The 57,671-nt window shown below is 39.6% G+C and carries 49 protein-coding genes and 1 tRNA gene (2 of these 50 cut by a window edge); 24 read left to right on the top strand and 26 right to left on the bottom strand.

Annotated features, from left to right (window positions below; all coding sequences use genetic code 11):
• The 4 genes from MTCD1_RS02305 to metH form a co-directional block, all read left to right on the top strand.
• On the top strand, positions 1–179 hold the final stretch of the coding sequence (locus MTCD1_RS02305) for a GNAT family N-acetyltransferase (protein WP_057179968.1). 979 nt of this gene lie to the left of the window's left edge; the window shows 179 of its 1,158 coding nt (coding positions 980–1,158); the start codon falls outside the window, past its left edge; its stop codon occupies positions 177–179.
• Between the two features lie 55 nt (positions 180–234).
• Positions 235–849: a DUF938 domain-containing protein gene (locus MTCD1_RS02300; RefSeq protein WP_057179969.1), complete on the top strand. Its 615-nt coding sequence runs from the start codon at positions 235–237 to the stop codon at positions 847–849.
• Positions 850–973: 124 nt separating this feature from the next.
• Positions 974–1,915: a homoserine O-succinyltransferase gene (locus MTCD1_RS02295; protein WP_057180334.1), complete on the top strand. Its 942-nt coding sequence runs from the start codon at positions 974–976 to the stop codon at positions 1,913–1,915.
• Positions 1,916–1,968: 53 nt separating this feature from the next.
• On the top strand, positions 1,969–5,661 hold the full coding sequence (gene metH, locus MTCD1_RS02290; protein WP_057179970.1) for a methionine synthase: 3,693 nt from the start codon (positions 1,969–1,971) through the stop codon (positions 5,659–5,661).
• Positions 5,662–5,810: 149 nt separating this feature from the next.
• Here the strand turns inward: metH and hpf are convergent, their stop codons facing one another.
• The 3 genes from hpf to radA all read right to left on the bottom strand — a co-directional run bounded on the left by hpf (position 5,811) and on the right by radA (position 10,306).
• Positions 5,811–6,146 (bottom strand): ribosome hibernation-promoting factor, HPF/YfiA family, encoded by a 336-nt coding sequence (hpf, locus tag MTCD1_RS02285; protein WP_057179971.1) that lies wholly within the window; start codon positions 6,144–6,146, stop codon positions 5,811–5,813.
• A gap of 253 nt (positions 6,147–6,399) precedes the next feature.
• A complete protein-coding gene (locus MTCD1_RS02280) occupies positions 6,400–8,673 on the bottom strand; it encodes a S9 family peptidase (protein ID WP_057179972.1) in 2,274 nt (757 codons plus the stop codon).
• A 244-nt stretch (positions 8,674–8,917) separates the two neighbouring features.
• Positions 8,918–10,306: a DNA repair protein RadA gene (gene radA / locus MTCD1_RS02275; RefSeq protein WP_057179973.1), complete on the bottom strand. Its 1,389-nt coding sequence runs from the start codon at positions 10,304–10,306 to the stop codon at positions 8,918–8,920.
• A gap of 307 nt (positions 10,307–10,613) precedes the next feature.
• Here radA and MTCD1_RS02270 point away from each other — a divergent pair, with 307 nt between their 5' ends.
• A complete protein-coding gene (locus MTCD1_RS02270) occupies positions 10,614–13,082 on the top strand; it encodes a PilZ domain-containing protein (protein WP_057179974.1) in 2,469 nt (822 codons plus the stop codon).
• Positions 13,083–13,163: 81 nt separating this feature from the next.
• On the opposite strand, the gene serB is transcribed toward MTCD1_RS02270, so the two are convergent.
• A complete protein-coding gene (gene serB / locus MTCD1_RS02265) occupies positions 13,164–14,174 on the bottom strand; it encodes a phosphoserine phosphatase SerB (protein ID WP_057179975.1) in 1,011 nt (336 codons plus the stop codon).
• Between the two features lie 414 nt (positions 14,175–14,588).
• Between serB and MTCD1_RS02255 the strand changes: the two genes are divergently transcribed.
• A complete protein-coding gene (locus MTCD1_RS02255) occupies positions 14,589–15,302 on the top strand; it encodes a hypothetical protein (protein ID WP_057179976.1) in 714 nt (237 codons plus the stop codon).
• 77 nt (positions 15,303–15,379) lie between these two features.
• Here the strand turns inward: MTCD1_RS02255 and MTCD1_RS02250 are convergent, their stop codons facing one another.
• From MTCD1_RS02250 to aceK, 8 genes are all read right to left on the bottom strand, one after another.
• A complete protein-coding gene (locus tag MTCD1_RS02250) occupies positions 15,380–16,276 on the bottom strand; it encodes a TatD family hydrolase (protein ID WP_231732967.1) in 897 nt (298 codons plus the stop codon).
• Between the two features lie 201 nt (positions 16,277–16,477).
• Positions 16,478–18,250 carry an arginine--tRNA ligase gene (gene argS, locus MTCD1_RS02245; RefSeq protein ID WP_057180335.1) on the bottom strand — a complete coding sequence of 591 codons (1,773 nt, stop codon included), beginning with the start codon at positions 18,248–18,250 and terminating at the stop codon, positions 16,478–16,480.
• Between the two features lie 387 nt (positions 18,251–18,637).
• The gene (gene prfC, locus MTCD1_RS02240; RefSeq protein WP_057179978.1) at positions 18,638–20,218 is read right to left on the bottom strand and encodes a peptide chain release factor 3; all 1,581 of its coding nucleotides are present in this window, start codon (positions 20,216–20,218) and stop codon (positions 18,638–18,640) included.
• Between the two features lie 657 nt (positions 20,219–20,875).
• The gene (locus MTCD1_RS02235) at positions 20,876–21,124 is read right to left on the bottom strand and encodes a hypothetical protein (protein ID WP_057179979.1); all 249 of its coding nucleotides are present in this window, start codon (positions 21,122–21,124) and stop codon (positions 20,876–20,878) included.
• Between the two features lie 175 nt (positions 21,125–21,299).
• Positions 21,300–21,821: a ribosomal protein S18-alanine N-acetyltransferase gene (gene rimI, locus MTCD1_RS02230; protein ID WP_057179980.1), complete on the bottom strand. Its 522-nt coding sequence runs from the start codon at positions 21,819–21,821 to the stop codon at positions 21,300–21,302.
• Positions 21,818–22,195 (bottom strand): DNA polymerase III subunit psi, encoded by a 378-nt coding sequence (locus MTCD1_RS02225; protein ID WP_057179981.1) that lies wholly within the window; start codon positions 22,193–22,195, stop codon positions 21,818–21,820. The genes rimI and MTCD1_RS02225 overlap by 4 nt, the downstream gene beginning before the upstream one ends.
• Before the next feature lie 212 nt (positions 22,196–22,407).
• Positions 22,408–22,484 (bottom strand) — tRNA-Trp (locus MTCD1_RS02220).
• 151 nt (positions 22,485–22,635) lie between these two features.
• Complete coding sequence (gene aceK / locus MTCD1_RS02215) at positions 22,636–24,402, bottom strand: bifunctional isocitrate dehydrogenase kinase/phosphatase (RefSeq protein WP_057179982.1); 1,767 nt, start codon at positions 24,400–24,402, stop codon at positions 22,636–22,638.
• A 263-nt stretch (positions 24,403–24,665) separates the two neighbouring features.
• Between aceK and queA the strand changes: the two genes are divergently transcribed.
• The 5 genes from queA (at position 24,666) to secF (ending at position 30,547) form a co-directional block, all read left to right on the top strand.
• Entirely contained in the window at positions 24,666–25,754 is a 1,089-nt protein-coding gene (gene queA, locus MTCD1_RS02210; protein ID WP_057179983.1) for a tRNA preQ1(34) S-adenosylmethionine ribosyltransferase-isomerase QueA, read from the top strand.
• Positions 25,755–25,856: 102 nt separating this feature from the next.
• A complete protein-coding gene (tgt, locus tag MTCD1_RS02205; protein ID WP_057180337.1) occupies positions 25,857–26,990 on the top strand; it encodes a tRNA guanosine(34) transglycosylase Tgt in 1,134 nt (377 codons plus the stop codon).
• Between the two features lie 221 nt (positions 26,991–27,211).
• Complete coding sequence (gene yajC, locus MTCD1_RS02200) at positions 27,212–27,550, top strand: preprotein translocase subunit YajC (protein WP_057179984.1); 339 nt, start codon at positions 27,212–27,214, stop codon at positions 27,548–27,550.
• A 183-nt stretch (positions 27,551–27,733) separates the two neighbouring features.
• Positions 27,734–29,581 carry a protein translocase subunit SecD gene (gene secD / locus MTCD1_RS02195; protein ID WP_057179985.1) on the top strand — a complete coding sequence of 616 codons (1,848 nt, stop codon included), beginning with the start codon at positions 27,734–27,736 and terminating at the stop codon, positions 29,579–29,581.
• Positions 29,582–29,599: 18 nt separating this feature from the next.
• A complete protein-coding gene (secF, locus tag MTCD1_RS02190; protein WP_057179986.1) occupies positions 29,600–30,547 on the top strand; it encodes a protein translocase subunit SecF in 948 nt (315 codons plus the stop codon).
• Positions 30,548–30,660: 113 nt separating this feature from the next.
• On the opposite strand, the gene MTCD1_RS02185 is transcribed toward secF, so the two are convergent.
• Positions 30,661–31,224 carry an outer membrane beta-barrel protein gene (locus MTCD1_RS02185; RefSeq protein WP_369007700.1) on the bottom strand — a complete coding sequence of 188 codons (564 nt, stop codon included), beginning with the start codon at positions 31,222–31,224 and terminating at the stop codon, positions 30,661–30,663.
• A 350-nt stretch (positions 31,225–31,574) separates the two neighbouring features.
• Between MTCD1_RS02185 and MTCD1_RS02180 the strand changes: the two genes are divergently transcribed.
• Complete coding sequence (locus MTCD1_RS02180) at positions 31,575–32,990, top strand: DEAD/DEAH box helicase (RefSeq protein ID WP_057179988.1); 1,416 nt, start codon at positions 31,575–31,577, stop codon at positions 32,988–32,990.
• A gap of 102 nt (positions 32,991–33,092) precedes the next feature.
• On the opposite strand, the gene cobA is transcribed toward MTCD1_RS02180, so the two are convergent.
• Complete coding sequence (cobA, locus tag MTCD1_RS02175) at positions 33,093–33,884, bottom strand: uroporphyrinogen-III C-methyltransferase (protein ID WP_057179989.1); 792 nt, start codon at positions 33,882–33,884, stop codon at positions 33,093–33,095.
• A 148-nt stretch (positions 33,885–34,032) separates the two neighbouring features.
• On the bottom strand, positions 34,033–34,836 hold the full coding sequence (suhB, locus tag MTCD1_RS02170; protein WP_057179990.1) for an inositol-1-monophosphatase: 804 nt from the start codon (positions 34,834–34,836) through the stop codon (positions 34,033–34,035).
• Positions 34,837–35,156: 320 nt separating this feature from the next.
• On the opposite strand from suhB, the gene trmJ reads away from it, so the two are divergent.
• The 9 genes from trmJ (at position 35,157) to fdx (ending at position 42,786) form a co-directional block, all read left to right on the top strand.
• Positions 35,157–35,972: a tRNA (cytosine(32)/uridine(32)-2'-O)-methyltransferase TrmJ gene (trmJ, locus tag MTCD1_RS02165; protein ID WP_057179991.1), complete on the top strand. Its 816-nt coding sequence runs from the start codon at positions 35,157–35,159 to the stop codon at positions 35,970–35,972.
• Positions 35,973–36,014: 42 nt separating this feature from the next.
• On the top strand, positions 36,015–36,824 hold the full coding sequence (cysE, locus tag MTCD1_RS02160; RefSeq protein WP_057179992.1) for a serine O-acetyltransferase: 810 nt from the start codon (positions 36,015–36,017) through the stop codon (positions 36,822–36,824).
• Between the two features lie 247 nt (positions 36,825–37,071).
• A complete protein-coding gene (gene iscR, locus MTCD1_RS02155) occupies positions 37,072–37,578 on the top strand; it encodes a Fe-S cluster assembly transcriptional regulator IscR (RefSeq protein ID WP_057179993.1) in 507 nt (168 codons plus the stop codon).
• Between the two features lie 48 nt (positions 37,579–37,626).
• Positions 37,627–38,841, top strand: coding sequence for an IscS subfamily cysteine desulfurase (locus MTCD1_RS02150; RefSeq protein ID WP_057179994.1), 1,215 nt, complete (start codon positions 37,627–37,629; stop codon positions 38,839–38,841).
• 135 nt (positions 38,842–38,976) lie between these two features.
• Positions 38,977–39,369 carry a Fe-S cluster assembly scaffold IscU gene (gene iscU, locus MTCD1_RS02145; protein WP_057179995.1) on the top strand — a complete coding sequence of 131 codons (393 nt, stop codon included), beginning with the start codon at positions 38,977–38,979 and terminating at the stop codon, positions 39,367–39,369.
• A gap of 11 nt (positions 39,370–39,380) precedes the next feature.
• Positions 39,381–39,704: an iron-sulfur cluster assembly protein IscA gene (iscA, locus tag MTCD1_RS02140; protein ID WP_057179996.1), complete on the top strand. Its 324-nt coding sequence runs from the start codon at positions 39,381–39,383 to the stop codon at positions 39,702–39,704.
• Positions 39,705–39,877: 173 nt separating this feature from the next.
• A complete protein-coding gene (hscB, locus tag MTCD1_RS02135; protein ID WP_057179997.1) occupies positions 39,878–40,405 on the top strand; it encodes a co-chaperone HscB in 528 nt (175 codons plus the stop codon).
• Positions 40,406–40,496: 91 nt separating this feature from the next.
• Positions 40,497–42,359: a Fe-S protein assembly chaperone HscA gene (gene hscA, locus MTCD1_RS02130; protein WP_057179998.1), complete on the top strand. Its 1,863-nt coding sequence runs from the start codon at positions 40,497–40,499 to the stop codon at positions 42,357–42,359.
• An 88-nt stretch (positions 42,360–42,447) separates the two neighbouring features.
• Complete coding sequence (gene fdx, locus MTCD1_RS02125) at positions 42,448–42,786, top strand: ISC system 2Fe-2S type ferredoxin (RefSeq protein ID WP_057179999.1); 339 nt, start codon at positions 42,448–42,450, stop codon at positions 42,784–42,786.
• Positions 42,787–42,896: 110 nt separating this feature from the next.
• On the opposite strand, the gene MTCD1_RS02120 is transcribed toward fdx, so the two are convergent.
• Positions 42,897–45,236 carry a peptidase U32 family protein gene (locus MTCD1_RS02120; RefSeq protein WP_057180000.1) on the bottom strand — a complete coding sequence of 780 codons (2,340 nt, stop codon included), beginning with the start codon at positions 45,234–45,236 and terminating at the stop codon, positions 42,897–42,899.
• A 133-nt stretch (positions 45,237–45,369) separates the two neighbouring features.
• Here MTCD1_RS02120 and MTCD1_RS02115 point away from each other — a divergent pair, with 133 nt between their 5' ends.
• Positions 45,370–46,092 (top strand): glutathione S-transferase, encoded by a 723-nt coding sequence (locus MTCD1_RS02115; RefSeq protein WP_057180338.1) that lies wholly within the window; start codon positions 45,370–45,372, stop codon positions 46,090–46,092.
• Positions 46,093–46,100: 8 nt separating this feature from the next.
• On the opposite strand, the gene MTCD1_RS02110 is transcribed toward MTCD1_RS02115, so the two are convergent.
• The gene (locus MTCD1_RS02110) at positions 46,101–46,649 is read right to left on the bottom strand and encodes an NUDIX domain-containing protein (RefSeq protein WP_057180001.1); all 549 of its coding nucleotides are present in this window, start codon (positions 46,647–46,649) and stop codon (positions 46,101–46,103) included.
• Positions 46,650–47,042: 393 nt separating this feature from the next.
• Between MTCD1_RS02110 and MTCD1_RS02105 the strand changes: the two genes are divergently transcribed.
• Positions 47,043–48,737 (top strand): RluA family pseudouridine synthase, encoded by a 1,695-nt coding sequence (locus MTCD1_RS02105; RefSeq protein WP_057180002.1) that lies wholly within the window; start codon positions 47,043–47,045, stop codon positions 48,735–48,737.
• A gap of 88 nt (positions 48,738–48,825) precedes the next feature.
• On the opposite strand, the gene MTCD1_RS02100 is transcribed toward MTCD1_RS02105, so the two are convergent.
• The gene (locus tag MTCD1_RS02100) at positions 48,826–49,044 is read right to left on the bottom strand and encodes a helix-turn-helix transcriptional regulator (protein WP_057180003.1); all 219 of its coding nucleotides are present in this window, start codon (positions 49,042–49,044) and stop codon (positions 48,826–48,828) included.
• A complete protein-coding gene (locus tag MTCD1_RS02095; RefSeq protein ID WP_231732968.1) occupies positions 49,041–49,367 on the bottom strand; it encodes a hypothetical protein in 327 nt (108 codons plus the stop codon). The genes MTCD1_RS02100 and MTCD1_RS02095 overlap by 4 nt, the downstream gene beginning before the upstream one ends.
• 466 nt (positions 49,368–49,833) lie before the next feature.
• Here MTCD1_RS02095 and MTCD1_RS02090 point away from each other — a divergent pair, with 466 nt between their 5' ends.
• The gene (locus tag MTCD1_RS02090; protein WP_057180004.1) at positions 49,834–50,211 is read left to right on the top strand and encodes a response regulator; all 378 of its coding nucleotides are present in this window, start codon (positions 49,834–49,836) and stop codon (positions 50,209–50,211) included.
• Between the two features lie 54 nt (positions 50,212–50,265).
• On the opposite strand, the gene MTCD1_RS02085 is transcribed toward MTCD1_RS02090, so the two are convergent.
• The 7 genes from MTCD1_RS02085 to MTCD1_RS02055 all read right to left on the bottom strand — a co-directional run.
• Positions 50,266–51,492, bottom strand: a complete 1,227-nt coding sequence (locus MTCD1_RS02085; RefSeq protein ID WP_197410252.1) for an EAL domain-containing response regulator — start codon at positions 51,490–51,492, stop codon at positions 50,266–50,268.
• 46 nt (positions 51,493–51,538) lie between these two features.
• Entirely contained in the window at positions 51,539–52,645 is a 1,107-nt protein-coding gene (locus MTCD1_RS02080) for a protein-glutamate methylesterase/protein-glutamine glutaminase (protein ID WP_307188489.1), read from the bottom strand.
• Positions 52,620–53,162 (bottom strand): chemotaxis protein CheD, encoded by a 543-nt coding sequence (locus tag MTCD1_RS02075; protein ID WP_159459893.1) that lies wholly within the window; start codon positions 53,160–53,162, stop codon positions 52,620–52,622. The genes MTCD1_RS02080 and MTCD1_RS02075 overlap by 26 nt, the downstream gene beginning before the upstream one ends.
• A gap of 80 nt (positions 53,163–53,242) precedes the next feature.
• On the bottom strand, positions 53,243–54,070 hold the full coding sequence (locus tag MTCD1_RS02070) for a CheR family methyltransferase (protein ID WP_159459892.1): 828 nt from the start codon (positions 54,068–54,070) through the stop codon (positions 53,243–53,245).
• A gap of 94 nt (positions 54,071–54,164) precedes the next feature.
• Positions 54,165–55,841, bottom strand: coding sequence for a methyl-accepting chemotaxis protein (locus tag MTCD1_RS02065; protein WP_057180009.1), 1,677 nt, complete (start codon positions 55,839–55,841; stop codon positions 54,165–54,167).
• 41 nt (positions 55,842–55,882) lie between these two features.
• Positions 55,883–56,359: a chemotaxis protein CheW gene (locus MTCD1_RS02060; RefSeq protein WP_082606432.1), complete on the bottom strand. Its 477-nt coding sequence runs from the start codon at positions 56,357–56,359 to the stop codon at positions 55,883–55,885.
• 58 nt (positions 56,360–56,417) lie between these two features.
• Positions 56,418–57,671 carry the 3' portion of a chemotaxis protein CheA gene (locus MTCD1_RS02055; RefSeq protein WP_057180010.1) on the bottom strand. The gene runs 966 nt beyond the window's last position, so the window shows 1,254 of its 2,220 coding nt (coding positions 967–2,220); its start codon lies beyond the right edge, outside the window; it ends in the stop codon at positions 56,418–56,420.

Raw genomic sequence — 57,671 nt, 5'->3', positions numbered from 1 at the left:
CCCAAGGTGAACATAAAATTCAACGAGGTTTTGAGCCGGTATTAACCCATTCATATCACTGGGTTAAACATGCTGCTTTTAAAGAGGCGATTAAAGAGTTTTGCCAACGTGAATGTCAACATATGGAAAGTTATCAGCAACAATGTCGACAAGCACTGCCATTTAAAGTGGTGGTATAAACAGTTTATAAGCATTACTGGCAGATAAATAAATACGTTAAGGTAGGAAATTATAATGGATATCGCTTTTTCTCAAGCTTGTGAAAATAACAAACAGCCAATCCTAAGGGTGTTACAAAGCGCTTTTACCAACACTAAGCGGGTATTAGAAATTGGCTCAGGCACAGGGCAACATGGTGTATTCTTTGCAGAACATTTACCGCAGCTTTGTTGGCAGCCAAGTGATCTACTGGTGAATCATGCTGCGATAAACTACCGCAGACAGAGCAGTGGCTTAACTAATCTATTAGCGCCGGTTGTTTTAGATTTACATCAACCATGGCAAGCAGTCGTGGAAAAATCATCATTGCAAGGGCGCATTGACGGCATTTTTACCGCGAATACCTTGCATATTGTTAGTAACTCTTTGGTTAACAAATTCTTCACTGGGGTAAAGCAGAGCCTAGTTAAAGGTGGCACTTTATGCATTTATGGGCCCTTTAATCACCAAGGAAAATTTACCAGTCAAAGTAATGCCAATTTTGATCTATGGCTAAAGCATAGAGATGAAGAAAGTGCTATACGTGATTTTGAAGACATTGCCGCTTTAGCTCATAATGCAGGTCTTGCTTTATTATCCGATAACCCTATGCCGGCAAACAATCGTTTACTGGTATTTATTATGAATTAGCACAAAAAAAGCCAACCAATAAAAACATCTAGACGTCTATACGTTTAGATGTTGACATATCTAGCAATCTAAGTAATATGAGAATCATCGATTTATTATGTTATTTTTTTTGTTAGGTAGTGTCATGCCCATTAAAATTCCCGGTCAATTACCCGCCTTATCTGTGTTAGGTAAGGAAAACATCTTTGTGATGTCAGAGCACCGTGCGGCCAATCAAGAAATTCGCCCGATGCAAGTGGCTATCTTGAATTTAATGCCTAATAAAATTGAAACCGAAGTACAAATTTTGCGGATGTTATCCAATACGCCACTGCAAATTAATATCGAATTTGTGCGTATTCATAAAAATGTCTCCAAAAACACTCCGAAAGAGCATTTAGACAATTTCTATTGTTTATTTGATGATATCAAGCACAAACAATACGATGGCCTTATTATCACCGGGGCGCCGTTAGCCTTACTTGATTATGCCGAGGTCAGCTTTTGGGATAAAATTTGTGAGGTGTTTGACTGGGCCGAGAAAAATGTCACTTCCACCATGTTTTCTTGCTGGGCTGCGCATGCCGCCTTGTATCACTATTATGGTTTAAACCGTCATCTACGTCAGCAAAAACTATCTGGGGTTTATCAACATTATCCTCTTGATAGTAAAGAAGAGCTGACCAGAGGTTTTGATGAGAGTTTTAATGTGCCACATTCACGCTATGGCTATATTAATCAAGCCGATTATCAAAGTATTGATGAGCTCAATATTTTGGCGCAATCAGCTGATGCCGGGGTTTATTTAGTCGCCAGTAAAAATAAGCGCCAAGTGTACCTCACCGGCCATCCTGAATATGATACGGCTACCTTGCATGAAGAGTATCTGAGAGACTGCAAAAAAGAGGCAAGCACGCCATTGCCGATTAATTATTATCAAGATGATAATGTTAATAATAAGCCGACTGGCTCATGGCGTAGTCATGGCAGTTTACTCTTTACTAACTGGTTAAATTATTATGTTTATCAAATAACGCCATACCAATTAGATGCCAATAATATCAATTCAGTGTTAAAAAAACAGTAAGAACCGCACTGATAATACCCTTATTCTTTAAATAGTTACTCCTGGATTTAACAATGAAAAAACACCCATCTTTTGCTTTATTTGAACAGCAACTGGCTAAAAATATTCTTATTCTCGATGGTGCTATGGGTACCATGATCCAAGCGTACAAGTTTGAAGAGCAGGACTTCCGTGGCGAACGTTTTGCTGATTGGCATACTGACGTTAAAGGCAATAACGATATGTTAGTGCTTACTCAGCCTGAAGTCATTACAGCTATTCATCGTGACTACCTTGAAGCTGGCGCCGATATTCTAGAAACTAATACCTTTAATGCTACCACGATTGCCATGGCTGATTACGACATGGAAGCATATAGCAGCGAAATCAACCGTGTTGCTGCGCAACTTGCCCGTGCCGCTGCCGATGAATACACTAAAAAAACACCTGATCGCCCGCGTTTTGTTGCTGGTGTTTTAGGGCCAACCAATCGTACCTGTTCTATTTCTCCTGATGTCAATGATCCTGCCTTTCGTAATGTTACTTTTGATGAATTAAAAGAGGCTTATATTGAGTCAACCTTAGCGTTAATTGACGGTGGTTGTGATCTCATTTTAATCGAAACTATTTTCGATACCTTAAATGCTAAAGCGGCCATTTTTGCCGTCGAAGAAACTTTTGAACAATTAGGTCTCCGTTTACCCGTGATGATCTCAGGTACCATTACTGATGCCTCAGGACGTACCTTATCCGGGCAAACCACCGAAGCCTTTTACAATTCATTGCGTCATGCCAAGCCGGTTTCATTTGGCCTTAACTGTGCGTTAGGCCCGGTTGAACTGCGTCAATATGTTGAAGAGTTGAGCCGAATTTGTGATGTTGCTGTTTCTGCTCATCCCAATGCCGGTTTACCTAATGCCTTTGGTGAATATGACTTTACCGTCAAGGATATGAATACTCACGTTGAAGAATGGGCCAGTTCAGGATTCTTAAATATCATTGGTGGTTGTTGTGGTACTACGCCTGAGCACATTAAAGGCATGGCTGACACCGTTGCTAACATTAGCCCACGTAAAGTAGCACCCCGTGAAATCGCTTGTCGTTTGTCTGGTTTAGAAGTATTAACCATTAAAGGCGATAGCTTATTTGTTAACGTTGGTGAGCGTACCAACGTAACGGGTTCGGCTATGTTTAAACGCTTAATTAAAGAAGACAAGTACGAACAAGCTATTGCTGTCGCCTTACAGCAGGTTGAAAACGGCGCACAAATTATCGATATCAACATGGATGAAGGCATGTTGGAATCAAAAGAGGCCATGGTACGCTTTTTAAACTTGATTGCTGGCGAGCCAGATATTGCCAAAGTGCCCATTATGATCGACTCCTCTAAATGGGATATTATTGAAGCAGGCTTAAAGTGTATTCAAGGTAAAGGCATAGTTAACTCGATCAGTTTGAAAGAAGGCGAAGACAACTTTCGCAAGCAAGCTGAATTAGTACGCCGTTATGGCGCGGCTATGATAGTGATGGCGTTTGATGAAAAAGGCCAAGCGGATACCCGACAACGTAAATATGAAATTTGTCATCGTGCCTATCATATTTTGGTGGATGAAATTGGCTTTCCGCCGGAAGATATTATTTTTGACCCTAATATCTTTGCTGTGGCTACCGGTATTGAAGAGCACAATAACTACGCGGTAGATTTTATTGAGGCGGTTGATGATATTAAGAAAAACCTACCTTATGCGCTGATATCCGGTGGTGTTTCTAACGTATCATTTTCGTTTCGAGGCAACAACCCGGTACGTGAAGCTATTCACGCGGTATTTTTATATTATGCCATTAAAAATGGCATGGACATGGGGATTGTCAATGCCGGTCAGTTGGCCATTTATTCAGCGTTGCCGAAAAAATTAAAACAAGCCGTAGAAGACGTTATTAAAAATAGTGATGATGACGCGACCGAACGTTTACTTGATATTGCCCAAGAATACCATGGTCAAGCAGGTGGTAAGGTCTCAAAAGCGGATTTAACCTGGCGAGAGCTACCGATTAATGAGCGTTTGTCTTATTCATTAGTGAAAGGTATTAATGAGTTTATTGTTGCCGATACCGAAGAAGCTCGCCTTGTTGCTGTCCGGCCCTTAGACGTAATTGAAGGGCCATTAATGGATGGCATGAATACCGTTGGCGACTTATTTAGCGCGGGGGAAATGTTTTTACCGCAAGTGGTGAAATCAGCACGAGTGATGAAACAAGCGGTTGCTCATTTAAACCCGTTTATTGAAGCGGCAAAAACTGAAATTAGTACCAACGGAAAAATCTTATTAGCAACGGTGAAAGGCGATGTTCATGATATTGGTAAAAATATTGTTGGTGTCGTGCTCCAGTGTAATAACTATGAAATTATTGACCTTGGCGTGATGGTTTCCTGTGAAGATATTTTACGGGTAGCGAAAGAAAAAAAGGTAGATATTATCGGTCTTTCCGGTTTGATCACCCCGTCCCTTGATGAAATGGTCCATGTTGCTAAAGAAATGAAACGCCAAGGCTTTGACTTGCCATTATTGATTGGTGGTGCCACAACGTCGAAAGCCCATACCGCGGTAAAAATTGAGCCCCAGTATGATAAAGCCGTGGTTTATGTCTCCAATGCCTCGCGCGCGGTTTCTGTGGTCAGTAAATTATTATCCAAGGAACACAAAGGCAAGTTTTTTGCTGACACTAGAGCAGAGTATGATCGAGTCCGTATTCGTCATTACAAAAAAGGCCCACGTTCAAGTTTAATTAGTCTTGAAGCGGCTCGTGCTAATGCCACACCGATCAGCTTTGATGATTACACCCCGAAAAAACCTAACAAGCTTGGTGTTACCGTACTTGACGATATTGATTTAAATGAAGTGCGAAAATACATTGATTGGACCCCATTTTTCCTGACCTGGCAGTTATCAGGAAAATACCCATTGATCTTAAAGCATGAAGTTATTGGCGTGGAAGCAACTAACCTCTTAAAAGATGCTAATGACATGTTAGATGATGTTATTAATAACAAAAAGATCAAAGCGAAAGCGGTATTTGGTTTATTCCCGGCCAACCGAGATGGCGACGATATTAGCGTTTATACCGATGAATCACGTAAAGAGCTGCGCATGAAATTACACCAGTTGCGTCAGCAAAGTAAAAAACCTGCTGGGCAGTTTAACCGCTGTTTATCTGACTACCTAGCACCGAAAGGTTCGGGTATTGCGGATTATATTGGCGCCTTTGCCGTGTCATCAGGTTTTGGTGTTGATGAGCTAGTGAAAATTTTTGATGCCGATCACGATGCTTATAATTCAATACTTATCAAAGCTGTGGCTGATAGATTAGCCGAAGCCACGGCTGAATATTTACATGAAAAAGTACGGAAAGAATATTGGGGTTATGCGCCAGATGAAGCGCTCGATAATGACTGCTTAATTCGCGAACGTTATCAAGGTATTCGCCCTGCGCCAGGTTACCCTGCTTGTCCAGAGCATACTGAAAAAGGTTTATTGTGGCAGCTGCTGAATGTCGACGAAAATATTGGTATGGATCTGACCTCTAGTTACGCCATGTGGCCAGGTGCCGCGGTCAGTGGTTGGTATTTCTCTCATCCTGACTCTAAGTACTTTGCTGTGGCAAAACTGGCTAAAGATCAGGTGCTAGATTACGCAATCCGTAAAGGCATGACCATAGAGCAAGCTGAACGTTGGTTGTCGGCTAATTTGGACTACGAACCAGAGTAATTAAATTGTTCACTAAGGTGACGTCGGATTAAATTATCGTAAATAAAAAAGGCTGCACCAGGTTTATATTTATAAACAAGGATGCAGCCTTTTTTTGATAAGTTTTTCTTGTTATGACTTAACTTGCTTCGGCTATGGTTAGCCCCGGCTTAGCTAAGCTGTGATAAGTCTGTTTGTTGAACAACAAACTTATTGTTAAATTTGGCTGATAACACCCCTTTGCGACGAGCAAGGGCAACTTGTAGTTTCTTAGCAACTTTGGCAATGGCGACATATAATTGCTTGTCAGAAGCATTTACTGTTACTTTTTCACCTTCATACAAGGTGGTGACTTCAAGTTTTTGTATATGTGGCTCTACGGTAATGGTCGAGTTGAGTGTCATAATTGACGGATAATGCTTAGAGATTTTCGCAAACTTATTTTCGATTGATTGTTTGATACCTTCAGTAATTTCGACATGGTGTCCAGAAATCTTAATCTTCATAATATTACCTCTTTTGTTATCGTAATCATTGTCTTCAATTTCATAATCCTCCTTCAGTGATAAAAATGCAATAGAAAATATCGGCTTATTTGCAATTAAATGTAATTGAGCTTTGTGGCGTTTTTGAAAAAAAATGGCAAGTAACGGGGGGTACTTGCCATTTTTATCTTAACTAAAGTTTAATCACGAGTGTTTGTTAGCTTAGGTCTATGCGCTAATGTCTGAGCCAATGTTTCCCCTAAAGATAAAGGTATTATTTAAAGTGTCTATTAAAGAAATCCATAATGGTTTTATTTAAATGCACTTTAACTTTTTTACCACGCATACTATGTTTGCTGCCTGGGTAGGTCATTAATTCAAATAACTTACCTTCATCTTGTAAGGCTTTAATTAACTTAGTGGTATTGGTGAACAAGACATTATCATCAGCCATACCATGATAAATCATCAGTGGCCCAGTTAGACCTGAAACATAGGGAAAGACACTACTTTGTCGATAACCTGCCGCATTCACTTTGGGGTGATTTAAATAACGCTCAGTATAATGAGTATCATAAAGCATCCAATCGGTAACTGGCGCGCCACTAACACCTGCTTTGAAATAGTCCCCAGCTTTGAACATAGTCATTAAGGCCATATAACCACCGTATGAGTGACCGAATACGCCGATACGTGCTTTATCGACATAAGGTAGGGTATGTAAATATTTAACGCCCGTTATTTGATCTGTTACTTCAACTTGGCCAAGGGTCTCATAGATTGGAAATTCAAAAGCAGTACCACGGTAGTTAGAGCCACGATTATCTAGCTGATAAACAATATAACCTTGTTGCAGCATAAACTGAGTCATATCTGCGCCTTGCCATGAGTTAGTCACACGTTGGGCAATTGGACCACCATAAACTCTAACAATAACCGGATATTTTTTGCCCGGTTGCATGTTTTTAGGCTTATAAATTTTGTAAAACAAGTCCGCTTGGCCGTCATCCGATTTTAGCGAGCCAAACTCAGGCATAACTAAATCATCATAATAAGGGGCAACCGGGTGCTCAGCTGTTACTTTATTTTGGGCTAACCAAGTAAGGTGTTCCCCAGTGGCTGAGTGTAAACTGACTTGTTTAGGGGTTTTAGTGTTAGAGAAGCTATCTATATAACTTTCACCGGTAGCGCTAAAGTTAATGTTATGAAAGCCATTACGTTTGGTAATACGCTGTACATGTTCTGGCGACTTACCCGTCATTGGTACCTTGTATAAGTGGCGCTCAAGTGGTGTATCGGCACGACCGGTAAAGTACAGCCAACCCTTTTTTTCATCAACACGAGTCAGTGAATCGACTACCCACTCGCCCTTAGTTAATTGTGAGATAAGTTCACCGTTAAGCTTATAATGGTATAGGTGTTTGTAGCCATCACGCTCAGATGCCCAGATAAAGGTTTTATTGTCTTTTAAAAAGGTTAAATCTTTATGTAAGTTAAGCCAGTGGGTCGATGTTTCCGTTAACAAGGTTTTTTGGCGGCGTTTTTTTAAGTCGTAGGTTTTTAATATTAAGGTTTTTTGGTCACGGCTTTGTAGCTGGTAAGATAGTTTTTTACTGTCGTTAAGCCACTTTACTCGTGGGAGATAAATGTCTTGGTTGTCACCAAGAGCAATAAAACGAATTTTCTTACCTTTAATATCGGTAACCGCTAATTGAATATGGACATTATTGGTACCTGTTGCCGGGTAACGTTGTTCAATTAATTCAATTTTCTCCGCGTATATTTCATTGCGAATAACCGTTTGTACTGGCGTTTCATCGACACGTAAAAAAGCGATGTACTTTTCATCGGGTGACCACCAATAGCCGGTCATTCGTGACATTTCTTCTTGAGCCACAAATTCGCTCATACCATTTTTAATGGTGCCGCCACCATCTATGGTTAATTGGCGCTCTTCACCTGAGGCGATATTTAACACATAAATATTCTGCTCTCGAATATAAGAAACAAAGTTGCCTTTAGGTGAAAATTTCACATCGGTTTCAAAGTCGGTAGTTTCGGTTAAACGTTTAGCCGTTTTACTGGCTAAATGGTAGTAATAAACATCACCATTTAGCGGGAATAATAACGCGCTGCCATCTTGAGAAAAGTGATATTCCATAATGCCAACACCATAAATACGCTGGCGTTCACGGCGCGATTTTTCTTCATCAGATAAATGTTCTGGGCCACTAAACAGGGATTGTGAATCAACAAGTAATTTATTTTCTTTACTGGCTAGGTTGTATTCCCATAAATCGTATCGGTGTAAGTCTTCTGCTTTACCTTGCAAATAGGTCACACGAGTACCATCGGGGGAGAATTTTAATGACTTGGGTGTTTGACCATTGAGGGACGGCGAACTATAAATGCGCTCAATGGTTAACTGCTGAGCACTAGGTGTTTGGGTGGTATCATCACTTGCGTTGTCATTATTTGCATTGGCACTTAGCGGGAAGGCTAATGAACAAGCAAGGGCAACAAGTGCTTTTTTAATGGTAAATTTCATAGCAAAGTTATCTTATTAAGTTATCTTATTAGCTGACTAAATTAGGCTATCTAATTAAGTCAGCTAAAGGGGTAATTGTGAGCTTTGTGTTTAATAGTAAACGGATTAATTAGTCCGATTGCTGTAAGACTTCCTTGCCAACACTTCTTTCAGTACTCGTTTGCTCGGCACTTTAGCAAACGTGGCTTTGTTAAACTAGCGCAGTAATAAAAAAGGCCAAGATTAAGACTAGCTTTGTTAGCTGCTATGTTATTAATTTAATGAGCTCATGAATGGTTTTTACCGGGTGGATATTGGCACCTAAGCCTTCCATTGACTTATGATAATTGCGATAAGGAATGACTATTTCGGTGAAACCATGCTGTGCCGCTTCTTTAACGCGAGGTACACCACTGTCTATCGGCCTAACATCACCGTTTAAACTTAATTCGCCCATAATGCAGGTATTTCTAGGGATAATAAAATCGTTAAGGCTACTTAATAGTGCACTGACCAAGGCGAGATCAATACAGGTTTCAGACTCGTCTATTCTTAAGCCACCAACAATATTGAAAAAGGTATCGTGAAATATCTTGGTCTTGGTATGTTTACGTAAAATTCCCGTTAACATTTTAATTCGGTTCATGTTCAAGCCCACACAAACCCGCTGCGGGAATTCAGCCTCGGTTTCCGTGGTTAAACATTGAATTTCTAACAATAGGTTTCGGTTACCTTTGCGAATACAGGTAATGGTTGAACCAGGCGATTCAGTACTCGAACCGGATAAAAATATTTCACTGGGATTATCCACACTGAGCATACCGCGCTCACACATTCTGAAAATCCCGACTGTGTCGATATCGCCAAAGCGGTTTTTATTTGCTCTTAGGGTACGTATTTGTCCGTCATTGGTGTCGATATGCAACAGTGCATCAACTATATGTACTAAGGTTTGTGGACCAGCAATCTCATTGTTTTTATTGACATGGGCGATAATAAACATGGTGACGTTATTTTGCTTACAGTACTGGGTTAGTGCTTGCGCGCTGCTTTTTACTTGTGAGGGTGAGCCAGGGCTGCCATTAGCATTTTCAGTCACAACGGCTTGAATAGAGTCAATAACGGCAAACTTAATGTTGTGGTTATCTAACTCTTCAATGATTGCCTCAACACTGGTTTCAGCCAATAGATACAAGTTATCTTCGTTGTAATCTAGTTTTAATCGGTCGACACGGTTCTTAAACTGAGACAGGGACTCTTCTGCCGTACAATAGAGCGAGGCGGACGTTTTTGACATGTTAGCGACCAGCTCTGAGAGCAAGGTGGTTTTACCAGCACCAGGATCACCAGAAATCAGATTTACCGAACCGCGAGTGACACCACCGCATAAAACACGATCAAGCTCTCCTATGCCCGTTGGTATCTTTTCTGCATCGGAGGCGGCTATCTCGTTAATTTTCTTAGAGCCACCACCAATTAAACCCGCATAACCTGCCGTTTTTGCGCTACGGGTGACCGCAGTTTTACTGGTCGATTTAGGAATTCTCATTTCTACCAAGGTATTCCAGGCACCGCAACGGCACTGTCCTTGCCAGCGAGTGAAGTTCATGCCGCAATCTGAGCATACAAGTTCGATTTTTGCTGCTTTTGCCATCGAGATTATTCCTACCTTTTAAACGATAAAGTGATTGTCATAAGGATCTGTCATCGCAGATGTATTATGTTAATTGGACTAACTATAGCGTTATCAAGGAAAACACCATAGGATGAAAAAGGACCTTGCTCAACTCGCCTTATTGATAGGCACAGAAATTGCTTGGTTTATTTTGATAAAGTCGGTTAGATTATAATGATTTTGATTTTTTTGTTAAGCTAAAAAGTGCAATAAAAAATGTTAACCTGCCATACAGGTGATAGATTGCGATTAAAACAGCGAGTAAAGAGAAGTTAATAATAAAATTATGAATAAATATTTCAGCAAACATCATAAAATCATTAACAATTTTCGTGGTGAAGTGAGCAGTAATAATTTTGAAATTAATTTTAGTGCTGTAACCAAGCACCTCACTAAAACAGAAAAGTTTTTGTTGAAAATGGAATTGAAACGCTTAGCTGGTCTTTGTACTCGAGCCATCGATTTACGAGGTTTGGTTGACGGTGAGTGCCAGTTATTTGACTTTCAAGGACAAAGTCACTTTTTGGATAATATTGCTATCGCCACGTTCAATGAAAATGTTGCGATTTATGGCGGTTATACTTTTGGTGTTTATGAGGTGGTAAAAGATGCCAAAAATAGTTTTCGTAACCTTTATAAAAATGAAAAAGTTACCCCTAATAGCATTGAGAATAATAAAAAATCTTCAATAGATAAACTGCAATATCCAGCCAAATTACAGCTTTTTGCAAACTACCCTGATCGGGTGGAAGAGCGGATGAACTTTGCTATATCGATCACCTTAACTTTATCGAATAAGCAGCAGCTGATAACAACCAGTATTGATCTCAGTGTAACCGGTATCAAATTTAAACTTATTAATGAAGTGACGCTATTTAAAGGTGATCAGTTAACCATAGCCTTTACTGGCTTAGAGCAAGAGTTTCAATTTAATAAAGATAGCTTGTTTTCTTTTGACGTTAAAAATGTCTTACGTGACTCGGGCACTCAGCTTATTGGCTGTCAGCGCATAGCTATCCCTGACAATGATAGCTTCGAGCGATTTTTAGCCGGTTATATCCAAGGCAATAAACGCCGCTATAAAATAAATTTAGATAATAGCTTAGTGGCATTACAAGCGAGAAGCCTTGAACAGTACACTTTAGTCAAATTGAATGAATTAGTTGTTTTTATGCATGGCACTGGTGCAGATTCAGTGGCCAATACTAGCCCTCGCTATGCGCTAACGACTAGAAATAATCAGAAATTATATCAATATTGGCTAGACGATAAAAAACACTCTACCTTGCACTACCTTATTAATGCGGAACGATTACAGCGTTTAGTTACCTTGCCAGCCGGTAAAAGCTTATTAGTTTTTAGCTTTACTCATCAACATAAGGGGCGTAAGTACTTCTACACTGTCGATGAAGAGCAGCTTAAGGACGATGATAGATTTTTTCAGCAGTTTTTAGCTTTTGCTGCCGGTAAAAGTACTTTTGTCATCACAGCGTTAAGGTCCCACGCGTTGAATCCTGCACAGGCTTATTCACCGTTTACCTTGTCTAGCGCGATGACCAAGCAGCAAAGTTATTTAAATCCGCCGCTAACCAATGAAGTCAATGCTATTCTTGCCGAATTACCTTATCTGGTCACGGTAACCGATGTCACTAACACAAATGCTGTCACTGATTATCAAGCGTTGGGTTTTGAAGGTGTTGATCTTGGACGTCTGAAAAGTTTTGGTCATAAACAGGGTACTAAACAAAGCTGCCGAATTGATGAAATAGCGCTAGCTTATGGTCATCAACGTCAAGAAGTGCGTTTTAAATATAAGACCCCAGTTATCATTGAATGTGAAGGGGCAAAGTGGTCGGGACAATCGGCAGATTTTTCGGTTTCTGGACTGAAAGTTGACATAGAAAACCCTGCGGTACTTGCTAAAGGTGATATCGTTTATTTAACTTTTCCTAAATTGCAAAAAATCACCTCAGCATTTGACCTTAAAAAATTACCCTATAAGGTCATGAGGATCAGCAAAGATAAATCCGTGGTAAATTTACGGGTGTCGATTAAAGAACATCAACATATTGGTCGTTCGTTTTTTAAATTATTAATTGATAAAAATAAAAATAAGTTAACGCCTGATGAATATGCCATGTTAACTCCAGGTTTATCTGGCGCATTAAGAACCCTATATGCGGTGAATATGGCAATACCGACCGCTATAGTGCAATCAAGTGGCAGTCGTTATAAGATGGAAACCCTAGTGGCAGGGGAGTATGCCTATCAAAGCCATAAAAACTTATTATCAGCGATGTTACAATTAAGCGATCGTCATGGCTATTATAATTTATATCCATTACTGGGCAATATTCAGCTCAGTAATTTACTTGATCAACATATGAAAAAGTTATTGGCAAGCGATGTCGCTGTGTGTGAACTTATCTATGTTGCCATCAATACCACGGTTAGCGATATTGAAAAATCGGTCATTATAAAACAGGACAGTGACTTAAATACCCCGCAACTACGAAATTTCTTTATTAAGCAATCGTTAAAAAAAGGGGCGTTTTTTGCCTTGCAATTAAATCTGTCGCGTAGTGATGAAGCCCATATGGAATATTTAAACCCAGAGTTAACTTATATTAGCACTTATGCCATACATCGCAGTAAACAACTTGAACAAGAGATATATAGTGTCGCCGGGCTAGTGCAATTGATTGATGTCACCCAAGAAACACTGCTAAGGTATTCATTCACTGAGAAGTTCTAACTCGCTTGTATTGACCATATGAAAAAGCCCCAGCATTGATAGCAATCAGTGCTGGGGCTTTTTGCTTATCGGCTTAACTCGTTAGGCTAACCAATGTAATAAGCAGTCTAAACCTTGTACGTTAATGCTACTGTCAGCTTGTGCTAAGACAATCGGTTTGGCATGAAAGGCAACACCAAAACTGGCTGCTGCCATCATCACTAAGTCATTAGCGCCGTCGCCCATGGCAACTGTTTGGCTTTTTGGAATGTTATATTCTTTGCTCAATATAGCCAGAGAGTCGGCTTTAACTTGTGCATCCACCACATCACCTAATACCTTACCGGTGAGTTTGCCATCTATAATTTCTAACGTATTGGCAAACGCTGCATCTAAATTCAAGGTTTCTTTTAGGTGGTCAGCAAAATAAGTAAAGCCACCGGAAGCAATCGCTATACGCCAGTTGTGCTTTTTAAGCTCGGTAATCAAAGGCTTTAATCCTGCCATTAATGGCAGGTCTTTGGCGACATCACTTAATATGCTTATCGGAGCGCCAGCTAATGTCGCCACTCGTTGATGTAAACTTTGTGCAAAGTCCAATTCACCTAACATAGCGCGCTCAGTTACTGCTGCTACTTCTTCACCGACACCGGCTAGTTTGGCTATTTCATCAATGCATTCTATTGCTATGGTGGTTGAGTCCATATCCATGACGAGTAGACCCGGTTCACTTAAGCTAGGTACTTGGCTTAATAAGGCTGCCTCAATTTTATTGGCTAAGGTAAAGTCAGCCAGCGCTTTACGTGCTTTGATAAAGTCGGCGCAACGTACTTGAAAACGACAGCTGGTTTGATTATTACGGTGATTGATGGTGGTTAAGGCGATGATTTTAAGCTTCACTTGGCTTTGTATTGCTAAAAGTTGCGCCAGAGTCAGTTGTTGAAATACCACCAACTCGATCTTATCTTGCGCTGAGCTTGTGCCCAGCGGGTGTTTATCAAGGTTAAGTGCTTGCTCGGATAAGTCAAAGGCAATGGGTAATTGCTTATCTGCTAGCTTGTGGGCTAAATACTGTGCAAGGGACAGGGGTAAAACATTGGCGATAAAAGACACGTTAACTCTCTAGGGTATTGGTATATAGCCAAGTCACCTGAAGGTGCAGCATTCAGCTTGAATTAGCAACACCTTTAGGTAATGCATTGATTAAAGAGAATGTTTGTTTAGGAGAATAAGCTCCTGCATTCTTTAAGAACACCATCGGCGCTCTGGTCGAAATCAATAACGTCGCATAAAGCGTGGCTAAACCAGCCCTGTGGGGTCGTCTGAGCAAATCATGTTATTCGTTGCCTCATTTTTTAAGGGAATTACCATTAATAAAATAAGGCGCCTTGATCATTATTCGCTCAGCCGTCCTGAAACACGCACCTTCAAGTGGCTTGGGTATGTTATAAATATTAAACTTCACATCAGTTAATAATCTAACTATAGTGAGACTATTAATGCGCTAAAATAGTCACCTGTGTTTTTATGAAGCAAGCCGAACAGCCTTTATACCCTAAATTATCGTCGATTTATAATAAAATTCTGCAATTAGCTAGTGCTATTTTGCTTATCATAGTGCTGATCAGTATCTTACAAGCTAGCGGGGTCAAAAATAGTAATAATTTAACTAAGCATTTTAACTTTATAGCTAAGCAGCAATTACAACAAGCCATTGTTGGCGTTACTGTGATACTTGAGCAAGAGCATAAAGATAAACACCAACAAAAAGCCTTATTACAACGCTACCTTGATGGTTTGGTACAGGTTAATTTTGTTAATCAAATACACTTATATGATGCCACTGGCCGGCTATTCGTCTTTAGCACATCGTTGGAAAACGATAAGCAGGCTAATGACCTTGTTCGCCCTAAAGCCAAAAGTATTAACGATCTATATGGCATTTCACCCCAGCAAAGTAACCTAAGCGCTAAGTTAACGCCTATTGTTGCAGAAGTTCGTCATAGCGATTTTGCCAGTGATAAGCTGCATGGCTATCTACGTTTTACTATCGAGCCAATTTATTTAACTGCGATATTAGCAAAAGCGGATAAAGAGCAGCAGTCATTACAGCGATTAATGCTGTTAGTGGCAGGTGTGGTCGGTTTTCTGCTGACTCGTGGCTTAAACCGCTTTAGCAGACGCGGTTATCGTTTGTCTGCTAGCAGGTCAAAATCTAAAAGCGCGGTATCAAAAGAATGATCGGTTAAGCGTTAATAATTACTAGCTTAAGCTCAGACCTTAAAAAAAGGTTTTAATAAAGACTTCAACTAAGGGCGCTAGTCAAAGAAAATCCGTTCAATATTAACTTCCAGTTGACTGGCAATTTCTTCAGCACTCTCTACACGTATTGTGCTTAACACGGCAAAAATCTTGCTTAAATTGACTGGGGAGTTTGCCGGGGCGTTAGCTGGCGAATGTGCAGAAACCCTATGTTTTTCTTGTCTAGCTAGTTCGCTATTCGTCAGTATTTCTTTACCCGTCACATCAGCAGCCATTACCTCAGAGCTTAAGGGCATAGATGGCGCATCGGTTTCTAATACTAAACAGTCTAAGGGCAGGCGTTTGAGGGTATTGATGGTTTTTTTCGCCCGAGAATAGGTGATGGTACTACCAACACCAAGTTTAAAGCCCAAATCTAGGTAGCCCTTAGCTTGTTGGTAACTGCCAGTAAAACCATGAATGATACCGGCTCGGTTTAGCTGGTAGCGTTTTAAAAAAGGCATTATTTTATCGTGCGATTGTCGGTGATGAACAATTACCGGTAAGTTTTGCTGTTTGGCGAGATTAAGTTGAAAATCAAAAAAATGTTGCTGTTTTGCTAATTCGGCTGCGGGATCATCACTGCGTTTAATAATAGCGCCATCAAGACCAATTTCACCAATGGCAATAATGTCATTTTTAGCCTGGGTTACTTTTTCACTTAACAGTTCAAGATGAGTATCGTTTAATTCGTGTAAAAACCACGGATGAATACCTAAACAAGGATATATTTTAATAGGCTTATTATGGTGGTATTGAGCTAGGTGAAGTACTTTATCAAAGTTATCGGGGGCAATGGCAGGTACGATAATTCGCTTAATAGCCAATGTAGCGCATTGCGCTAATAAAGCGGGCAGTTGCTCACTAAAAACAGAGTCGTCAAGGTGACAATGACTATCGGTAAACTGCATCATTGCCTCCTTAATTGTTGCTTATCTACTCGTACTTTAGTTTGTAGCGGATTCAACGGCTGTGTGGCAACAGTATTATAAAGGGCTGCTGAGTGTGAATAAGTGAGCTTCATAAGCATGGATGCTTATGTCGAGCCCCAAAGATGGGTTAATGCGTCTCACTTATTTACTCAGCAATACTTTATTGCCACAGCATTAGAACTGCTACATGCGATCCATCACTTCGATGCCTAATATATCTAACCCTTGTTTTAAGGTGTTGGCAATCACTTGGCATAATGCCAAACGTGACACTTTAACTTCGTCGCTAATACCTTCTTTAAGGATAGGGCAGGCTTCATAAAAACTCATGTAAAGACTGGCTAATTCGTAAAGGTAGTTACATAACAAGTTAGGTGTACATTCACTAATAACGGCATCAATGACATCTTCAAGTTGCAATAACTTTAATGCTAAGGCTTTTTCTTGCGGCTCAATGATATTGATAACCGTATTACCAAGTAAGGCAGTGACTATTTGAGCTTCTTTAGCCTCTGGTTTAGAGAATATGCTTTGAATACGTGAGTAAGCATATTGTAAATAAGGCGCGGTAGCCCCTTCAAAGCTCAACATGGTTTTCCAGTTGAAAATATAATCACTGGTACGGTTTTTCGATAAATCGGCAAACTTAACCGCGCCAATACCTACTTTGTTAGAGATTTCAGCTAAATCAGCATCGCTAATTTCTGGATTTTTCTCCTTGATTAAATCACTAGCACGAAGCACTGCTTCATCAAGTAATTCAGCTAACTTGATAGTACCGCCAGTGCGGGTTTTAAATGGCTTGCCATCATCGCCCATCATCATACCAAACGGACAATGCTGATAACTGACATTTTCAGGTAAGAAGCCAGCTTTACGAGCAACAATTTCCACTTGTTTAAAGTGCAATGCTTGGCGAGCATCAGTGAAAATAATGATGCGATCAGCCGCTAGCTTGTCACTACGGTAGCGACATGCAGATAAATCGGTAGTGGCATATAAGAAACCACCACCGGATTTTTGTACGATAAATACCGACGGCTCGCCATCTTTACTGGCCATTTCATCAATGAATACGACTTTAGCGCCTTGACTCTCTTCGGCAATTTCTTTCGCCATGAGTTCATCAACTACCCTTGATAAATCGTCGTTATAAGCACTTTCGCCCATAATGTCTGAGCGCTGTAATGAAACATTTAACTTAGCGTAGATTTCTTCACTGTGAGCAATGGAGATATCAATAAATTGTTGCCATAATTTGGCACAATGCGCATCGCCACTTTGTAGTTTAACGACATCAGCACGCGCTCTATCGGCAAAACCTTCTTCGTTGTCAAAGCGAACTTTTGCTTCACGGTAAAAGTTTTCTAAATCGCTAAGGGCCGTTTCAGCCACTTCCTCGCTGGCAAGTTTATCGCTTAAGTGCGCGATTAACATACCAAATTGTGTACCCCAATCACCCATGTGATTTTGACGAATAACCTTGTCACCACGAAATTCTAGGGCGCGTACTACCGCATCACCAATAATGGTTGAGCGCAAGTGACCAACGTGCATTTCTTTGGCAAGGTTTGGTGCGCTGTAATCTACCACGACAGTTTGCTGTTTATCATCGACATTAACACCACGTTGTCTTACGCCGAGGTGAGTATCTTGAGCAACCATATTTAGTTGTGTTGCTAACCATTTTTCATCGAGGTGAATATTGATAAAGCCTGGGCCGGCTAATTCAATTTTGCTAGCGATACCGTCTAGGTTTAGCGCGGCAACAACCTTAGTGGCTAATTCGCGCGGATTGGTTTTTAGTTTTTTTGCTGCGCCCATCACACCATTGGCTTGATAGTCACCAAAATTTGGACGGTTAGATAAGCTAACCGCCGGGTTAGTGCCTTCAGGTAATCCCGCAGCAACCATAGCAGCACTTACTTTTTCACTTAATATATCTTTAATATTCATTTTAATAGACTCTTTATCATTGTTATTTGGCTCAATCTTGGCATCAATGATACTCACATGCGGTGCATGCTCCGTGTCATTTCTTTAACCTTGAACCAACTAACTGCGATAAAGACGCTATTACGCAGTTAGTGAAATTTATTTTTAATTATTTGCTAATTTTTATCTTTTAACAAAATAACATTAATCAGTTGAGCCTTGCTCAGTTTTGCAAACTAAATTGCATTTTAGCAAGCATCAAAAATAATATTATACTTCTCATGTTTGGCAAAGTGGTTTGCTTATTTTACCAGGCGCTTGGTCATTTTTATAAAGGAGCTTAGTACACTAAGTGACTGCATAAAAATGATTAAGCAACGCCGTAAAATGACAAACTAGGAAGCCAAACTAGTGTTCACGGGTCGAATGGAATTGTATATCGGGATGACGCTCTTGCGCTAAGGACAAATTAACCATAGTTGGTGCGATATAGGTTAAGTTATTACCACCATCATAGGCTAGGTTATCACCGGCTTTCTTTTTAAATTGCTCTAAAATACGCTCATCATCACAAGTACACCAGCGTGCGGTAGCAACATTAATTGGTTCGTAAATAGCATCAACCTTGTATTCGGTCTTCAATCGGTGCACAACCACCTCAAACTGTAAGACCCCAACCGCGCCAACAATCATGTCATTGTTAATAAAAGGTCTAAATACTTGTACCGCACCTTCTTCAGATAACTGTATCAAGCCTTTTTGTAGCTGCTTGGCTTTAAGTGGGTCACGCAGACGAATACGGCGGAACATTTCCGGGGCAAAGTTAGGAATACCGCCAAATTTCATCATTTCACCCGTGGTAAAAGTATCACCAATTTGGATACTGCCATGGTTGTGTAAACCGATAATATCGCCGGCATAAGCTTCATCAATGTGTGAACGATCACCGGCCATAAAGGTTACCGCATCGGCAATTTTGACATCTTTATTAATACGCACTTGTTTCATTTTCATGCCTTTTTCATACTTACCTGAGCAAATACGCATGAAAGCAATACGGTCTCTATGTTTGGGATCCATATTGGCTTGTATTTTAAAAATAAAACCAGAGAATTTTTCTTCTTCCGGGGCTACCGTGCGTAAATCTGTTTTGCGAGGTAAGGGCTTAGGTGCCCATTTAATCAGACCATCAAGCATGTGATCCACACCAAAGTTACCGAGTGCGGTGCCGAAAAATACCGGTGTTAACTCACCCTTGAGAAACTCCTCTAAATCAAATGCATGGGAGGCGCCAAGGACTAACTCCATTTCTTCACGAAAATCTTCAGCAAACGGACCAATAGCTTCATCAAGCGCCGGATTATCAAGGCCTTTAATGACGCGCTTTTCTTGAATCATGTGGCCTAGACCTGATTGATATAAAAATATTTCATCGGTTAATAAGTGATAAACACCTTTGAATTCTTTACCCATACCTATTGGCCAAGTTATCGGGGCACATTTTATCTTTAAGACGTCTTCAACTTCATCCATGACTTCAATAGGATCGCGGACATCACGATCCATTTTGTTCATAAAAGTAATGATAGGAGTATCGCGCAGGCGAGTAACTTCCATTAATTTAACGGTACGTGCTTCAACACCTTTGGCCACATCAATGACCATTAAACAAGAATCAACGGCGGTCAAAGTACGGTAGGTATCTTCGGAAAAATCTTCATGACCTGGGGTATCAAGTAAGTTTACTAAACAGTCTTTGTAAGGAAATTGCATTACCGAGGTAGTAATTGAGATACCACGCTCTTTTTCCATTTCCATCCAGTCAGATTTTGCGTGTTGACCTGATTTTTTACCTTTTACCGTGCCGGCTCTTTGCAAGGCTTGACCAAACAAAAGTACCTTTTCGGTGATGGTGGTTTTACCCGCATCGGGGTGAGAAATGATAGCAAAGGTGCGACGTAAGTCGACTTGCTGTTGCTGTACAGACATGCAAATTACCTGTTAAGTAAATAGTAGAGAAGCACCTTTAGCACTTGGTTTAGTACAGGGCTTTTCATAATGATAAGAAAATTGCACGCATTGTATCATTAAAATAGAGCTGATCTGAAAAAAGCATAGTTATTAGCACTAACTTTTTATATTGATTGTGGCAGTGGTAGCGTGGTGGGGCAGAAGCTAGCTAATAGCTCAGCAGGTGTTGAGCTATTAGCTAGTTTAACGCTTAGTTTCTAGCTTTGATCTAGCTGATTTTGGGCTTAAAGGTATACGGGCACTTTCTGGGGGATATAGCTAAAGTCAGAGTAGCTAAGATTACCCCATCGGGATTAACATCTTGAATATTGCAGACAATAATACTTGGCAAAAAAGGATTTGAAATTTAACCGTATTTGTACTTGATATACTTAACCTGAACTCTGGATAATGAGTGCTTGATGGTTAAGTAAAAACAACGACTTACGGTTGTTAAGAATAAAATATACAAGATTAAGTAGTAATATACACTATCAATGTTTCAATTTATTCGATTATCAAGGCAACACGTTTATGAATAACGGGTTATTTATCGACGTGTTAACGCTGAGAATCGGATAAAGGGGAATATTGAGCAAGTGCTGCTTATCCAGAGTTCAGGTTACTTACACCGCATTAATTAAATAGACTTGCAATGAATTGAGTTTCATCCACTTCTAATAACGGAGAGTGTACTTTTGAGGTGCTTTCAAGGCTAACTTGCTCAGTCTGTCGGCTCACCTGACTCAGTAATAATGCAAAGGCCTGCTCTTGGTTCAGTCCGGTTAATTTGCTAATGTTATTTAATGCCTCATTTACCATAAGGTTGGCAACATCTTCATTTGATAACTGGCTATCTGTGGCAGGATTTATTTTAGTAAACATGTTGCTCTCCCTATTAAGAGTTAGGCAAGGTAGCTAAGAAAGTTGTTAGCTATCTTAGCTAAAAGAGCGGGATTAACTAGCTAGTTTACGTATTGAAATGTGGTATTTTGTTAATATTTTGGCTAAATTGTTATTTAACCCTAGAGCGGTTACTTGTTCGATCAAGAACTATACATTAGCAAGTGAGTGACATCACGATAGCATCTTCATAACCAAAGCCTGAACTGCTAGGGTAGTAACCGGTGCGGCGGTTAATTTCGATAAAACCGGCATTCATATAGAGCATTTGTGCCGCGATGTTTTTTGCCCGTACTTCTAAGAATATTTTTGTTGCACCGAGTTTTTTTGCTTGCGCTAAAAATTGCTTAAGTAAGACTTTACCATAGCCTTTACCTTGCTCACTTGGCATGACACAAATATCCATAAGCGTGGCTTCGCCAATAACATATTCACCGATATAAAAGCCAATCACATTGCTTGCTTTGTGCTCAGTTGCGGCGGGCAAATTTGTAGAGGGACTTTCGCCCATTTTTTCACCAAGATTTTCACCAAAGTAACGGCCACCGATACAGCTTAAAAAGGTTTTTTCGCTCCACGGATGTGAGTGGCAAGCAAGCTCTATCAACATTAACTTATCGACATCGGCGGGCTTTATTTCAGTAAAATTATTGCTGTTTAGCTTTGAGGAATGACTCATTGTGTTTGTCTACCTAGTATTTGCCACAGTTGCTTTTTAAGCGTAGGCGACTTTGAAATTTCAGCGATAGCAGGGGTGATTAACTGCTGCTCAAACCAGTGCATTTCATCGGGTAATGATTCCGAGGTGAAATACCAGTTAAAGAGTCCTAAATCTAAGTGGTCATCTTGATGTTTGATTTCACCGATACTCAGCCCCGCAGCTAGCAAAATATCATTAAATAATTGCTGCTTAGCTAAATCTTTTAAATCAATATCAAGATAGTTTTGTACATGAGTCTGAGCGGTATCATTCTTATTATCACGCGAGCGGCTCTGCCATAGGCTAATACCCATTTCAGTTAGTTGCTCAAATTGATCTTGATTAATGCTCATCTGTGATGGCTCATTATCGGTTAGATTTAAGGTTGAATATAATGACAGAATTTCTCGCTAACGAAAAGCAGATATATTAATGCTTGAGCGAATGTCTTTAGTAGTGGTTTCTTTGCTGTTTATCAGATATTTTATTGCTAATAACTCGATAAATTATTAGCTATTTTATTCGGGCATAGACGGGAACTATTTAGCTCAAACAGAAGATAAAATGGCAGGGGTGGAGAGACTCGAACTCCCAACCATCGGTTTTGGAGACCGCTGTTCTACCAATTGGAACTACACCCCTGCAACGGATTCGAATTATACTGATGCGTGCTAAAAGGTAAAGCACAAATGCTAACTTTTTTATTAAATAGCGATTGTTTGCCTGATTTATCAACAAACTGGCACTAAAGTAGCCAGTTCATCTACCTTTTTACTTTGTGCTAAGTTAACGCTTATTTATTAAGTGATAAGTTTTGGTGACAAAATCGGTATTTATCGGGATAAGGGAAGACATCTTTATAAATACCATTGGCAACATCTTGCTGACACTGCTGCCAATAAGCCGGCGTTAATAAATCTTGATGATGTATCTTAAAGGCGGTTAAATAACTCGGGTTAGCCAGTGCAAAAGTGGCAAGCTCTTCTGGGAACATATCCCCAGGTAAAACACTGTACCATGGCTCTGCTGCGTAGAGTTGTTCTTCGGTAATGGCTTTAGGTTTTACCCGAAAGTTGACTTCATTCATATACGTTATTTCATCATAATCATAAAAGATCACTCGGCCATGGCGAGTTACGCCAAAGTTTTTCAGTAACATGTCTCCTGGAAATATATCAGCTGAGATCAGCTGCTTAATGGCCTGACCATAACCAAACATGGCTTGATTGATTTTTTCCTGGGCTTTATTTTTCAACGCATCCATTAGATATATATTAAGTGGCACCATGCGGCGCTCTATATAAAGATGTTCAATAATAATTAGTGCTTCTTTTCCTTCGCCTTCATAACGAATAATAGACGATGCGACTTTTTGTAATTCAGCTAACAGTTCATCGTTAAAACGTGCTTTGGGAAAGGCGACTTCTGAATATTCCATGGTATCAGCCATGCGACCCACTCTATCGTGCAGTTTAACTAAGCGATATTTACCCTTTACATCATTTTTAGTTATGTTTTTACTGGGAGAAAATTTATCTTTGATAATTTTAAAGACGTAAGGATAAGAGGGTAGGGTAAATACCGACATCACCATGCCCTTTATGCCGGCGGCTAATTCAAATTGATCGTCACTGCTATCGAGGTGATTGAGGAAATCTCGATAAAACTGGGTCTTGCCATGTTTATGAAAACCGATAGCTGAATATAAATCTGCTTTGGTTTTATGGGGCATAAGCCCTTGTAAGAAATTAACCAGAGCATAGGGGTGTAGGCAATCGACAAAAAAGTAAGCACGGGCAAAACCAAAAACTACCGCCATACTTTTGCTGGTGGTCAGTAAAGCATCTAAATATAAGCCGCCTTTCTCGTTGTTAAGTACCGCGACAATAAAGGGCGTTTCTCCAGCGGGGGACAATACTCGACCAATTAAGTAAGCACCTTTATTACGGTAAAAAGTAAAGTTAAGTATATCAAACTGTAAGTCGGCTAATTTAACGCGAGTTTTATGGGCATGGCGGCGAAAGGCATTAATAAGTATGTCGACATCACGGTCGAGGTTATCAAAGGGAATCACCGTTCGGTGACTATTCATAATGTCACAAATTGTTTGTTTTAAGCCAAGAGTTTGTGGTTGATAAGAGGTGTAAATTTCAGGAATGGCTTTATCATCAAGTCGGTGCGCAGTACTTTCGACAAAAATATAATTATTGTGATAATACTTACGCTCAAATAAGTGACAAAATACTGAATTATAGAAGGTTTCCGCTAGCTCTGGCTGGTTATGTTCAGTTAATAAATCAGAGTAGACGACTTTAACCTGTTGCCATAAAGTGTTATCAAGAGAGCTAATCTTTAAATCTGCCTTAATACAATTGAAGGTTTCCTTTACCCGTTCATCATAAAAGTTGGTCCTCGCTCTGGCCGAACGATGTACATCATGCCATTGGCATTGTTGAAACCGCTCTCTGGCTGATTGAGTAATTTCAATGAAAAGAGCAATATGGCGTTCAAAGCCGTTAATGATGGTGTTGGCTATAGTAAAAGCGAGTTCATCTCTCATAGGGCAATTAGCTCTTTAGTCAGTTTTAAGTATGTGTTAAGTCAATATTGGCTGATTTACCAACATACACTAAAACCCTTAGTGTTGAGATTATTTTCATAAATAGTGGCTATCACGGGCAATAATGTCATTAAAGATAACTTTGCTGACTGTGCTTTGCTGTTAAGGTTTACGCTAAAGAGCTAAAAGTACGAATTAACTTGCTATCAAGGGCACGCAGCTCTAAAATTACGCCTTTTTTAAGCCGAAAAATAGCCAATATCATGCGTGTTTCAGACTTTTCTTTCAAATTACCCCAAGCCCTTATTGCTCGTTATCCAAAAGCCGAGCGCAGTGCTAGCCGTTTAATGTCCTTAAATGGTAATACTGGTGTGATAACTGATGGTGTTTTTACCGATATTGTTGCGCAATTAAATCCAGGTGATTTGCTGGTTTTTAATAACACTCGAGTGATCCCTGCTCGAATGTTCGGTCAAAAAGCCAGTGGTGGTAAAATTGAGGTCTTGGTTGAGCGTATTATCGATGACAATACCGCGCTTGCTCACATTCGCGCCAGTAAATCACCTAAAGTTGGCAGTGAAATTTACTTAGGTAATGGCGAGGGGCAAGGTAAAGTGAAAGCCACCATGGTGGCCCGTCATGGTGCTCTTTTCGAGCTAAAATTTACCGGTGAGCAATCGGTGTTAGCTATTTTAGATGACATAGGTCATATGCCACTGCCGCCCTATATTGACCGCCCCGATGAAGACAGTGATAAAGAACGTTACCAAACGGTATATAATGAAAAACCAGGGGCGGTGGCAGCACCAACGGCTGGTTTACATTTCGATAATGCCTTATTAGATAAAATTAAAGCCAAGGGTGTTGAGCTGGCATTTATTACCTTGCATGTCGGCGCAGGTACTTTTCAACCGGTTAAGGTGGACGAGATTGCCGATCATATTATGCACGCTGAATATGTGGAAGTGTCAGATGAAGTAGTTGCGCAAATAACAAAAACTAAAGCGGCTGGCGGTAGAGTTGTCGCTGTTGGTACCACCTCGGTACGCTCCCTCGAAAGTGCAGCTAAAGCTGCACAAGATAAAGGTGAAGCCCTAAGCGCTTTTTATGGCGATACTGATATTTTTATAACTCCAGGTTATCAATTCCAACTTATAGATGCTTTAGTAACCAACTTTCATTTATCAGAGTCAACTTTATTGATGCTGGTCAGTGCCTTTTCTGGTTATGAGCATATAATGCCAGCTTATCAACATGCTATAGATAAAGAATACCGTTTTTTTAGTTATGGCGATGCGATGTTCTTGACCAAACAAGAGTTAACGAAAAAGAGCAAAGCAAGAGCTAAGTAATCGTTAGTTAAGCAAAAATATTATTTTAAAAGCAAGCACCGCCAGCCTGTTTAGCTAGTAGGTGAGAGAGAAAACTTTATGACTAAAACTGTAAAAAATAAAATGACCTATGAGTTAATTACCACCGATGGTAAAGCACGTCGTGGTCGATTAACCTTTGATCGTGGTGTAGTGGAAACGCCCGCATTTATGCCGGTAGGGACTTATGGTACGGTTAAAGGTATGAAGCCAGAGGACGTTGCCGCGACCGGCGCTGATATAATTTTAGGTAATACCTTTCATTTGATGTTGCGCCCAGGTACTGACATTATTGAACAACATGGTGGCTTACATGGTTTTATGAATTGGCATAAGCCAATTTTGACTGACTCAGGTGGTTTCCAAGTTTTTAGTTTAGGAAAAACCCGCAAAATCACTGAAGAAGGTGTTCGTTTTAGCTCGCCGGTTAATGGTGAAAAAATTATGCTGACTCCTGAGCGTTCAATAGAAGTGCAGCGTAGCTTAAACTCTGATATTGTCATGATCTTTGATGAGTGCACGCCATATCCAGCAAGTCACAAAGAATCAAAAGACTCCATGGAGTTATCACTTCGTTGGGCGCAACGTTCAAAAGATGCGCATGGCGATAGTCCTAATGCACTGTTTGGTATAGTGCAAGGCGGTATGTTTGAAGACTTACGAGAAGTATCTGTTGCTGGTTTACAAGCCATTGACTTTGATGGTTATGCCATAGGCGGTTTATCGGTAGGTGAACCTAAAGAAGATATGATTCGTATATTAGATCATACTACACCCTTGATACCTAAAAATAAGCCCCGATATCTGATGGGAGTAGGCAAGCCAGAAGACTTAGTTGAAGGTGTTCGTCGTGGTATTGACATGTTTGACTGTGTTATGCCAACACGTAATGCCCGCAATGGTCATTTATTTGTCAATACGGGCGTTATTAAGATTCGTAATGCCGCTCATAAAACAGATACTGGCCCCCTTGATGATACCTGTGATTGTTATACCTGTAAAAACTACTCACGTGCCTACTTGCATCACTTAGATAAGTGTAAAGAAATTTTAGGCTCGCAGTTAAATACCCTGCATAACCTACATTTTTATCAAAAAGTAATGCAAGGTTTGCGTGATGCGATTGAGCAAGGTAGATTAGACGCCTTTGTTGAAGAGTTTTATGCTTTACGTGGTTTACCTGTACCACCATTAGCGACAGGTAGTAAGCAAGTTTAGCTTTAAGCCTTAACTAAAAAACAAGTTTAAGTAGTAAATAATTATCAACGTTTAATAAATCTAGTGGCTTAGTATTTGCAGCTATTGGCTTCAATTGAAAGGAAAACGTACGGAGCTGACGTTAGTCAGTGAGTACCTTTGACGCCTCAATTGAGCGAAAGAGCAAAAAAATATAAAGTCACTAATCAATTAAGAATTAAAATAAGAAGTAAGAGGAATTTATGAGTTTATTTATCAGTACAGCACACGCCGCAGACGCATCCGCATTAACCAGTGGCGGTGGTATGGAAATGATGATTATGCTAGCCGTTTTTGGTTTGGTATTCTTTTTCATGATCTACCGTCCACAAGCTAAACGGGTAAAAGAGCATAAAGGTTTGATGTCTTCATTAGCGAAAGGCGATGAAGTGTTAACACAAGGTGGTATTGTTGGCAAAATCGTTAAAGTATCAGATGAAAAAGACTTTGTCGTTGTTAGCATTAGCGAAGGTACTGAAGTGACATTACAAAAAAGTGCTATCAACGCAGTACTTCCAAAAGGCACAATGAAAAATTTATAATCATTTTACCCTTGTTAATTGGCATTAGTTCGGCATCAAAAGTACTCATTGACGTGCGTCAACTCCGTGCATTTTCTTTGAATTAAAGCCAATTAACTTAGTTAACAGTAATTATGAACATATCCCAATAATTATTTTTTGATAAAAATAGTGAAAGAAATAAACGAATAAAAAGGACTCATTGTGTTAAATAAATACCCTTTATGGAAAACACTGATGGTGGTAGTTATTGTCGCTTTAGGTGCGCTCTATGCCACACCAAACTTATATGGTGAATCACCTGCGGTGCAAGTGTCAGGTTTACGTGGTGTCGAAGCTGATGCCGGCACACTTGATAATATCAAGGCATATTTAGACGAAAATAACCTAGATTTTGACAGTGTCGTTTTAGAAAATGGTCAAATATTAGCGCGCTTTACAAATACTGAAGATCAGTTGAAAGCCCGTGATATATTGGATGATAAATTAGGTAATAAGTTTTCAGTTGCCTTAAATTTAACGCCTAATACACCAGATTGGCTAGCAGCTATTGGCGGTACGCCAATGAAATTAGGTTTAGATTTAAGTGGTGGTGTTAGCTTCTTGATGGAAGTAAACATGCAAGAAGCCATTAATAAAGCTAAAAGCGCTATGGTCAGTGATTTTCGTGATGATTTACGCAGTGAAAAAATTCGCTATCGCAGCGTAAAAGAAGCCAATAATGGCGTCGTTGTTATCTTTCGTAAAGTTGCCGATCTAGAAGCCGCAGAGACACTACTGAAAAAACGTTACCGTGATTTACTGGTAAAAACGAATGATGATAAGTTAACGCTTAGCGCGAAAATGACCGAGCAAAAGCTGAAAGAAATTCGTGAATACGCTATTCAACAAAACATTACTATTATTCGTAACCGTGTTAACGAACTCGGTGTTGCCGAGCCGCTTGTTCAGCGACAAGGTAAAAAGCATATTGTTATTGAATTACCGGGTGTACAAGATACCGCTAAAGCAAAAGAAATTCTTAATGCAACAGCAACTATCGAGTTTCGCTTGGTCGATACCGAAGGTGATTTAGCTAATGCCTTAAAAGGTCGTATACCGGCAAACTCTATTTTATTAAGAGATAGAGACGGTCGCCCGAGCTTATTGAAAAAACGTGTCATGTTAACGGGTGATCATATTACCGATGCTAAATCAGGTTTTGACGAGTACTCACGTCCACAAGTTAATATTTCACTGGATAGTGCTGGTGGTGCAAAAATGTCCAATGGCACTAAAAGTAATATTGGTAAACCAATGGCGACGGTATTTATTGAGTATAAACCTACGGGTAAACGTGACGCCGAAGGCAATATTATTTTTGAAAAAGTACAAGAAATAATCTCTATTGCTACAATCCAATCTCGATTAGGTAAATCCTTCCGTATTACTGGCTCAGGCAGTCCTGCTGAAGCACATAACCTAGCGTTATTATTACGAGCGGGTGCTTTGATTGCACCAATTACCATCGTTGAAGAACGTACTGTTGGTCCTACCTTAGGCGCTGAAAACGTGCGACTTGGCTTTGAAGCTATTATGCTGGGTTTTGGCTTAGTATTTATCTTTATGATGGTTTACTATCGTGCCTTTGGTGTGGTGGCTAACCTTGCTTTAGGGGCAAACTTAATCCTGATAGTGGGTATTATGTCATTGATGCCAGGTGCAACGTTAACATTACCCGGTATGGCAGGTATTGTCTTAACCGTTGGTATGGCGGTGGATGCTAACGTACTTATTTTTGAGCGGATTCGAGAAGAAATACGTGAAGGTAAGACCATTCAGCAAGCTATTCATCAAGGTTATGATGCCGCATTTTCTACTATTATCGATGCCAATGTCACCACCTTAATCGCAGCAGTAATTTTATATGCGATTGGCACAGGACCTGTTAAAGGTTTCGCCATCACCTTGTCTATCGGTATTATCACTTCAATGTTTACTTCTGTTATTGGTACTCGCGCAGTCGTTAATGCTATTTGGGGCGGTAAACGCCTTGATAAATTACCTATATAGAGACAGGAACGATAAATTATGCAAATTTTACACTTAAAAGAAACTGTCAAATTTATGAGCTATCGCAAGATAGCCCTAGTATTTAGCGCCTTAATGATGATCGCTTCAGTGATCTCGTTAGCAACAAACAAGTTAAACTTTGGTTTAGACTTTACTGGCGGCACCCTTATTGAAGTTGGTTTTGAACAACCAGCTGATTTAAAGATAATACGCCAAGTAATGGCTGAGAATGGTTTTGCAGATGCCAAAGTACAATTTTACGGCAGCAGTCGTGACGTAGTTATTCGCTTAGGTTTACGTGGTGATGTTAAAGCTGAGATGTTAGGTAATGAAATACTTAGCGTTTTACAAAAGGCTACGGGGCAAACTGTCGATATGCGCCGTATTGAATTTGTTGGTGCTAGTGTTGGTGATGAGTTAGCGGAGCAGGGAGGTTTAGCCATGTTAACGGCGCTTATCTGTATACTCATGTATGTAGCCTTCCGTTTTGAATGGCGCTTTGCTGTTGGCTCAGTGGTGGCGTTATTCCACGATGTATTATTAACACTGGGTTTGTTTTCTATTTTACAACTAGAGTTTGACCTTACGGTATTGGCGGCGATATTAGCGGTTATTGGTTATTCACTGAACGATACTATTGTGGTTTCGGATCGTATTCGTGAAAACTTTAGGAAAATACGCAATAGTGATCCGGAAGACGTGATTAATATCTCTTTAACACAAACCTTGAGTCGTACCATTATTACTTCGTTTACCACGTTAATAGTATTGGCGGCTTTATTCTTTAGAGGTGGAGAGCTAATTCACGGTTTTGCCACCGCATTATTGTTTGGTGTTTTTGTTGGTACTTACTCTTCAATTTATGTCGCTAGTTTAGTCGCCTTAGCTTTAGGGGTTTCACGAGAAGATTTAATTCAAGAAGTGATTGAAAAAGAAGGTGCAGATCAAGACGCTATGATGCCTTAACAATTATTGTTATTGAGCCATAAAAAAAGCCGAGTAACGAAAGTTACTCGGCTTTTTTGTATTAAATGGATTAGTAAAACTAGGAGGAATAATTAGCAAGCATTAAATATCGTTTAAAAAGAATAACGTGCTGAGAAAGTTAAGTATTGCACATCAGTGGAAAGCTGGAAGTTTACTCCTGCCGATATATTCTCGGTGAAATGATAAAAGCCAGCAAACTTAAATGAAGTATCATTTCCCTCTATTTTTTCGTATGAGATAGCCGTCATGAACTCAAAAGAATCAGTGAGCATAGAGCGAACCCCTAAAGATAATTCATAACCATTATTGTCATTACTTTCGTGCTCACTAAGGTATGATACTTTCGTGGATATGCTGGCAAATGAAGCGGTAGTAAAAAAATCAGTTTTATCATTTATCCCATGGCGGTAACCAAGGCCTAAATTCAATAAATTTGCTTCGACATCTACTCTGTTAAAAGAATCAGATATATCTCGATAACGGCCAAAGGCGAAAAAATTCTCATGAAAACTAACAGAGCCCTCAAGATGTATACCAGTAAAGTCAGCTTGTTCTAGAGATGATACACTTCCTTTAATATAGCCAATTTCAGCATAACTCCAGTTGGGTGATTGAGTTGCGAAAGTTGCTGTACTTGTTAAAACACAGACAGTAATTACAGAGGTTAAAATATTTTATTCATTTATATATCCTTATAAAAAACTTTAAATAGACAGGTATAAGCTATGCTCAAGCTTCATGTGAGTATCATTGTAAGCACAGTGTAATAATGATGTAAACGATAGTTTTCGTATTTATAGTGTTTTGATTTTAATGACATAAAATATTATCCACGTTTGACTTAATAAAATGATACGCGATTAAATTTTCCCTCAACGAAGTAATTCATCAGAATTATTCACTCTTTTTTTGCACTACACTTAACCATGCTGTATGCTGCCGCCCTTTCATGCTGCCAACATTTTTATCCCGCTGTCAGTATTTTCTATTTACTAAAGAGATTCTTATGAGCGATACCCCGACAACTAAATTTACTGATTTAGGTTTATCTGAGCCATTACTAAAAGCAGTACGTGATAAGGGTTATGAAACACCATCTCCTATTCAAGCGCAAGCTATTCCAGCGGTTCTTTCTGGACGAGATATTATGGCAGTAGCGCAAACGGGCACCGGTAAAACGGCAGGTTTTACTTTACCGTTATTACAGCGCCTTTCTAGTAACAAAGGCAATAAGGTTGCGTCAAACAACGTAAGAGCATTAATACTTACCCCAACACGTGAACTAGCGGCGCAAATCCACGAAAGTATAGAGACCTATGGTAAGTATTTACATTTACACTCAATGGTCGTTTTTGGTGGCGTGAAAATTAATCCGCAAATGATGCGTCTTCGCCAAGGTGTTGATGTATTGGTGGCAACGCCAGGACGTTTACTCGATTTATACAATCAAAGAGCGGTAAAATTTAGTCAACTTGAAGTGTTTATTCTTGATGAAGCCGATCGCATGTTAGATATGGGCTTTATTCGCGATATTAAAAAGCTTATCGCAGTGCTACCAAAGGACCGTCAAAACTTACTTTTTTCAGCAACCTTCTCTCCGGAGATCCGTGCGCTTGCTAAAGGTCTGGTTAATAACCCATTAGAGATTTCGGTAGATGCTGAAAATAGCACCGCAGACAAAGTTACCCAATGGTTAATGGCCGTTGATAAAAAACGTAAGCCAGCAGTACTTACATATTTAATACAAGAAAATAACTGGCAACAAGTGTTGGTTTTCACTAAAACCAAACATGGCGCTAATAAGCTAACCAAGCACCTCGAAGCAGAAGGCATAACTGCAGCGGCTATCCATGGTAATAAAAGCCAAGGAGCACGTACTAAAGCACTTGCTGCCTTTAAAGATGGCTCAGTCAAGGTACTAGTGGCAACCGATATTGCTGCTCGTGGTATTGATATTGATTTATTACCGCAAGTGGTTAACTTTGATTTACCGAATGTGCCAGAGGATTATGTGCATCGTATTGGCCGTACAGCCCGTGCCGGTAATACTGGCCAAGCATTGTCATTAGTTTGTGCCGATGAGTTAGACTTATTGTGGGGCATTGAACATGTTATTCAGCAGCATATTGAGCGTAAAGTTATTGAGAAGTTTATACCTGCCAATGAGCTGGGCGAATCACGTGCGATAAAACCTTTAAGAACAGGTAGGCCGCCAAAGTCTAAACCAAGTCAACATTCAGCACGTGGTAGAGGTCGAGTTGAACATAAAGATGGTCAACGCTCAGGTGGTAATGCTAATGGTCACAATACCGGTGGCAATAAAGCAAAACCTGCGAACAACTCCTCTAGACGTAAAAAGCCGGAATACGACGGTACTGGGCCTAAGCCACGTACCCCAAGACGTGCAGCAAATAATAGCTAGTTCTAATTAGCACATCTTAATAGCAAGAAAAAGGCTTATGACCAATAGTAATTCTATTCATCATAAGCCTTTTTTATTTACTGCTCGGAATGGTTAGTGCCGTTAAGGTGTTAAGTAACCTAAGTTAGTGAGCTGCTCACTGGGAAATAGTCCAACAACATCACCAATCACAATTAAGCTTGGTGGTGTTATTTTATGTAAGGTTACCAGTTCGCTTAAATTAGCTAATGTGCCCTTTATCACCTGCTGATCTTGGTGCGTGCCTTTACGAATTAACGCTGCTGGGGTATTTATATCACGACCCGCAGCTATCAGTTGAGTGGTAATTATCGGTAAACTTTTTATACCCATATAAAAGACAATCGTTTGCTCTTTATCATTCAATGCCTGCCAAGGTAAGTCTAGTGCACCATTATCTTGCACATGCCCTGTGATAAAGGTGCAACTTCGAGCTATGTTTCTATGAGTTAACGGGATACCAGCATAACTAGTACAAGCCGATGCTGCGGTCATGCCAGGGACAATATGACAAGCGATACCATGGCTTAATAAAAACTGGGCTTCTTCAGAGCCACGACCAAAGACAAAGGGATCGCCACCTTTTAAGCGGACCACTCTTTTACCTAATAGAGCATTATCAACCAAAAGCTGATTAATGCCTTCTTGCGGAACCCTATGATCTGCTTGCTTTTTACCAACATATATTTGCTGGCAATCGCTAGGTAATAGTGCCATTACAGCTTCACTGACTAGCCGATCATAGATAACTACTTCTGCTTGTTTGATAAAACGATAGGCTTGAATGGTCAGTAAATCTGGGTCGCCAGGACCTGCGCCAACTAAGGCGACTTCTCCGCCGATAAAGGCTTGTTTTGTGGTCTTAATGTTATCCATGAGCTCTCTTAACAAATGTACTAAAAACTATATAGTTAGTCTAAAGCAAAAAAAGCGCCACAGTGACCTTATTTAGTAAGGTTACTGTGGCGCTTAATATTATTGTGTTATTACTTAGCTATTTTAACTAAGTAAACTCAGACAAAAATTACTTGCTAAGTGCCTCACCTAGGTGAGGACGAATTTCTTTCAACACATCTTTTAATATGCGGGTATTTGCGGCAACAATATTACCTGATTTTGCATGATTATGACCGCCAGTAAAGTCAGTTACTAGACCACCAGCTTCAATTATTAATAGTTCGCCAGCAGCAGTATTCCAAGGTTTTAAGCCTATCTCGAAGAAACCATCAAAACGGCCAGCTGCGACATAAGCAAGGTCAAGGGCAGGAGAGCCGGTGCGGCGCATATCTGCGCTTTTTTGGAATAAGCCCGAGAACATTGCCATGTAAGCAGCAGTGTGTTGTTTGTGTTTGAACGGAAAACCCGTGGCTAGGACAGTTCCTGAAAGCTCTTTATTTTTATTAACTCGAATACGGAAACCGTTTAATTGTGCACCTTTACCACGACTAGCGGTGAATAACTCGCCACGAATAGGATCAAATACTACCGCTTGGTCTAGTTTACCTTTTACTTTTAAGGCAATTGAAACGCAAAAATGCGGAATACCTTTTATGAAGTTGGTGGTGCCGTCTAGTGGATCAACAATCCACTGGTAATCGTCATCACTACCTTTTAACACGCCAGACTCTTCACCGATAATGGTGTGATCTGGATATGATTTACGAATAGTCTCAATAATTGCCTCTTCAGCGCTAATATCAACACTGGTGACAAAATCATTCGTTCCTTTTGATTCAATTTCAACTTTATCAAGTTGCTCCATAGAGCGAACGATAACTTTACCTGCTGTACGCGCTGCGCGCACGGCAATATTTAGCATGGGATGCATAATAGAGTACCTATTTGTAAATAATTTTTAAAAGAACAATTTATTTCCAAGCAAACATTGTCTTGAAATTCGAGCGCGCAAATTATAGCAAAAAAAAAACCATTAAGCGATAATCTTATAAAATAAATCGTTTAATAAATGAGCGACTCATTGGCTTGGTTTTTTAATAGAGAAAAAAAGACTATTAAATATCAAATTGCCATAGATAAAGATGCTTAATAAGCGTGCTTTTTGTTAGCTACAGCAGTAATCTTCTATGGTAGAATACTGGCCATCTAGATGGGCTTACAAGCCCAGTGAAATAAACAGTAGAGTATAAGATGTCAGATCCCCAACAAGATTCTCAGCAAAGTAACACCCCAGGTTCACTATTAGATCGCGTTAAAATTATTTTAGTAAATACCTCTGATTGTCGAAACATAGGTAGTGCAGCACGCGCTATGAAAACCATGGGTTTAAGCCAGCTTATTTTAGTTGATCCTATTGAAATGCCTAATGGTCAAGCGCAAGCCATGGCTGCTGGTGCAACGGATGTGTTAGCAAATGCTAAAGTAGTGAGCACTTTGCAAGAAGCCATTGAAGATTGTGGTTTAGTGGTGGGTACCAGTGCTCGCTCTCGGACACTACCTTGGCCTATGCTAGAGCCAAGAGGCTGTGGTGAGAAGTTGATTGCCGAAGCAGGTGAATATCCAGTAGCGTTAGTTTTTGGTCGAGAAAGTAGTGGTTTAACCAATGAAGAATTACAACTTTGTCACTTTCATGTACAGATACCTGCTAATCCAGATTATAGCTCGTTGAATTTAGCCATGGCGGTACAAACGTTAAGTTATGAAGTGCGTACCAGTTATTTACTGGCTCATGATAAAAATTATCAAGAACGCAGTACCGGTAATGGTAAATTGCTTGCTAAAAGCAAAAATGAAGCTGAAGAACTTTATCCGGTGAGTGAAGAAATTGAGCGTTTTTATCAACACTTTGAAAAAGCACTGAAAGCCACCGGCTTTATAGTAGAAAACCATCCTGGTTTAGTGATGACTAAGCTAAGGCGTTTATTTAATCGCGCTAGGCCAGATGTAAAAGAAGTTAAGATGATGCGGGGGATTTTTGCCTCAATGGAAAGGTCTAGTAAAGAGTAGTCATAATAGTTAGTCACTTAAGAGTAATAGAAGGAATAATTTATGTTTAGCCGTATCAAAGAAGATATCAATAGTGTCTTTGATAGAGATCCCGCCGCTCGTACTAGTTTCGAGGTGTTACTTAATTATCCAGGCTTACATGCCATATGGTTTCATCGAGTGAGTCATAAATTATGGTGTGCTAATTGGAAGTTATTAGCGCGCGTTTTTTCTACGTTTTCACGTTGGTTAACGGGCATTGAAATACATCCCGGTGCCACTATTGGTCGACGCTTTTTTATTGATCACGGCATGGGCGTTGTTATTGGCGGAACCGCCGAAATAGGTGATGATGTTACCCTTTATCAAGGTGTTACTCTCGGTGGTACTAGTTGGAAACCGGGTAAACGCCATCCCACCTTAGAAGACAATGTTGTTATTGGTGCAGGCGCCCAAGTACTAGGCCCTATCACTATCGGCAAGGGCGGTAAAGTTGGCTCTAATTCAGTGGTTGTTAAAGACTTACCCGCTAACGCTACTGCGGTAGGTATTCCTGGCAGAATCGTTCCGGATAAACCGAGTAAAGGTGAAGGCCAACAGCGAGAAGCTGCCGCTAAAAAATATGGCTTTGATGCCTATGCTGTTTCCCACGATAACCCTGATCCTGTGGCTAAAGCTATTGGTCGCTTACTTGATCATGTGCATTTAATGGATGATCGAGTGAGTGCTCTTTGCAAAGAAGTTAATAGCCTAGGTGGTAATATTTGTGATCAAAACTTGCCTGAATTAAGAGTGGGTGAGTTTATTGAAGATGAAAAAGCAGCGGCGCAGCGTCGTGAAAGCAAGGTGAGCAGCTTTGATCCTGAAATTTAATTTCATTAAAAAATAATAGTTGACTAATTTAGTCAACTATTACTTCTCGCCTCTCATTTCTTGGTGTACAATACTTGAGTAAATTACTAGGGTATTCATTTGACTAATATGTAGGGTTAGGTAGAATTGCGCAGCATTTACTAAACTAAGCATTTTTTTCTATGCTTTGGTGGTCAAATAGCTTTGACTTAATCGTCCTACTAAATTGATATATTGAGTACACTAACATAGTGTTTGAGAGCAGATTATGAAACTTACTTCTAAAGGTCGTTACGCAGTTACTGCCATGTTAGACGTTACTATTCATGCCGTATCTGGACCTGTATCTTTGGCTGATATTTCTGAGCGCCAAGGTATATCTTTGTCTTATTTAGAGCAACTCTTTTCTCGTTTACGCAAGCAAGGGCTAGTGACCAGTGTTCGTGGTCCTGGAGGCGGTTATCGCTTGAGCAGGTGCTCAGCTGAAATAGCGGTTGCTGATGTTATTTGTGCGGTAAATGAAAGTGTTGATGCCACTAAATGTTCAGGAAAAGACAATTGCCAGGATGGTGAACAATGTTTAACTCATTCTCTTTGGGAAGGGTTAAGCCAACGAATTGAAGAATTTTTGCAAAACATCAGCTTATCAGAATTAGTGGCAAAGCGTGATGTGATAGCCGTTTCTAAACGACAAGATAAACTACATATAAATGCTAATAAAAGCATACCGTTAGAGACATTGATAACCACTAAAAATGTAATGAACGACTGGTAATAGCCAGTCGCGTCGTATTAAAGATTTACCATCGGAGAGAGTTAGCGCATGAAGCTTCCTATATATTTTGATTACTCAGCTACTACACCTGTAGATAAGCGTGTAGCAGAAAAAATGATGCAATACATGACCACAGACGGTCATTTTGGTAACCCCGCGTCCCGTTCTCATAAATTTGGCTGGCTAGCCGAAGAGGCGGTTGATATCGCTCGTAATCAAGTTGCTGAATTAATTAATGCCGACCCACGTGAAATTGTATTCACCTCGGGCGCCACAGAATCAAATAACCTAGCCATTAAAGGTGCTGCTAATTTTTATCACAAACGTGGTAAACACATTATTACCAGTAAAACCGAACATAAAGCGGTATTAGATACTTGTCGCGAATTAGAGCGTCAAGGGTTTGAAGTAACGTACCTTGACCCGGAAGAAAATGGTTTAATTGATTTAAAAAAATTAAATGATGCCATGCGTGATGACACTGTTTTAGTGAGCATAATGCATGTAAATAATGAAATTGGTGTTATTCAAGACATCAATGAAATTGGTGAAATGTGTCGTGCTCGCAAAATTATTTTCCATGTTGATGCCGCACAAAGTGTCGGTAAAATTAACATTGATATGCAAGCGTTGAAAGTTGACTTATTGTCTATTTCAGCACATAAAATGTACGGACCTAAAGGCATTGGCGCTTTATATGTGTCACGTAAACCGCGTGTTCGTATTGAAGCACAAACTCACGGTGGTGGTCATGAACGTGGCATGCGATCTGGTACCTTAGCAACGCATCAAATTGTTGGTATGGGTGAAGCCTGTCGTTTGGCTAAAGCAGAAATGGCACAAGACCTTATCCATGTAACAGCAATGCGCGACCGTCTTTGGGCTGGTGTCAACTCAATGGAACAAGTTTTTGTTAACGGTGATTTTGACAAACGTTATCCTGGTAATTTAAACGTCAGTTTTAACTATGTTGAAGGTGAGTCGTTAATTATGGCACTGAAAGACCTGGCGGTATCGTCAGGTAGTGCTTGTACATCAGCAAGTTTAGAACCGTCTTATGTGCTACGCGCATTAGGGCTAAATGATGAAATGGCCCATAGCTCAATTCGTTTTAGCTTTGGTCGTTTTACCACGTCAGAAGAAATTGACTACGCCATTAAATTAATTAGAGGCGCTATAGGTCATTTACGCGATATGTCACCGCTTTGGGAAATGTTCAAAGACGGTATCGATTTAGATTCAATTGAATGGGCTGCTCACTAAACTAAACTGAGTTAAATAAAATAAGGTTTAGTAAAATAGTTCAGCACTTTAGATAAAATTTAGTGTCAAATAAGGTGTATAAGTAATTATCTCGAAATTACCTAATAACAATTTGGCACAAGTTAGGAGAGTAACATGGCTTACAGCGAAAAAGTAATTGATCACTATGAGAATCCACGTAATGTTGGTTCAATGGACAAAAACGATCCAACAGTAGCTACTGGTATGGTTGGCGCACCTGCGTGTGGCGACGTGATGAGGCTACAACTTAAAATTTCTGCTGATGGTATCATTGAAGATGCTAAATTCAAAACCTACGGTTGTGGTTCAGCGATTGCATCAAGCTCATTGGTTACTGAATGGGTAAAGGGCAAGTCAATTGAAGAAGCGGGTAAAATTAAAAATACCGATATTGCTGAAGAGTTAGCTTTACCACCGGTAAAAATTCATTGCTCAATTTTGGCTGAAGATGCCATTAAAGCAGCGATTGAAGATTATAAAAGTAAACAAAGTAAACAAGGTAAATAACGGAGAAAACAATGTCTGTTACCATGACACCTGCAGCAGCTGAACGTATTCAATCATTCATGCAAAATCGTGGCAAAGGGCTTGGGCTTCGCTTAGGTATTAAAACTACCGGCTGTTCAGGTTTAGCTTATGTACTCGAGTTTGTTGATGATTTAAATGAAGATGATCAGCTGTTCTCTATTGATGATGTCAACATTATTATAGATAAGAAAAGCTTGGTTTATCTTGATGGCATTGAACTCGACTTTGTTAAAGAAGGCTTAAACGAAGGCTTTAAGTTCACCAACCCCAACGCCAAAGGTGAGTGCGGCTGTGGTGAGAGCTTTAACGTGTAATAGCGAAGACACTTCTTTACTATTTTACCCAGTTGCTCAGTTGAAAGTATTCATTGGCTCATGCCAACTTGCTACTTTTACCTAGCATCAGGGTAAACTAGTGTTGAGTTGAATTCATTATGGTGCAATCATTTTTTAAGGTGTTGCACCCGTGCTAATCCTGAGAAAATATTTTGAATTACTTCCAACTCTTCGGCATTGAAGCCTCTTTCGATCTCGATTTACAAAATCTATCATCAAGTTATCAAGCCTTGCAAAAGGCGGTACATCCAGACAAGTTTGCCCACGCATCAGACCAAGATCAACGCATTGCCGTACAAAAGTCTGCGCAAATTAATGACGCATATCAAACCCTAAAACAACCATTACCACGTGCTGAATATATATTAGTTCAACGCGGTGTTGATATGCCAAACGAGCAACACTCTTTTAGCGATACAGGTTTTTTATTGCATCAAATGGAATTGCGAGAAATGCTTGAAGACGTTAAGCAGGCAAGTGATGCGGATGCCGCCTTACTTGAAGTTCAACGAGTATTATCAAGTGAATACTTACAGCTTACTCAACTGATGAGAGCACAGATAAGTGAAAATAACTCAGCATCTAATAATGCAGCATGCGATAATTTACGCAAATTAAAGTTTTATCAAAAGCTAAATATTGAAGTGGACCGCCTTGAAGATGCCTTGTTTGATGACTAGCAGAGCAAGTCGGCAGCAATAATTGAAAACCCAAGCACCTTAGTATTTACCACTTACCATTAACCTAAACTCAGATCATTGAATTAACATCATGGCTTTATTACAAATTGCAGAACCCGGTCAAAGTACCGTTCCTCATGAACACAGATTAGCTGCAGGCATCGATCTTGGTACCACAAACTCCTTGATAGCAAGTGTACAAAGCGGAAACGCTAGTACTTTAAGCGATGAGCAAGGCCGTGATTTATTACCCTCAATAGTCAGCTATCAAGCAGACAATATTTTAGTGGGTCAGGCAGCCCAAGCTCTTAGCATTGAGGACGCAGAGAATACTATTACTTCTGCTAAGCGTTTAATTGGGCGCTCACTGCCTGATATTAAAAGTAAATATCCATCTTTACCCTATGAGTTTTGTGGTGATGAAAATCATCCTGAAATTATGACCAGGCAAGGTGCTATTAACCCAGTACAAGTATCAGCAGAAATATTAAAAACCCTCAAGCTACGCGCACAAGCCGCTTTAGGCGGCGAGTTAACCGGTGTTGTTATCACTGTGCCCGCTCACTTTGACGATGCTCAAAGGCAAAGTACTAAAGATGCAGCAAAATTAGCCGGCCTTAGCGTCTTACGGTTATTAAATGAACCCACGGCCGCTGCGGTAGCTTACGGGTTAGATTCAGGACAAGAAGGTATTATTGCTGTCTATGACCTAGGTGGCGGTACTTTTGATATTTCTGTTTTGCGCTTAAATAAAGGTGTCTTTGAAGTATTAGCTACGGGTGGTGATACTGCACTGGGTGGTGATGACTTTGATGTAGCTATCGTTGACTACCTTGTTGAACAAGCAGATTTAACCAGACCTTTATCGCCATCATTAGAGCGTCAATTGATGCAGCAAGCTTGTTTTGCCAAAGAGCAGTTAACTGATAATGATCAAGTTGAGATCAGTCTTTCTCTTGATAGCGGTAGTGATTGGACGGTAAGTTTCGACCAAGCACAATTGAATGAACTTATTGGCACATTAGTGAAGAAAACACTACGTGCTTGTCGTCGTACCATTAAAGATGCTGGTATAACGGTTGATGAAGTCGTTGAAATTATTATGGTAGGTGGTTCAACACGTGTACCCTTGGTGCGCAGTGAAGTTGAAAAGTACTTTAATAAGACGCCATTAACTACTATTGATCCCGATAAGGTGGTTGCTATTGGAGCGGCTATTCAAGCAGATATTTTAGCTGGAAATAAGCCTGATAGTGATATGTTATTGCTTGATGTTATACCCTTGTCCCTTGGCCTTGAAACCATGGGCGGCTTAGTAGAAAAGGTGATCCCACGTAATACCACTATACCGGTGGCCAAGGCGCAAGAATTTACCACTTTTAAAGATGGTCAAACAGCAATGGCGGTCCATGTATTACAAGGTGAGCGTGAGTTAGTTGATGATTGTCGTTCACTAGCCCGTTTTGAGTTACGTGGCATTCCCCCTATGACTGCTGGTGCAGCCCATATAAGAGTGACATTTAACGTTGATGCGGATGGTTTACTTTCGGTAACTGCGATGGAAAAGTCCACCGGGGTAGAAGCCAGCATTGAAGTTAAACCTTCATTTGGTCTAGATGACAATCAAATTAGTCAGATGATTAAAGATTCAATGAATAATGCTGCCGAAGATATGCAAGCGCGTATGCTTAAAGAGCAACAAGTTGACGCGGCACGTGTTATTGAGTCAGTGCAAGCAGCCTTACTTGCCGATAGTAAATTGCTCAATAGTGATGAAGTTACTGTTATTGAAAGTGCGATTAAGTCCCTCGCTCAAGTAAGTCAAGGCAGTGATAATAAAGCGATAGAAACAGCCCTTGATAAGTTGAACGATAGTACCGTATTATTTGCTGAACGACGTATGGATAGTTCAATTAGCCAAGCATTAGCGGGCCAATCGATTGATAAGCTTTAGCTAAACTGTAGGCGAGAATTTATTCTCGCTTTAAATTGAATAAGATAATGGTGCGAACAAGTTCACGCCTACAAAGAGAATAGATAAAATGCCAAAAATTATATTTTTACCTCATGCAGAACTATGTCCAGATGGCGCAGTTGTTGAAGCCGAAAAAGGCGAAAGCGTACTTAACGTCGCGTTAAGAAATGATATTGGAATAGAGCATGCGTGTGAAAAAGTATGTGCCTGCACTACTTGTCACGTTATTATTCGAGAAGGTTTTGACTCTATCGAAGAAGGTGATGAACTTGAAGAAGATTTGCTTGATAAAGCCTGGGGTTTAGAACCTGAATCTCGTCTTAGTTGCCAATCAATTGTTGGCGATGAAGATTTAGTGGTTGATATCCCTAAATACACAATCAATATGGTTTCTGAAGCTCACTAATTTTTTTTACCTATGTAAATTGAAAAGGCCATTGACATGAATATGTCAATGGCCTTTTTGTTATTTGTTGGCTGATGGTATCGTTAGCTCAACAAAGGTTTTATCATGGCTTATAAGCCATTATGATATTGTACGTTGGTCGACTCAGGTACTAAGCTATTCAGCTTGTTTTGGGCGTTTATCGACGAATTTGATAACGAGTTTGCTTGTCTGCCAAGTTGTCCAGCCTGCTCGATATTACTATTGTTAAGTAACAGTTCAAATTGTGCAATGAGGACCGCTTTATCAGGTGACTCTTTATCACCGGCACCTATGTTAGTTAAATCAATCATAAAACCATCAAATAACTGCGCTAAGTCTTGGATTATTTCTGTGTTTAAGAATTGATCGTTATTATAAATACTTGGGTAGCCAGCTTTTTGCTTATCAATAGCAAAGGAAACGCCTTTGAGGTTGGTGATACTAGTCGATTTATCGCATGAAAGCATACAGCCATTATCAATCCTAGGCTTCTCGCAACCAACACTTTGCTGGAAGAAACACTGCCTACTGACCATTAATAAAATGGGGTGGTAAACGCTGTACAACATTTTAAAGTTTTCCGGACGGGCGATTGTCTTCATCTGTTGGCGGTTAATTTCGTTGGAAATAAAAGCGCCACTACAGTTAAAGTTTTCTTTCATCGCCAATAACGCATAAGAATTGGTGGTATTTAAAAACGGTCCAGCAATCCAGTCAATGCCTAATTCAAAGGCTCTATTGGCAATGCCAGTGTTATTGGTGACAATCAATTTAGGTTTGACTTGCTGTAAAATATTAACCGCTACATCATAATCTTTGCCAATTAATACCGAGGGGAACCAAGGAATAAGACCTGGGTTCTGTTGGAAAAAACTGACATATTTAGTACAGCCTCGCTTATAGGCATCGGGCAGTTTAAAATAAATATCGGCATCAGTTATTTCGCCAAGCTTGATGTCGCTCTCATCAGATATTAATAGTGATAATTTGACCGCCTGGTCTTGTTTTGCATGACGTACTAGTTTTGGTAGCTCTACTGCTGCCAATATCGGGATATCGTTATTGAGTAAGGCCGCTATCTTATTTTTAAGTGCGGTAAGCTCTCTAAAAGGAATAGTGACACCTTGTGGTATAGCGTCAGTACTTAACTGAGTTAAGTTAAACTCAGCGTTATTGAAGCTTTTAAAGCGCTTTGCAATGGCACTATCATCAATGCAGTTTTTTTCACTGGCTATAAGTAGGCGTTCAGAGTGCATAACATGGGTTTGCTCTGTGGTAGCTTGCTCGGAAACACCTGTACTTGCCGCTTCTTTTATTTTGATGGTAACGGTTAAAGGTTTACCAACTTCACCAGAGAATACTAAAGATAAGACACGTTTTTCAATACTTAGGTGTTTTATTTTGTCAAAGACACTGGCGTGAATTTGTTCTTTTTCATCACTTAGTTTTTGTTCAACATCTTGTATTTCTACTACAGAGATAGCGTTACTTTTATCTAGTGCGTAATATTTTGAATTATCACGCGGGTTTTCAATAAACATCGATTGGTTTAAATCGCCGCGTAAAAAAGCATTAGAGAAATCGCGATTAAACACCTTATAAAGTCGCTCGCCGTCTTCAAGTAGTTCACCGGTGGCAACAAAACCATCTATTTGCTTACGGAAACTATCGATAACGGTATGTACATAGCTAGCGCCTTTAATACGACCTTCAACTTTAAAGGAGTGCACGCCAGCATCGATTAGTGCCGGTAAATCGAAAAATGCCGAATTATCTTTAATGTTTAGTGGGAATTTATTACCTGTTTCGGTGGGTTTATATTCTTCACGACAAGCTTGGCTACAACGCCCTCTATTACCAGAATTACCGACACTGGCTGAAGTGGAATAACATAAACCTGAAAATGCGATACATAATGAGCCGTGGACAAATACCTCGGTAAGCAGATCTAACTCCGTCGATACGGCAGTAATTTCGGTGATTTCTTTTAAGTTTAATTCACGAGATAAATTAACCCGTGAGGCACCCAATTTTTTTAAAAATGGAATTTGACCAATGTTATGGGTTGTTAATTGGGTCGAAGCATGGATGTCTAAGGTCGGGAAGTGCTTTTTAAGAATATACAGCATGCCTAAATCTTGGACAATAACGCCATCGAGCGTGGTGTTAGCCAGTTTACTTAATAACTTAGCCAGGGTTTTAAATTCGCGCTCTAGAATAATGATATTAAGCGTTAAGAATATTTGGCATTCATACTGGTGTGCGAGTCGAATAATACGGACCAGTTCATCAAAAGAAATATTAGTAGCACGGTTTCTGGCATTAAAAGTATCTAAACCACAGTACACCGCATCTGCGCCAGCAATAATTGCCGCTTTTATCGCATCTACATCACCACCGGGGGCTAACAATTCAATTTTAGGACTCATTTATACAACTTTAGCCAATTAAACGGCGGTTAAATTTCAAAGGGGGGATTTTACTCGTATAATGAGCCGATGAATACCGTTAAAATAGCTCTTTAAAGTAATTGTTTATTGCAGCGCTGGAATGTTTACCGTTATGAATAAAAGTACCAATGTAATTGTTAGTAAAAACAGTAATATAATAGAACTTCCCATATTATATTCTTTAAGAAACTGCCCTTATGCCATGCGCGCGAGACTGGCAATTTTTAAAGCTAAACAGGCAGTTTTGTTAAGAGACTTGGTATTAAGTAATAAACCTGCTGAAATGATAGCGGTATCGCCTAAAGGGACAGTACCGGTATTAGTCTTAACAAATGGTACGGTAATCGAAGAAAGTTTAGCTATCATGTTATGGGCTTTACGTGCAACGGATCCTGATGATTTATTACACAGAGACGAAGGTGGTCGCAAACCCAGTCAGCAAGAGGGCGCCTTAGCTGAAATGCTCTTACTCATTAATGAATTTGATACCGGCTTTAAAACTTGTTTGGAAGCCTATAAATGCGCTAAACGCTATCAAGAAGATAATATTGGCCAGTGCCGCGAAGCTTGCCAGTTATACCTAGAAAAATTAGAGCTACGCTTATCTAAACACTGTTATTTAATCTCAGATAAAGAAAGTCTCGCTGATATTGCCTTAATTGCTTTTATTCGACAATTTGCCCGCATAGAACGTCAGTGGTATTTGCAATCACCCTACCCAAGGGTAAGGCAATGGCTAAATAGTTATTTGCAGAGCCCTGTTTTTACCAAGGTTATGGCAAAGTACCCACTGTGGCTAGAGAACCGGCAAGATGTTTTATTTGGCGGTAACTAATCAGGTACTTAAGCCGGTACGGATTCGTTTACTAATTCACTGACAATGAGCTTTAGTAAAAAGGTCTCACGTTCTATCGAAAGACCTTTTTTCTTACTTGTTGCCATGGTTGCTTCGTTGTGAGCAATGGCTTGATGAATGTTCATCCATACTGGCTGCATGCCATTATTTAGCTCATGGGTTTCAAATTCTGGCTCAAGTAGTTCCTCATCAATGGTGCAGGTATAGCAGTAAGATTGCATATGAACAAAATCAAAGCCTGCTTTATGCCATGGCCTGAATTCTTCGTAGAGGCCAAATTCTACAATGTTTCTGACATTATGCGCGCCAGTTTCTTCTTTAAGCTCGCGCACTAGTCCGTCAATATGACTTTCTCCCGCATCTATGCCACCACCGGGTAGGCTATAGTCGTGATAACGCTTGGTATAAAGTAGCAATATACTCTCACCATTAAGTACTATGGCTCGGGTCGCTTTACGAATAAAACGTTTCTTATCAGGGGAATTAACCGTAAGCGGATTAATATTCGGGTGAATTGTTGATTTAAGTAAACGCATAGTAAGTGATATTATAAAATTATTGTGTATTATACCAATTTCATTAAATTATTGCTTACTTGTGCTGGTTAAAATATCTCATGTCAGCGTTGCTCTCAATCCCAATAGCCCGCTATTGCTCAATTGAGCGCCTGCCCTGAAGTATTGTTCCTATGCACAACAAGATCACACACTTAATGAAACTGGTATTAGATGGGGCTCATTTGAACTTAATCAATGACAAGTAATTAATGGCAATGATATTTTCCATTGTCCTCCATGTGACAAACGATTAAAATAGCCTTTACGGATTTTGATTAGTGGTACTAATCTTTAATTGAAATCTATCTGGCTGATAAGGCCACTTTTGTTTTTGGTGTTATGCCTTTATTGTTATGGTTTTGAGCGTTATCTATGCAAATGAATGATCCTTGTTTTACTCGTTTTAAGTCCTCTATTGATTGTTATAGTTTACCTGAACGTTTTACTTTCCCCTTTTATTATCAGCCACACCCTTTGTGTTTATTAGCGGCACAAGAACTGCAAGTTAGCCTAGAGCAGAAACAGTCATTACAGCATAACTTTAGCCAAAGTGGCAAAATGTTTGGCGTTCTTTTAGTGGTAAATGCTCAAGGGGAGCTAGGCTATCTGTCTGGATTTTCAGGACAGTTGGCGGATAATAATGATCTTAGTCACTTTGTGCCGCCGGTCGATGATTCAACCAAGGCCGAATTCTTTAAAAAAGAGCAAAAGTTGATTAATGACCTTAACGCACAGCTTAGCTTGTTAGAAGACAACCCTGAAATTGCGGTGAAAAAGCAGGCGCTAGCCAAATTATCCTCTTTAGCTAATAATGATATTAGCCAATTACAAAGTGAAAATTCGACTCAAAGACAAGCAAGAAAAGCACAACGTACCCTAGCTATGGCCTCGCTCTCAGATGATGAATTTACCCAGTTAAAAAAGCAACTAGCAAAAGAAAGTGTTGCTGATAAAAATGCATTAAAGTATTTGAAATACTCTTGGCAAGAAAAGCTAACAACAGCCCAATATGCTCTAGATAGCTTACTTGAGGTGATTTGGGGGATTAAAGAGAGAAGATCATTATTATCAAAGGCGTTACAACAGAAATTATTTGAGCAATACCGCTTTTTAAATATTAAGCAAGAAGAGAAAAACTTAACTGATTTATTTATTGATACGGCTTTTCACCATAGATATGGTGTTCCGCCAGCCGGTGCCGGCGATTGTGCCGCCCCTAAACTGTTGCAATACGCCTTTAAAGTAGGGCTAAAACCGCTAGCTATGGCAGAGTTTTGGTGGGGTAAATCACCTAAATCAGCAGTCAGACAACATAAAAATTTCTATACCGCCTGTATGGGTAAATGCCAACCTATTCTGGCTCACATGCTCAGTGGTATGCCCATGGATGATAATCCTATGCTGAAAGACCTAGCAAAAGAAAAAAGCATCGATATACTCTATCAAGATAATGAGATGGCGGTGATCAATAAACCCAGTGAACTTTTATCTGTGCCAGGTAAGAGTATAACTGATTGTGTTTATAGCCGAATGAAGCTATTTTTCCCTAAAGCAACCGGACCACTTATTGTCCATCGCCTGGATATGTCGACCTCAGGCTTAATGGTTATAGCACTGACTAAATCAGCACATAAAAGCTTGCAGCAGCAGTTTATCAAGCGAACAGTGGAAAAAAGGTATGTTGCTCTGTTGTCTGGTTGCCCTAAACAGATATTAGACAATGAAGAGGGCATTATTCGTCTACCCTTAGCGGGTGACTTCGATGATAGACCGAGACAAATGGTTTGTTTTGAAACAGGTAAAGACGCGGAAACAAAATGGCAGAGGGTCGCTTTTGAACAGCAAGGTAAGCAAACCCTAGTTAGAGTACACCTATATCCTAAAACGGGTCGAACTCATCAACTAAGAGTGCACTGTGCTCATCACTTAGGCTTTAATACGCCCATTGTTGGTGATGATTTATATGGCTCTACAGCTAACCGCTTACATTTACATGCAGAAATGTTAAAACTGAAACACCCAACAACAAATGAATTAATGGAATTCACTGTCGCTGCCAATTTTTAAACAGTCAGCAATGGTATATTTAACAAGGCGTCGCGTTAAAGTAGTATGTATAGAGGCTAAATTAACGTGACATACCTTTTAATATGAGCTAGCTTTTAACCATTGTAACTTCTGTAACTTCGTCCTGAAAAATATCTTCAATGGCTAAATTAAACAACCTAGCCGCTTTAAATGCCAAGGGTAAACTAGGATAAAACTTGCCCTTTTCAATAGCATTAATCGTTTGTCTCGATACCTCTAACGCGCTAGCAAGTTGAGCTTGTGTCCAGTCACGCTCTGCGCGTAACACCTTTAAGCGATTTTTCATTGGTATTTCCTATGGCCAGAGACAACGGCTATTAGGTAAGTTATGCCCATTAAGATAATTACATGAGGTATTTCAGGTTGATAAGTGATTAATTTTATATCTTCTAATGATTCATAGCTTAGGCCGACGACTAAGCCAACCCCTAAAGCTAAGGCCATGGCTTCAAACAGTATTTTTTGTTGCATTTCATCTAGGCCATGCAAATAAGTTCTATTAGCTATTAACATACGCAAACCAACCGCTAGGTTAATTAGCACGGCGATAATGGTTAACACTGTGTTGAATTCCCAAATAAATTTTGGAGCGAAAGAGGCTATAGCCATGGTAATAACCCAGCAGCCCGTCCAATTTCTTAATGTGACGTTATTGGCATTATTTTTTAGTTAGTAACTATTTGGTGTAGCATTTTTCTTAGTCATAAGTAAACTCTCTTTGATTTAATGTAAAGTTTATTTGACTTTATTGTAGGGATCAAACCCGATAAGTAAAGTTCGCTTTACTAGTCTTTGTAGTCGCTATTAGGGGATATAAGAACTTATGCTAGTTTCATTAAGTGTGTGATCTTGTTGTGCTTAGGTGAAAATTCAGCACAGGCGCTTGATTAAGTAATCGCTGGTTCTTGCGATTGAGAACAAGCTGGTCTGGGATATTTTAACCGGTACAAGTGGGTAATAATTTAGTGAAATTGGTATTATTACTGATGCGGTGGAAAAATTTCAATGTGACGCTATAATTTTTAATCAGGCCTTAATTCAATATCCACGTCTTTAACTAAAGGGATTTTATAAGATGAAAATATTAGTGGTAGATGACATGCCATCAATGCGCCAAGTTATGCTGCATATGCTAACTAGTTTAGGTCATAACGACCCTGATGAAGCAAGCTGTGGCTTGCATGCGCTGAAAATGTTGCGATTAAATGACTATGATTTATTAATTACCGACTTACATATGCCTAATTTAGATGGTGAGCAATTGCTAAGTAAAATAAGGCATGATAAAAAGCTCTCTAACTTACCTGTGCTGATGGTCTCTAGCGAAGATGATAAGGCAAAAATAATGGCGCTTATTGCTGGGGAAGTCACTGGCTTTATGGTCAAGCCTTTTAATTGTAATACCTTGAAAAAACAATTACATTGGATAGAAGCCAATAAAAAAGTTGCATAATAGCTAATTTATTCAATTGGATAGTTAGCAATTATCATCACAATATAATAATTGCTAACTATTACTTTCCTGAGCTTGTTTTTCGTGTAAATCTTGCCTTATTTTAGCTAAGTCAACTTGTAGCCAATGGATTAACTTTTCAGGGGGCATAGGTTTAGCAAAGTAATATCCTTGTATTAAGTCGACGTTCAATTGATATAACAGTTGAAAGTCATCAAAATTTTCTACCCCTTCAGCTACCGTTGTTAAACCTAAATCTTTAGCAAGATTGACTGTGCTTTTTAATATTGCCAATTGCTGCGGCCTAGTGGCAACATTATCGACTAAAATACGATCTAGTTTTAGCTCGGTGGCAGGTACTCGAGATAACTGTTGAGCATTGGCAAAGCCAGTACCGTAGTCATCAATTGCCAGTTTAAAACCTTTTAATCTTAATTTCGCTAGCGTTTCTATCGCGGTTGATATCTCGCCACAAATAGCATTTTCAGTTACCTCTAAGACAATATCTTTTGGTTCTATATGGTGGCGTATCACTTGATTGTATATTTGTTCAGCAAGGTCATTATCGGCTAAAGATAGTGGTGATAGATTGAAAGCAAGATGGAAGTTTATGCCATGATCTCGCCACTGCACTTTTTGCTTGAGCGCGATATCAAATAAATAATGAGTTAACTCAGAAATAACACCAAATTCCTCTGCGGCAGTAATAAACTCTACCGGAGAGACAATACCTAGTTTAGGATGATTCCAGCGAGCCAAGGCTTCCACGCCTTTGAGTAATAAGCCCTTGCAGGTCAATTTTGGTTGATAAAATAACGTGATTTGTTGCTCTTTTATGCCGTTAATTATGTCATCAACTACCAGTCGGTTGTATATCTTGTGAGTTTCATTGCTATTAGTATGAGTTGTTAGTCTATTTAAGCTATTTACTAGATCATTAATTTTCATAGGCTTTTTAAATGTACCTAGGACAATTAAGCCATCAGATTCAGCCATGGTGCCAATACTGGAAATTAGAGAAGGGTCTTTTGAGCTTAAAATGATTACCGACTTTGCCAATTTATCTTTAGCAATTTTACGTGATAATTCAACACCATCCATGACCGGCATTTCTAGGTCTATGAAAACAAGATCAAATTTATCCTCTGATAATTTTTTAATGGCGTCCACACCATTGATGGCACCGACGATATTAGTAACACCTTGCTCTAAACACATATTCATGACATGGTTTCGTTGCACATTACTGTCATCAACAACTAATACATTTAATTTATTCATAGAGTCACTCATAAGGTTAATTTCACTATCAAGCTTATTTTTATTTTTAATGCTTAATTAGCTCCGCAATTTCACTTAAATCAACAATCCTTTGCGCAGCACCTAACTTTATCGCTTCTTTTGGCATACCGAATACTACACTAGAACTCTCATTTTGAGCCATGGTCTTACAGCCAACATTTTTCATTTTTAGTAAGCCTTGAGCACCATCATTGCCCATCCCAGTCAGAATAATGCCAGTAGCATTTTGCTTAGCACTGATTGCTAGTGACTTAAACAATACATCAACAGATGGGCAGTGCCTATTTACAGCTGGACCTTCAGAGACAATGGCAATATATTGCGCACCTGAGCGCTTGACTTGTAAGTGTTTACCACCGGGAGCAATCAGTACTCTACCAGGGATAACTCTATCGCCAGAGCTTGCTTCTAAAACCTCTAACTCACATAAAGAGTTTAGTCTATCAGCAAAGGCTTTGGTAAATTTTTCAGGCATATGCTGAACTATTACTATGCCAGGGCAAGTGGGCGGGAGAGCGGTTAGTACTTTTTCAAGTGCTATAGTTCCGCCGGTAGATGAGCCAATAGCGATAACTTTATCTGTGGTAAGGCTCATGGATACTAAGTCAGTTGCTGTAGCTGAAGTTGAGTTGTTTAGCACAGCTTCAATAAGGGACTTAGTGGCCTCATTTGTTTTTGCCATTGAAGAGTATTGAGTCTTAGTAGCCACCTTACTAACCAGCGGTTTTTGTAACCTTGCCTTTGCCGCAGCGCGGACAACCGCTTTTATTTGACCGGCGGCTTCTTCTAAAAAGTTCTTTAAACCCATTTGTGGTTTGGTAATAATATCAAAAGCTCCTGCCGCTAAGGCATTTAAAGATATCTCAGCTCCTTTTTCCGCTAGTGATGAACAAATAACTACCGGCGTGGGCCGCTCAGCCATAATTTTTTTTAAAAAAGATATACCATCCATACGCGGCATTTCAATATCGAGCACTATGACGTCAGGCCACTGTTTTTGCATTTTACTGTAAGCAAATATAGGGTCATTAGCCACTGCATAGACCTCAATATCTGTTGAATCATTGAGTATCTGTGAGATAACTTGCCGAACCACTGCCGAGTCATCAACTATCATTACTTGAATGCTCACTAAAGCCTCCTTTATCATCTTTATACTTAATAACAGTGATGCCACCTGTGGTTAGCTCTAAAGTTACACTACGACCATGATGACCTAAGGTATCTTGCTGACAGAATGTTAGTTTGTTTTTCTTTGCCCAGTTTTTGGCAAACATGACATTAACTTTACCAATAGAAGGGTAGGTGACACTAGGGTACATATTACTGCCGCCATAAAGCGCTAATTCATATTCATCTAATGGATGAAGTGATGCCATTCTTTTTAATAAATAATCTAGCGCTTGCTCTCCATAACGATATGTTTGCATTACGGGTGATGATTTGGACTTTTCTGCTTCCTGAACTAATAAGTAGTGACACATGCCCGCAGTTTTACTCTTTGCATGCCAAACTATAACCGCAACACAAGAGCCTAATATTGTTTTTAATTCTTTTGGGGCATTATTTTTTAATGGTTGAGAAAAGTACACCTCGCCTGGCGGTAAATTAGTGCAGCGATTATCTTGTCTCATTGCTCTTATCTTCATAAAGTACACCTCGCTTGGCGGTAAATTAGTGCAGCGATTATCTTGTCTCATCGACCATATCTCGATAAAGCAGCTTTAATTTATTGATTTTCCTTTACGTGAGTTTTTTGATAAATTGCCGGTTTTATTAATTCAAATGAGTGCTCTAAACCATGTAATGTTTCTGAGTGGCCAATAAATAGGTAGCCCTCTTCATTTAGACATTGTTGTAGACCATTAATTATATTTTGTCGGGTTTTATCATCAAAATAAATCATCACATTGCGAATAAAAATAAGATCAAATTTCCCTAAAGCTGACATGTTGTCAAGTAAGTTGAAAGAGAAAAAGTGTAGCTGCTTTCTTAATTCCGGTTTCACTCGCATATAACCTTCAAATTCGTCGGTGCCTTTCACACAATAAGTTTGCCGATATTCCTTAGGCAGTAATTTAGTTCTATCATTAATATATATGCCTTTGCGGGCATGGGCTAAGACAGACTTATTAACATCAGAAGCGACCACAGACCAAGGTGTAGAGCAATGTTCATTCAGTAGCATGGCAATACTGTAGGGCTCTTCACCGGTAGAGCAAGCAGCACTCCAAACTTTATAGTCTTGGTTAGCGTTTATCCTTGGCAGAATAATATTACTCATGTAATCAAAATGTTTTTCCTCGCGAAAGAAAAAAGTTTCATTTGTGGTCATCAACTCTAAGGCAACTTCTAGTTCATGACTATTATCAGGGTTAGTGATAAATCTAAAGTAAGCAGAGAAGTTATCAACTTGGATATGCTTAACGCGTTTTAACAAGCGGTGACCTAACATCATGCGCTTTTGTTTGGCTAAGTGAATGCCTAGCTTGTCATAAACTAGCCTTTGAAAAAGGGTAAAAATCTCCTCAGAGGGTAGTGTTTCTAATGTACTCATTACGGCTAACCCTCGCATTATCTAACCTTATCCTTTGATGCCATATTCATTGCCCAAAGGAGGGCTAACATGACAGTGTTATCAACAATAAAACTTAATAACTGACAAACTTATCATCATCATCATCTCGATTACTGCTTTTATTTATTAATTTACTCGCCGACCTTTTAGTCTTTGAACTCAAAGAATTATTTATGGTAGGGCTGCTGTTTGATGATTTGTTTTTTGCTTGAGGAGAGGCTTCTAAGGTGAAAAAATTTACCGACTCTTGTAACTGTAATGCTTGTACATTCATTTCTTCAGACGTTGCACTGAGCTCTTCCGAGGCGGCGGCATTATGTTGCATAGTTTGATTTACTTGAGCAATGGCTTCATTAATTTGATGAACTCCTGTGGCTTGCTCTGCAGACGCTGCGGCAATTTCTTGTACCAAGTCCGCTGTTTTATTAATTGAAGGTACCATATCTTTTAGTGACTTACCGGCTAGCTCTGCGCGTATTACGCTATCTTTGGCCAATTCGCCAATTTCTTGAGCAGCGATTTGGCTGCGCTCAGCAAGTTTTCTTACTTCTGAGGCAACTACCGCGAAACCTTTACCGTGATCTCCCGCACGGCCGGCTTCAATAGCGGCGTTAAGTGCCAACATATTGGTCTGATAAGCAATATCATCAATGACACTTATTTTTTCGGCAATCTTTTGCATGGCAGCAACGGTTTCTGACACCGCTTCTCCACCTATCATTGCTTCTTTTGCCGCTTGTTGAGCTATGCCATTGGTTATGCCCGCATTCTCATTATTTTGTGAGATAGAGGCTGACATTTCTTCCATTGAGGCCGACGTTTCTTCAACACTGGCCGCTTGTACTGATGCACCTTTAGCAATAGTTTGTGCGGTAGAATTGACTTCTGTTGATGCAGAAGACAAAGCCTCGGAAGAGGATCTTACATCGTGGATAATGGTGGCTAATTGGTTTTTCATGTTAGTGATGCTATAAAGCAGAGACGTTTTGTCGTTGTGTTTTAATTCAATTTCGATACTTAAGTCACCATTGGCTACTTGATTACAAATATGTGCCGCGTAGCGAGGATCACCGCCTAAGGTTTTAAATAAATCATAAAAAATAACAATCATTAACAGTATGATAATGCTTGCTTCAATACCGGAGAATAATATTAATGATCTTCTATCTTCAATAAAATCTTCTTCCATTGATTTATGAGTTGTTTCTATAATTTTTTCAAAGTTCTTTTCAGCGTGTTCTGCTAGCTCAATCATGTCTTTACTGGTGGCTTTATCGATACCACTAACCATTTTATCTACTTTTTTACCTGCTTGTTGATCTTTACTATCAAAGTGCTGTAAGGCTGCTAAATATGACTGCTTTAATTTAGCATGATCATCTTTAGTTTTTTCTAATTCATCTGTGTTCTTGCCTACAGCTAAACTTTTTTCAATAACATGGCTTAATAATGACTGTACCTTATCTGAGTATTCAATAAATTGAGCATGGTATTTTTCAAATTGTTTTGGGTTATTACCGCGGATGAGAATATTCTTCCAGCTCTGTACTTGGCTTTTAAAAATGACATGTAGATGAGTAATATCATTCAAGATATCTACATTTCTTTCCACTTTTTCAAAGTTATGAATTGTTGAATCATGAAATTTTGATAGCTCATTGACGGCTTCCCAGCTTAACAATATCAGTGATAATGCCACCAGAAGGCCCAAAAATAGAACTTTGGCTTTTAAGCTTACTTTTTCTAACATGTTGTGTTCCTCTGCTCTCAAAATTATATTTAGTGAATGGATTATTGCAGTTCAGCTTCAACTAAATGAGCTAATTCCCTAGGCGATAAGGTTTTTTCTGCATCTAGAAGTACAATAAACTCACCATCTTTTTTTGCTATACCTTGAATAAATTCGGCTCTAATTTTTGCACCAAAAGCGGGAGCCTCTTCAATATCACTAGCGGATATGTCGATAACTTCATTGACTGCATCTGCCAATAAACCGAGTACACAATATTGTTCGCTGGTGTGTAATTCAATGACGATGACACACGTTCTTTTATGTATGGTAATAGGTTTGCGACCTAAGCGAACGCTCAAGTCTATTACTGGCACAACTTCACCACGTAGGTTTATTACCCCAGATATAAATTTCGGCATTAATGGCACTTTCGTTATACCGGCGTATTCAATAATTTCTCTCGTTTGATGCAAGTCCATACCGAAATGCTCACCGGCAATGGTAAAGGTTAAGAACTGGCTAGTTTTATCCACCATTGTATCCTCCGAGTTATCATGTTCTTGCCTGTTAATTGGCATATTGTTCATAAGCTTATTACTCGCTATTTTTACTTTTACCTGTCTTGTTGACTATTTCATTGGCGATAGCTAATTCAATTAATTGTGGTATATCTAAAATAAAAGCTATTTCACCATTACCGAGTAAACTAGAGCCCCCTATACCTTTAAGCGCTTTAAAAATTGGACCTAAGGGTTTTACTACGGTTTGAATTTCGCCATTAAGTCGATCAACAGCAATACCGGCAACATCATTGCCAAATTTAACTATAACTAACTCTCTTTTAACGGAACTCGGTATTTTATTATTGGCTAGTGTCTGTGGATGGCTTGGTGTTAGCTTGAATATTTCGGACATTTTTAGATAAGGGATCATATCACCACGTAAATTTATACAATGCCTGCCTTTGATGTCTTGGTGATTAGCCAGATTGATACATTCAATGATGGTCGCCTGGGGAATAATAAAATGTGTACCGCTAGCTTCCACGTGAAAACCATCAATAATAGCGAGAGTTAGGGGCAGTCGAATCTTAAACTCGGAGCCAACACCTGTTTGTGAACTGATATCAATACTGCCTTGTAATGCTTCTACATTACGTTTTACCACATCCATACCAACCCCCCGGCCTGATAAGTTTGTCACTTCGGTTGCGGTTGAGAATCCGGGGTGGAATATAAGATGAAATAGTTCGTTATCGCTCAATTGCGCGTCGGGATTTATAAGACCTTTTTCGATGGCTTTTTCTCGTACACGTACCTTATCAATGCCATTGCCATCATCACTGATAGCAATAATAATGTGTCCACCTTCATGGTAGGCCGCTAGCTTCAGCTGTCCTTTAATGTTTTTTCCCGCGGCTTGTCGCGCTTCTATTGACTCTAAACCATGGTCCATGGCATTTCGAACAATATGAGTGAGTGGGTCGCCCAATTTTTCCACCATTAAGCGATCTAGCTCAGTATCTGCGCCCTCAATAATTAGTTCAACGTCCTTACCTAGTGCTTGGGCGGTATCTCTGACAAGACGTTTAAAACGCTGAAAGGTAGCACCAATAGGTACCATTCTTAAACTTAAGGCAGCATCACGGATTTGATTAGTAAAATTATCAAAATCGTCGACCGCTTCAGTTAGTGCTGGGTTCTTAGTGTCTTTAGAGAGTAATTCAATACGTTGTTGGTTGATTACTAATTCGCCAATAAGGTTAATTAGGTGGTCTAAGCGATTTGAATCAATGCGAATTTGCTTACCTTCAGAACTTTTATTTTTATTTTGTTTAGTTAAGTCAAT

It is taken from the genome of Colwellia marinimaniae (genome assembly GCF_002207865.1).
Classification (GTDB): Bacteria; Pseudomonadota; Gammaproteobacteria; order Enterobacterales; family Alteromonadaceae; genus Colwellia; species Colwellia marinimaniae.
The sequence above is the reverse complement of the archived record's forward strand: the minus strand, read 5'-3'. Positions and strand labels throughout refer to the sequence as shown.

Bases quoted from the DNA above. Each gene is read 5' to 3' on its own strand.
- queA (WP_057179983.1), top strand. From the start codon at position 24,666: ATGCGTGTTTCAGACTTTTCTTTCAAATTACCCCAAGCCCTTATTGCT.
- MTCD1_RS02250 (WP_231732967.1), bottom strand. From the start codon at position 16,276: ATGATGCAGTTTACCGATAGTCATTGTCACCTTGACGACTCTGTTTTT.
- cobA (WP_057179989.1), bottom strand. From the start codon at position 33,884: ATGGATAACATTAAGACCACAAAACAAGCCTTTATCGGCGGAGAAGTC.
- rimI (WP_057179980.1), bottom strand. From the start codon at position 21,821: ATGAGTCATTCCTCAAAGCTAAACAGCAATAATTTTACTGAAATAAAG.
- MTCD1_RS02065 (WP_057180009.1), bottom strand. From the start codon at position 55,841: ATGTTAGAAAAAGTAAGCTTAAAAGCCAAAGTTCTATTTTTGGGCCTT.
- MTCD1_RS02105 (WP_057180002.1), top strand. From the start codon at position 47,043: ATGCAAATGAATGATCCTTGTTTTACTCGTTTTAAGTCCTCTATTGAT.
- MTCD1_RS02295 (WP_057180334.1), top strand. From the start codon at position 974: ATGCCCATTAAAATTCCCGGTCAATTACCCGCCTTATCTGTGTTAGGT.
- hscA (WP_057179998.1), top strand. From the start codon at position 40,497: ATGGCTTTATTACAAATTGCAGAACCCGGTCAAAGTACCGTTCCTCAT.
- trmJ (WP_057179991.1), top strand. From the start codon at position 35,157: ATGTCAGATCCCCAACAAGATTCTCAGCAAAGTAACACCCCAGGTTCA.
- MTCD1_RS02225 (WP_057179981.1), bottom strand. From the start codon at position 22,195: ATGAGCATTAATCAAGATCAATTTGAGCAACTAACTGAAATGGGTATT.
- MTCD1_RS02100 (WP_057180003.1), bottom strand. From the start codon at position 49,044: ATGAAAAATCGCTTAAAGGTGTTACGCGCAGAGCGTGACTGGACACAA.
- metH (WP_057179970.1), top strand. From the start codon at position 1,969: ATGAAAAAACACCCATCTTTTGCTTTATTTGAACAGCAACTGGCTAAA.
- MTCD1_RS02270 (WP_057179974.1), top strand. From the start codon at position 10,614: ATGAATAAATATTTCAGCAAACATCATAAAATCATTAACAATTTTCGT.
- hpf (WP_057179971.1), bottom strand. From the start codon at position 6,146: ATGAAGATTAAGATTTCTGGACACCATGTCGAAATTACTGAAGGTATC.
- MTCD1_RS02085 (WP_197410252.1), bottom strand. From the start codon at position 51,492: ATGAATAAATTAAATGTATTAGTTGTTGATGACAGTAATGTGCAACGA.
- radA (WP_057179973.1), bottom strand. From the start codon at position 10,306: ATGGCAAAAGCAGCAAAAATCGAACTTGTATGCTCAGATTGCGGCATG.
- prfC (WP_057179978.1), bottom strand. From the start codon at position 20,218: ATGTCTGTACAGCAACAGCAAGTCGACTTACGTCGCACCTTTGCTATC.
- iscU (WP_057179995.1), top strand. From the start codon at position 38,977: ATGGCTTACAGCGAAAAAGTAATTGATCACTATGAGAATCCACGTAAT.
- MTCD1_RS02150 (WP_057179994.1), top strand. From the start codon at position 37,627: ATGAAGCTTCCTATATATTTTGATTACTCAGCTACTACACCTGTAGAT.
- tgt (WP_057180337.1), top strand. From the start codon at position 25,857: ATGACCTATGAGTTAATTACCACCGATGGTAAAGCACGTCGTGGTCGA.
- MTCD1_RS02090 (WP_057180004.1), top strand. From the start codon at position 49,834: ATGAAAATATTAGTGGTAGATGACATGCCATCAATGCGCCAAGTTATG.
- fdx (WP_057179999.1), top strand. From the start codon at position 42,448: ATGCCAAAAATTATATTTTTACCTCATGCAGAACTATGTCCAGATGGC.
- MTCD1_RS02255 (WP_057179976.1), top strand. From the start codon at position 14,589: ATGAAGCAAGCCGAACAGCCTTTATACCCTAAATTATCGTCGATTTAT.
- MTCD1_RS02120 (WP_057180000.1), bottom strand. From the start codon at position 45,236: ATGAGTCCTAAAATTGAATTGTTAGCCCCCGGTGGTGATGTAGATGCG.
- MTCD1_RS02110 (WP_057180001.1), bottom strand. From the start codon at position 46,649: ATGCGTTTACTTAAATCAACAATTCACCCGAATATTAATCCGCTTACG.
- aceK (WP_057179982.1), bottom strand. From the start codon at position 24,402: ATGAGAGATGAACTCGCTTTTACTATAGCCAACACCATCATTAACGGC.
- yajC (WP_057179984.1), top strand. From the start codon at position 27,212: ATGAGTTTATTTATCAGTACAGCACACGCCGCAGACGCATCCGCATTA.
- MTCD1_RS02115 (WP_057180338.1), top strand. From the start codon at position 45,370: ATGAATAAAAGTACCAATGTAATTGTTAGTAAAAACAGTAATATAATA.
- MTCD1_RS02280 (WP_057179972.1), bottom strand. From the start codon at position 8,673: ATGAAATTTACCATTAAAAAAGCACTTGTTGCCCTTGCTTGTTCATTA.
- MTCD1_RS02075 (WP_159459893.1), bottom strand. From the start codon at position 53,162: ATGAAGATAAGAGCAATGAGACAAGATAATCGCTGCACTAATTTACCG.
- MTCD1_RS02060 (WP_082606432.1), bottom strand. From the start codon at position 56,359: ATGGTGGATAAAACTAGCCAGTTCTTAACCTTTACCATTGCCGGTGAG.
- MTCD1_RS02180 (WP_057179988.1), top strand. From the start codon at position 31,575: ATGAGCGATACCCCGACAACTAAATTTACTGATTTAGGTTTATCTGAG.
- cysE (WP_057179992.1), top strand. From the start codon at position 36,015: ATGTTTAGCCGTATCAAAGAAGATATCAATAGTGTCTTTGATAGAGAT.
- suhB (WP_057179990.1), bottom strand. From the start codon at position 34,836: ATGCATCCCATGCTAAATATTGCCGTGCGCGCAGCGCGTACAGCAGGT.
- iscA (WP_057179996.1), top strand. From the start codon at position 39,381: ATGTCTGTTACCATGACACCTGCAGCAGCTGAACGTATTCAATCATTC.
- MTCD1_RS02095 (WP_231732968.1), bottom strand. From the start codon at position 49,367: ATGGCTATAGCCTCTTTCGCTCCAAAATTTATTTGGGAATTCAACACA.
- MTCD1_RS02300 (WP_057179969.1), top strand. From the start codon at position 235: ATGGATATCGCTTTTTCTCAAGCTTGTGAAAATAACAAACAGCCAATC.
- argS (WP_057180335.1), bottom strand. From the start codon at position 18,250: ATGAATATTAAAGATATATTAAGTGAAAAAGTAAGTGCTGCTATGGTT.
- secF (WP_057179986.1), top strand. From the start codon at position 29,600: ATGCAAATTTTACACTTAAAAGAAACTGTCAAATTTATGAGCTATCGC.
- MTCD1_RS02070 (WP_159459892.1), bottom strand. From the start codon at position 54,070: ATGAGTACATTAGAAACACTACCCTCTGAGGAGATTTTTACCCTTTTT.
- iscR (WP_057179993.1), top strand. From the start codon at position 37,072: ATGAAACTTACTTCTAAAGGTCGTTACGCAGTTACTGCCATGTTAGAC.
- MTCD1_RS02235 (WP_057179979.1), bottom strand. From the start codon at position 21,124: ATGTTTACTAAAATAAATCCTGCCACAGATAGCCAGTTATCAAATGAA.